Genomic DNA, 57,671 nt, shown 5'->3' with positions numbered 1-57,671 from the left:
TTAAGAGTATAATTACCGAAATGACGTGTTGAGCTGTTATCTCCATTATCCGCATATTGAACGGCAAAACGTAAACCATTCACTAAGCCAAAGAAATCTGAATTACGGTAGGTTGCAACGGCTTTAGTACGAGCTGTTAATGCATACAGATCATTATCAGAAGCATCACCACCAAATTCTGGTAAAACGTCAGTGTAAGATGTTAATGTTTTTAATACACCATCATTGCGACCATAGTCGAATGAACCAAAATCACCAAAGTTTAAACCAGCAAATGCATAACGAGTTTCATTATCAGCATTTTTACCTGTTTTTGCTTCATATTCCCAACGACCATAGCCAGTTACGCTGTCGGTCACTTGTGTTTGACCTGACATACCTAAACGTGCAGTGGTCTTGTCACCTTCACCTGTTTGGTTATTGCGATCAGTAATATAGTTTAATGCGTAAACACGACCATAAAAGTCAACTTTATTACCGTCTTTATTCCACACTTCAATAGAAGCGTTTGCTGTACCTGCAATTAAAAGTGCAGGAATAGCGATTGCTAATAGATTACGTTTCATTTTTTACCCTCAAAGGTATTTTATATTATTAAAGATGCAAATTACTTTGCTCTGGTTTAACAAATAATTGCTAATAATTAGCAATTATATTATTACTGTGATAGCCATTTTTGCCTGATAAACACTGACTCTATTGTATACATTGCTTATTTAACAATGAAATTTTGATTTATTCTGCGAATTTTCGAATATTTTAATACTTATTATAATTTTTTTTAGACATAAAATGTTTTTTAGATAGGAATGAATTTAAGAGGCGAAAAAAAAGGCACCTAAGTGCCTTTTTATAAGATATTAAGAGATTAGAATTGATAAATTAAACCAACACCTAACACATCTTTAGTACCTGGTGTGTATGGATGACGACCATTGCTGTCACGAACAGTATTTGCTTCTGCACCAATGTCGTATTTCTTAAGTAGATTAAATTTATATTCTACGATAGCGCTAAAGTTTTTATTTAGATCGTATGTTGCACCAAGTGAAACATATTTAGCTAAATTACGACCTTCTTTATGATCATCATCATAATAACCATCTTCAGTATTGCTAACCTTATGTTGCACGTAAGCTAAAGAAGGTGTTAAACGACCCACTTCTAAATCAATACCATATTGAGCAACTAGTTCAACACCTTTGATTTTTGGATCTTTATACTTTTCACCATCTGCGCGATCATTCCAAGTATTGAATTTAGATTGGAAGTAGTTGGCAGCTAGATACAAATTGTAATTGTCATATTTGATACCAGTAGTCCATGTTTTAACTCTTTTAAATTCACCTGGTTCGTACGCAGATTTACCAGCTGTTTGAGCGTAACCTGCCCCAAAAGTTAAACCTGTATCAAAAATACGCCATTGAGCATTTGCACCATAGGCTTCACGGCTTTCACCACTAAATCCATCGAAATCACCGTCTTCATCCTCTATCTTGCTAGCAAGTTTACTATCATAAGTTGCAGCGTTATCGCCATTATCAGCATATTGTAATGCAAAGCTTAAATCATCAAATAAACCGAAGAAATTATTGTTACGGTAAGTTGCTACTGCTTTAGTACGAGCTGAAAGCACATTCCAAGCATTATTTGCAGCATCACCACCAAATTGTGGTAATACGTCAGTATAAGCAGTAATTGCTTTTAACACACCATCGTTACGACCATAGTCAAATGAACCTAAATCACCAAAATTTAAGCCAGCAAATGCATAACGTACTTCGTTGCTAGAATCTTTACCCGCTTTCGCTTCATATTCCCAACGGCCATAACCAGTTACGCTATCAGTGATTTGAGTTTGGCCTGACATACCTAAACGAGCTGAAGTATCATCACCTTCGTCTTTTTGACCACGGTCAGTGATGTTGTTAGCTGCTTTTACTCGACCGTAAAAGTCAACTTTATTGCCATCTTTGTTCCAAACTTCGATAGATGCATTTGCACCAGCTGCTACTAAAAGCGCAGGGATAGCGATTGCTAATAGATTACGTTTCATTTTTTACCCTCATGGTTATTTTTTAAAAAGACACTTCCATAAGTTTAGTGTCAATTTTCGTACAATAATTATTCATCCAAAAAATAATATTTTTATCTATTATTTTTCTACTTTTTACAGTAGTGTAAATTATGTATAAATTTTTTTTAAAATCAAGCGAACTTTTCATTAAATGTAGTGTCTAAGTCTAAATTTAAGCCTGTTTGATTGTTTTTTAAACTAAAACAGATTAATATCTACCTACTGTAACTCTCAATAAATTCTTGTTAGGGATTTTAATCAACTTAAAAGTTTGCATTACGCGGCGTTCTTGGGAATGGGATAACATCGCGCACATTTTGAACACCTGTTACATAAACAATTAAACGTTCAAAACCAAGACCAAAACCAGAATGCGGCACAGTACCGTATCGACGTAAATCACGATACCACCAATAATCTTCTTTTTTGAGTCCCAATTCTTCCATGCGCTTATCCAACATATCTAAACGCTCTTCACGCTGAGATCCACCAATGATTTCACCAATTCCTGGCGCTAAAACATCCATTGCCGCTACCGTTTTACCGTCATCATTCATACGCATATAAAACGCTTTAATATCTTTCGGATAGTTTTTTACTACCACTGGCGCTTTAAAATGTTGTTCAGCTAAATAACGTTCATGTTCTGAAGCTAAATCAATTCCCCAGCTGACTGGGTTTTCAAATTTAGCATCACAATTTTGTAATATAGTGATAGCATCAGTGTAATCCACTTGAGCAAAATCAGCATTAATAAAGTTTTCAAGACGATTGATTGCTTCTTTATCGACATGCTGAGCAAAAAATTGCATATCATCAGCACGTTTTTCTAGCACTTCTTTAAACACATATTTCAACATATCCTCAGCAAGCTTAGCGTTATCATCTAGATCAGCAAACGCTACTTCAGGCTCCATCATCCAAAACTCAGCTAAATGGCGAGTAGTATTTGAGTTCTCTGCTCTAAATGTTGGACCAAAAGTATAAACTTTAGAAAGTGCACAAGCATAAGTTTCAGCGTTTAATTGTCCAGAAACGGTTAAAAAAGCTTCTTTACCAAAGAAATCTTTATCAAAATCAACTTTACCATTATCAGATTTAGGCAGATTTAGCATATCAAGTGTTGAAACGCGGAACATTTCGCCCGCCCCTTCAGTATCTGATGCGGTAATAATAGGAGTTGATAGCCAATAAAAGCCACGATCATTAAAAAACTGATGAATTGCTTGCGCAAGCGTATGGCGTACACGCGTTATCGCACCAACAATATTGGTTCTTGCACGCAAGTGAGCCACTTCACGAAGATATTCAATTGAATGGCGCTTTGCTGCCATTGGGTAAGTTTCGGGATCGTCAACAAAGCCATACACTTCAACTTGCGTTGCTTGTAATTCATATTTTTGACCTTGACCTGGTGACTCCACTACTTTACCAGTGACTTTAACGGAACAACCAGCTGTTAGACGCAAGATTTCTTGTTCATAATTAGGTAAATTATTTTCAATAACAGCTTGAATAGGATCAAAGCAGGAACCATCGTAAACAGCTAAAAATGAAATACCTGCTTTAGAATCACGGCGAGTTCTTACCCAACCTTGAACTGAAATAGTGCTACCAACAGCAATTTTGCCTTGTAACACATCAACAATAGGTGCAACTGAAGTCATTTAATTATCCATCTCTACATTAATTTGTTTAAGTAATATTTAAAGTAATACAGATATATTCTAAAGACTATCCCATAACGAAATGGAATTCTTGAATAACTTGTTTCTTATTACTAATTACTAATTTTTAGTTTCTAATATTAATAATAAGTTAAACATGAATTATTATCATTGTTTAACACTAAAAGTTCGTTTTAATTCATCAATAAAATCTAAATCCTGAGATATCGTTTTACCTGGACTATCTGATAGTTTAGCCACAGATTGATTATTACATTCCGTTAATTTAAGCACAATGTTCAATGCTTTGGTATTGGCATCTTTAGATGGAATATCACAAGCTAAAAAACCACCGACGCCAAAAGATAATTTTACGCGATGATTAAAATGTTGATAGATTTTAATCGCCTTATCAAAATTTAAGCTATCAGAAAAAACCAAAAGTTTAGTTTGTGGATCTATGCCCAATTGCTGATAATGAGCAATTGCTTTTTCACCCCATTGAATTGAATCACCTGAATCATGACGAAGCCCTTGATAATGGGAAGCAAAATGCAAATCAAAATCACGTAAAAATGCATCCATTGTAATACAATCTGTTAATGCTATTCCTAAGTCATGAGGATATTCATCTAACCAAACTTGAAGAGCATTTCTTTGGCAATCTTGAAGATTAGCACTTAAACGTTGATGAGCTTGAAACCACTCGTGTGCTTGGGTTCCAACAGGAGTAAGTCCTAAACGATAAGCCAGTAAATAATTGCTAGTACTATGAAAGTTATGAAAGTGTGTTTTCAAATAACTGACAACTGCCTCTTGCACCGCAAACGAATAACGCCTACGCGTACCAAAATCCATTAAATTAAAGCCCGACATATCCATATTAGCTGTTTTTTCATTAAACAACGCCAATTTATCTTTTAGCCGAGCTAGTGCCTCAGAAACTCCAATATTAGGTGAACGATCTCTATGAACAATTTCACTGATAACGGCAAGTAATGGCACTTCCCATAGAATAACATCTAGCCATTTACCTTCAATTGTAATAGAAAGCACTCCATCTTCATTTTTTATAGTGAGCAAATCACTATTGAAACGCCATTTTTTAAGCCAATTTAAATAGTCAGATTTAAAAAAGGAAATATTTGATAAATAGTTAAATTCATCATCAGACAGCGCTAATGATTCCATTAATTTCACTTGATGTATTATTTCATCAACATATTGTCCCAATAAATCATCACTACGACAACGAAACTGCGCAACGACAGTTACCTCAGGGTAGTAATGAAATACAGCTTGCTGCATATGCAACTTATAAGCATCAGTATCTAATATTGATGTAATTATTGCTGGTAACATGTAAATTTAGTGCTATTGCTTTAAATAAAAATTTCAAAGATTATAGCAGAATAATAATGAAGATATAGATTAATTATGTAATAAGATTGTTTTTAATCGACTATAATATCGATCAGTATAAAATATAAATTGATTTCAAACCAAAAGGTCATAACAACATGAATATAAAAACACCTGAATCGCAGCCTATTGCCAAAAATCGTCTTGATTATAAATCACCCGATTTTACCATTACCGACATTGATCTTGATTTTGATTTAGCTCCCGAAATAACAACCGTCACAGCTCGTAGCCGTGTTGTTAAGAAAAATAATGAAGCGGACAATTTAATTTTAGATGGTGAAGATCTTAAATTGATTTCTGTTAATATTGACGAACAACCATGGCATGATTATCAGCTCACAAAAGCTGGTTTAATCATTCAACGTGTTCCAGCAGAATTTACATTAACGATTGTTAACGAAATCAAACCAATTGACAATACAGCACTTGAAGGATTATATGTATCAGGCGAAGCGCTCTGTACTCAATGTGAAGCAGAAGGATTCCGCCATATTACCTATTATCTTGACAGACCTGACGTTCTTGCTCGCTTTTCAACACGTATTACCGCGAATAAACAACATTATCCTTATCTACTTTCGAACGGTAATCGCATAGCGCAAGGCGAGCTTGCAGATGGACGTCATTGGGTACAATGGCAAGATCCTTTTCCGAAACCGGCTTACTTATTTGCATTAGTTGCTGGTGATTTTGATATTTTAAAAGATCAGTTTATCACGCAATCAAAGCGGAAAGTTGATTTAGAAATTTACGTTGATAAAGGTAATTTAGATCGTTCGCAGTGGGCTATGACAAGCTTAAAAAATGCCATGCGTTGGGACGAAACACGCTTTGGGCTTGAATACGACTTAGATATCTTTATGATTGTAGCGGTTGATTTTTTCAATATGGGAGCAATGGAAAACAAAGGATTAAATATCTTTAATTCAAAATATGTGCTTGCCAAACCACAAACAGCAACAGATGATGACTATCTAGGTATTGAAGGTGTAATTGGTCATGAATATTTTCACAACTGGACTGGTAATCGGGTAACCTGTCGCGACTGGTTCCAACTTAGTTTAAAAGAAGGATTAACTGTATTTCGAGATCAGGAATTTAGCGCTGATATGGGATCTCGTGCAGTAAAACGCATTGAGGATGTCAAACTTTTACGCACCGTTCAATTTGCCGAAGATGCTAGTCCAATGTCTCACCCTATTCGGCCTGAACAAGTAATAGAAATGAATAACTTTTACACAGTCACCGTGTACGAAAAAGGCGCTGAAGTTATTCGAATGATGCATACTTTATTAGGAGAAGATAAATTCCAAGCAGGGATGAAACTTTATTTTAAACGCCATGATGGTAGTGCCGCAACTTGTGATGATTTTGTTGCAGCCATGCAAGATGCCTCAGGTATCGATTTAACTCAATTTAAATTATGGTATAGCCAATCAGGAACACCTGAATTAACCGTTACCGATAATTATGACGAGAAAAATCAACAATATACTTTAACAGTAGAACAATATACGCCAGCTACTCAAGATCAAGCACAAAAACAGGCTTTGCATATCCCACTTGATATCGAGTTATATCAACATAATGGTGAAATAATTCCACTGCAATACCAAGGCAAATCTGTTCACCATGTTTTAAATTTAATACAAAACAAACAACAATTTATCTTTGATAACGTAACTCAAAAACCGATTATTTCAGTATTACGTGATTTTTCAGCACCTGTTAAGTTAACTTATGATTATCAAGATAATGATCTTATTTTCTTAATGCAACACGCTACTAACGCATTTAGCCGTTACGATGCAGCTCAAATGTTATTAGCAAAATATGTTCGCTTGAATGTGAAAAATTATCAAGAAAATCAAAATTTAATGTTGCCTGATTCAGTATTAGATGCATTTAGAGCCGTATTGTTATCAGAAAAAACTGACCCTTTCCTTATTGCACAAATATTAACCTTGCCATCTGAAAACGAGTTGGCGAATTTATTTACTGTGGTTGATCCAATCGCAATTCATCAAGTGCGTCTATTTTTATTAACTCATTTTGCAAACGAACTTTATGATGAATTATTAGCCGTTTATCACCACAATAAAACGTCACAATATCAAATTAAACATAATGACATTGCTAAGCGGTCACTTAAAAACTGTTGTTTAACTTTATTAGCTCATGCCGATGATAATTCGCACGCCAATACATTGGTTAACCAACAATATTATCAAGCAAATAATATGACTGATTGTTTAGCCGCCTTGAGTGTTGCTGTAAAAGCTGAACTTGATTGTCGAACTGAGTTATTGGCTAACTTTGATGACAAATGGCATCAAGATGGACTTGTTATGGACAAATGGTTAGCACTAAACGCAACAAGCCCAGAAAAGAATGTTCTTGCTACCGTGAAAAAATTATTAACTCACCGCTCATTTACACTCAGTAACCCAAATCGGATTCGTGCATTAATTGGAGCATTTGTAAATAATAACCCTGTGGTATTTCACGCTGAAGATGGCAGTGGTTATCAATTTTTAGTTGAAATTCTTACTGAGTTAAACCAAAAAAATCCGCAAGTTGCAGCAAGGCTTATCGATCCTCTAATTCGATTAAAACGTTATGACAAAAAGCGTCAACAGCAGATGCGAAAAGCACTTGAGGCATTGCTAAAAATTGAAAATTTATCTAAAGATTTATTTGAGAAAATTAACAAGGCACTAGAAGCCTAAGTAGGAAATAGCATTCTGCAATATCGTTGTAGGATGCTATTAATAAATTTAAAATTGAAGTTAAAATTTTATACTTAAACGTATAGTTTCCTGAAACTTTTTTACAAGCACTTTAATAAGTTTTAAATAATGACAATAAAAGAAATCACTCCCACAGAACTTGCACAAAAATTAAATCAGCAAGATAATCTATTTCTACTCGATGTACGAGAACCCAATGAAATAGCCATTTGCAGTATTGGCAACGCAACTCATATTCCAATGAATATGATCCCTTTATATCTAGATAAAATCCCAGATGAAATCGATATTGTTATTTATTGTCATCACGGCAGACGTAGCCTAACTGTTGCTCATTATTTAGCAGAAAACGGATTTGATCCTAACTTTCTCTATAATCTTACAGGAGGGATTGATGCTTGGGCGCTAACAATTGATAAACAGATGGCACGATACTAAAATGCCCGTTATCAAACGGGCTTTTCTTCATTACTTTACCTTGCTATGCTTATTCTTGAGGCATCACCCAATAACCATTTTGGTTATGCGTTTTCATATAATCTTTAAATTGTTGAGATTGATAAATACGCTTCACATCTTGAGCCCATCGACTATTTTCGTTTCCTTCATTCACTACAACCATAATTTCCAAATCAGGAATGATGGTTTCAGAAAGTAATGCTTTGTTCGAGTCAATATTAGCAGAATAAACAATGCTACCTGGAATTACCGCAAAATCTAATTCATTAAGCACTCTAGGAATATTGGCCGAATCCATTTCAATAATTTCAATCCCTGCAATATTTTGAGCAATATCATTTTTACTAACAATAATAGGATTTGTATTATTTTTTAATTTTATCCAACCAGCTTTTTCTAGTAGATTATATGAACGAGCTGCATTAGAAGCATCTTGTGGAATAGCAACTTTTGCTCCTGAAAAAACTTGCGTTAGTGAGGTGAACTTATTTGAAAATATTGCCGCAGGTACCGATGGTACATGCACAACCGATTTTAAATTTGCTTTACGCTGGGCATTAAACACATTCATATAAGCTGTGTGCTGTGCAACGGTTAAATCAATACTACCTTCACTTAAAGCTACGTCTGATTCAAGTAAATGCGGAAAATTCACTAATTTAACCTTATAACCCTCTGATTCAAGTATGGGTTTAACAGCATCATTAAAAAGATCGTTATATGGACCTGGTGATACGCCCATGCTAATTTCTTTTTTTGTCTGATTATCGACTGGTTTAGACGAATTATCACAACCAATAGTCAAAAACGCTAAACTAGCAACTAAAACGACTGATATGTATTTAAATATTTTTTGTTTGATAAACGCATTTTTCATTTCAGCTATCCTCTATAAGCTATAAGCATTAAATACACTCTAACACAGAAAAAAGCATTCATTTATTCCAAGTAATTCTATCTTATAACTATATGGAATAAGATATAAAAAACGATTATTAGAGCAACAATTTAACCTGTGATACCGTTAGATATATCAATTATTGTCAATCGTTGAATATGCCATATAAACACCTGCAATAAATGATTCAGCCAAATTGCCTAAGCAAGCACTTATTCAACTAGAACAAAATAAATAGGTGATGAACAATGATTAAATTTGAACATGTCTCAAAACAATATGAAAGAAATGGCGTCACAACACAAGCTTTAAACGATATTAATTTAACCATCAGTAGAGGTGATATTTACGGCATTATTGGTTACAGCGGCGCAGGTAAAAGTACCTTAGTGCGCTTAATTAACTTTCTTGAAAAACCAACACAAGGCAATGTCATTATTCAAAATAAACTATTAAATCAATTATCTAGTAATGAATTACGTCAAACCCGTCAAAAAATTGGTATGATTTTTCAGCATTTTAATTTGCTTGAATCAAAAACCGTATTTGAAAATATTGCTATTCCTTTAATTTTAATCAAAAAAGATAAACATTCGATTAAACAAAAAGTCTATGAACTTTTGGAATTTGTTGGATTAAGTGATAAAGCTAACAGCTATCCCAAAGAGCTTTCTGGTGGGCAAAAACAGCGCATTGGTATCGCCCGAGCATTAGCCAACGATCCTGATATTTTACTATGTGATGAAGCAACTTCAGCACTTGATCCAAAAACCACTCAAGCTATTTTAGATTTAATCAAAAAAATCAATGAAGAATATAAAATAACAGTCGTGTTAATCACTCACGAAATGCATGTAATTGAACAAATTTGCCATAAAGTTGCAGTAATGGAAAAAGGCAAGATTATAGAACAAGGTAACGTACTTGACGTATTTGGACAACCAAAACACCAAACTACTCAAAATTTTGTTAGCTCAGTGATCAACGATCAAATTCCAAATGGTGTTGTGGAAAATTTGTTAGAAATAGAAGGTAAAAAAGACAATATTAAATTATTTAAGCTCGAATTCTTAGGAAGATCTGCGTCAGAACCCGTGATAAATTCACTTATACTGCAACAAAAAGTTATCGTCAATATTTTGTTTGCCCATATGTCAGAAATCGAAAAAACGGTTTTAGGTAGTATGTTTGTTCAACTAAAAGGTAACGATAGTAATATCAAAGAATCAGTACATTACTTACGTGAGCGCGGTGTGCAAGTCACTGAAATTAAACATTGGGAGATGAGTAAAAATGGAAATATTTAATACTATAATTGACTATTTGGCCTCTTGCTTTGCAACATCAGTAACCACTGAACAATTTGTTCAAGCATCCTATGACACCCTAATTATGGTAGTTTTCTCCTTAATTTTAGGTTCATTAATCGGAATTCCACTTGGTATTTGCTTAGTTACAACAAGACCTTATGGACTATTAGAAAATCGTCGAGTGTTTCGTATTATCAACCCGATTATTAATATAGTTCGCTCATTGCCTTTTATTATTTTATTAGTTGCTATCCAACCTTTAACAAAGGTCATTGTAAATAGCTCTATTGGCACTATAGCAGCGATTGTTCCGTTAACATTTTATGTTGCTCCTTACATTGCTAGATTAGTTGAAAATTCATTACTTGACGTGAATAGTGGTATTATTGAAGCGGCTCAATCAATGGGAGCGACGCCAATACAAATTATTTGGTATTTTATGTTACCAGAGGCATTTAGCTCTTTAATTTTAACGCTTACAACTGCTACTATAGGTTTAATTGGTGCTACAGCGATGGCTGGTGCTATTGGTGCTGGCGGTATTGGTGATTTAGCTGTGTCATACGGTTATCAACGTTTTGATAATACTGTTACTTATATCTGCGTGGTGATATTAGTTATCGCTATACAATTTATTCAAAGCACTGGTAATTATTTAGCTCGTAAAGCACGGCATGAATAAAACACATAATCTGTAGGAAAACGCCGAGTTATTTACACTTCATGGTTAAAATAATCCTCTAAAAACTCATAAGGCGTTTTCCCTGAAATCGCTTTATGTGGTTTAACGGTATTATAAAAATTAATAAAGCGTTTCAGTTTTTGTTTTCTATCTTTTGAATCGCTAAATATATGCTGATTATGCCACATCGCAATTCAAAGTTCGTATCACTCTTTCGGCTTTGCCATTCGTTTGTGGGCAGGTAGGCTTGGTGAATTTTTGATTAATACGATGGCTATGGCACGTTTTAACAAATAGGTGTTTACTTGTGCCTTGATATTCACGTCCATTATCGACCAAATTATCACTTATCAAATAGCCTTGTTTGCAAAGCAACAATTCCATTCTTATTTTTGAACGATAGGCTATTTCTCTTATTTACACTTTGTTAAAACTAGTCAGCTTTGAAAGGATTTTAGCACTATTTTATCTAAAGCATGTCTTTTTTGTGTTTCTTTATTTCAGTATTAATTATATTGAAATGCTGATATTCTCACTTTTTCATTCTCAACAAATTTCATTAAAAATTAATATGATATTCTTTGTTTTCTTATTGTTATTTTGGAAATAAAAAATTTTTAATTATTTTTAACAATGGTCATAACCTGTCCATAGCATCCATTAAATTATTTCTGAATATTTATTATATCAATATTAAGGAGATAAAAATGGCTATTTACCGTTCTGACACAGATCTTGCTTTTTTAAAACACTGTAGTAATGACGATTTAGAATTGTTGGTTTCTATTTTAACCGTTGATCCTACTGATAATAAACCTCGATATACAGAAGAATTAACAGGATGTGAGATGTATAAAAGATATTATCCCAATCATAACCGATATTGGGAAAGCATTGCTGCTGAGCTACAAACCTATGGAGCTAATACATTTGTCACAAAACTATTTAGAGGGGGGAAAGGTGTTTCTTATCGCGAGATTTTAATTGATGTTTGTAAAAAGAAAAAAGTGAATTTTAATGAAAATTCTTCAATAGAAGTTATTGAAATGAATTTGCTTTTAAAAATGCTAGAAGAGTCATTAAAAGAAATGACAACAGAACAACTTAATCAGGTATCAAAAGATATGCAAATGGATTTAATGAATCCCACTCCTGAGTTAATTTTGATGTCAATTCAATCAGCTATTAATCTTTCAGGTTTTGCTGCCTATACTTTTGCTACTCGCACTCTTGCTATGGTACTAAGTCAACTTGGTATGAAAGTTCCTTTTGTTGTTTATACTTCCTTAACCACAGCGATGAGTTTTTTAGCAGGTCCAATAGGTTGGGGAATAACTGCATCTTGGCTAGCAAGTGATTTTGCTTCTCCTGCTTTTAGGGTCACAGTTCCTGCATGTGTAATTGTCGCATATATGAGACAAAAGTATCTAAATAAGGAAATTATCAATAAGAATTGAGGCACAAATTTAGGGAATATAACATGTCTGAACATGATCCATTATGTATGAGAATTTATACGATATTAGTGCGTTTATTTCTTGGGGAAATACTTTCAGTAACAGATTTAGCTCATGAATTTAACGTTTCTAAACGAACGATAAGTAGAGATTTCAATAATCGCATAAAGATGATTCCTGATATAGAAATTGAAGATGTTAAAAAAGGATATTTTAAATTATCTAAGTATTCTGAAGGTTCATTAAAAACTTATAGAGACATATTACATTTTAGTCGAATAATTGATATTGATAAATTATTCCCTAAACATGCTTTTGATCATAAGTTTATTGATATTCTACTTTCAAATAAAAATCATTCACCTTGTATTATTTATACTGATTCGTTAGATGAACAACCAAGTATGTATGCTCCTTTTCTTACCATTGTTCGATCTATCATTGATAGATCGTTAATTACAATAAAAATGAAGAATGATGTATGTAATAACTTTGCTCCTTATAGACTCATTCATTTTAAGGGGCATTGGTATCTAGTAGGAGAATTGGAGAAACATATTTTTGTTATAGCGTATGACGTTATTGAGCATGTAAAAGAAATTAAAACTTTTTTTAAGTTTGATTTGAATATTTCTGAAACAATTCAGGAGGATGCTTTTATACAATCACTTCCTCATTTTAATTATACGGCTAAGATTTTTCACAAAATTAACAAACATAACATTTAAAGGAAATAAAAATGTCTATTTTTAGAATTATTAGTATTACCTCGGGATTTATATTAACTGTTTCTTCTATTTATGAAGCTCAAAAAGCTGTAGGAAAAAAATGCAATGAATATGCACTGTCAACAAATCAAAATATAGCGGCAAGAGTAATAACTAGTTTTGTTGTATCAACTGCTATTGGTGGCACAATTAGTAACGTTATTAAATCTATCTATAAATAAAAAGAAGAGAAAACAATGATGAAAAAGATATTATTACTGTTAATATTAGTTGGAAGTACATTCAATTCTTTTGCTGTTCAATTAAAAGTGAATGTTCAAAACTACTACAATAGCTTAGCTGGTATGTATAGCCAACATGTTTATATTACCTCTATGGAGAATTCAGTTGCAATAAAGGGTGTAACAATCAATAAAGGAAATTGTAGAATAGGTACGTCACCTAGAGAGTATAGAGTTACACTTAAATACGGGCAACGTGTACGGGTAACACCAATTATTGGATGTTCAGTTCTTGAAGTTAAAGTTGTAACAAATAAAGGTACGAAAACATATTCGTTTAAGTAAATACTTTTAATGGTGATCCTGTAAATACACAAATTTATTTACAGGGTCGATTTTGATACGCTGTTTATCTAAACAGACATTTTATCTAAATAAATAAAGGCAGCTCCATTTTTATCAAAAGGTTTTAGGAACGCACCACGTTTATGTAAAAGATAAAAAAATCATTATGTTACTCATGAATAAATATTCTCTAATTTGCCGTTTAGTTTGATTTTTAAGAAAAGGTAGACCTTTAGTATCAACCTGTAGTATTTCGCTCAGATAGGTTTTGTTATTGTCTTTAGCTTGCCGTCTTAATTTATTTTCAATAGATTTTTTGACTTTAACCAGACGTTTAATACCCTAATTGATGGTTTTATAACATTCATTTTTACTACTTAAAAAGACAAAACTCTAATCGGGCTTTATTTAGTACGCTATAAATAGTCGGGAAACCATAACGCACCTAGCCAAATTAGTAACGGTTATTTTCTTTATGATATCAGCGCCCTATCGTTTATTTGTGATAGAGCGTTAATTTTTTTATGAATATTTATTACAGCCATTTCTCAAATTACTGTAAACAACACAAGGAATTTTTATACATAATCACTTTTAGTTATGCATGATCAGTAAAAAATGGGGGGAGCTAAAATATAACTTTCCCCATTTATTATTTAGAAAAATAGCCTTAATTATCTTTTATCTCTCTAATAAGATATTTTACGTAAAACCTCTGTTTGTCTATAAAAATCAGCCATCGAGTATAAAAACTATTTATTGAGCAGTTATACACAAATAGGCAACACGTTTAATTGATTTCTTTATTTACAAATATCAAGTAAAATAAGCAAAATTTTGCCATTCTAGAAATCTAGGAAATCAATGTGACAAACGCATTACAACAAAATTTGGTTGAAATTCACGATATGTCTTTTTATCGTGGAACAAGGCCTATTTATAAAAATATGAGTTTGAATGTCCCTAAAGGAAAAGTGACAGCAATCATGGGACCTTCAGGAATTGGTAAAACCACACTACTAAGGCTCATTGGTGGTCAATTAAAACCGCAGTCAGGAAAAATTTTATTCGATGGAGAAGACATTCCAAGCATGTCTCGCTCCCGACTTTATGAAGTACGCAAACGTATTAGCATGTTATTCCAATCGGGTGCTTTATTTACCGATCTAACTGTGTTTGATAATGTTGCTTACCCACTACGTGAGCACTTCAAATTACCTGAACCTATATTGCATAATTTAGTCTTAATGAAATTACAAGCTGTTGGTTTACGTGGTGCAGCTCAAATGATGCCATCGGAACTATCTGGTGGTATGGCAAGGCGAGCAGCATTAGCTAGAGCCATTGCGCTTGATCCCGATTTAATTATGTTTGATGAACCTTTTGCTGGGCAAGATCCTATATCTATGGGTGTTATTGTTAAACTGATATCTGAAATAAACCAATCATTAGGATTAACCTGTATCGTTGTTAGCCATGACGTGACCGAAGTGCTCAGTATTGCAGATTATGCTTACATTGTAGCCGAACAACATATTATTGCAGGTGGTACACCACAACAATTACGTGATAATGATGATTTACGAGTAAAACAATTCCTTGACGGGTTGGCTGATGGTCCAGTACCTTTTCATTATCCTGCTGAAGATTACAAATTAGACCTAAGCAGAGGTACAAAATAATGTTAAATTTACTGGCAAAATTAGGACAATGGTTTATTGATATCATTGCGATGATTGGTCGTTCTGGTGTGATGCTCTTTAGGGCATTAATTGGTAAGCCACAATTTAATAAACAATTCCCATTACTCATTAAGCAATTTTATTTTGTTGGTGTACAATCACTCACTATTATTATTGTTTCTGGTCTTTTTATTGGCATGGTTTTGGCCTTACAAGGTTATTTTATTCTGACCACTTTTGGTGCTGAAGCCAGCCTTGGAATGATGGTAGCCCTTGCTCTACTTCGTGAGTTAGGTCCTGTTGTTGCTGGTTTGCTGTTTGCAGGTCGTGCTGGCTCTGCATTAACGGCTGAAATCGGCTTAATGAAAGCAACTGAGCAGCTATCAAGTATGGAAATGATGGCAATTGATCCATTACGACGTATTATTGCACCTCGTTTTTGGGCTGGTTTTTTCAGTATGCCATTTTTAACTGCAATTTTTGTTACCGTTGGTATTTTAGGTGGTGTTATTGTAGGTGTTGATTGGAAAGGTATTGATGCAGGCTTTTTTTGGTCATCTATTCAAAGTAATGTTGATTGGTGGCATGATCTAGGTAACTGTTTTGTAAAAAGCTTTGCATTTGCCATTGCCAGCACTTGGATTGCACTTTTCAATGGTTATGATTGTGTACCAACATCAGAAGGAATTAGTCGAGCAACAACAAGCACTGTTGTTTATTCATCATTAGTAATTTTGGGGTTAGATTTTATTTTAACCGCATTAATGTTTAGTCATTGAGGTCATTAAACATGAGTCGTAAAGTTGAAATCACAGTAGGATTATTTATGGTACTGGTCATTTGCTCGGTACTTTTTTTATGTTTCCGTGTAACGGATCCAACATCATTTGCTAGTCATAATTCATATCGAGTTTATGCTGTATTTGATAATATTGGCGGATTAAAAGCACGCTCTCCAATCAAAATCGGTGGCGTTGTGATTGGTCGAGTCAGTAATATAACACTAAAATCATCAGATCTTGATGTATATAAACCCTATGTAACAATAGATATTGATGCACAATACAATCAAATTCCAGTTTCAAGTTCGCTTTCAATTAAAACATCAGGTTTATTAGGTGAACAATTTATTGATATTAACTTTGGACTTGATAAAAGTACCGAATTAGAACTTGATTCATTGGATAGCGAAGGCACAAGCAACAATTTGCCAACAAATAATCATGAACCAGCTTATTTTCATGATGGTTTTGTAATATACAACACTAAACCAGCAATGGTTATTGAAGACTTAATTGGTCAATTCCTTTATAGTACTGGAGGTTCGACCAATGATAAAGATAAGAAACAAGATACACAAGATATAAATGAAAATTAAGGAGTTTTGTTACTATGTTAACCAAATTTAAACACACTATTTTTTTTGCATTAGCTTTAATATTTAGTGCTAATGCGTTTGCTGAAAATGATCCTTATAAAGAGATGGAAATGGCTGCTAATAAGATTTTTAGCACCATGAATGCACAATCTGCGACATTAAAATCAAACCCTAACAAACTAAAAGAGATCGTAAGAACAGATTTATTACCTTATGTACAAGTAAAGTATGCTGGCGCATTAATTTTAGGTAATTATTATAAAAGTGCTACAGATGCGCAACGTAAAGCTTATTTCGCTGCTTTTGAAAACTATTTGGTACAAACTTTTGCTCAAGCATTATCTATGTATAATGGCCAAACTTATCAGGTTGAATCGCCAAAAGATTTAACAGGCAAAACGCTTATCTCTATTCGTGTTTTATTAAACCAACCTAATAAAAACCAACAACCATTGCGAATTGATTTCCAATGGCGTAAAAACTCTGTCACTGGCGAATGGAAAGCTTATGATTTAGTTGCAGAAGGCGTCAGCATGATCACCACCAAGCAAAATGAGTGGTCAACAATTTTACGCCAAGATGGTATTGACGCATTAACTAAACAATTAACTGATCTTTCAAATCGCAATATTGACCCAAACGCTAAACCAAAGGGCTAGCCATAATGTTGCGAATAAAAACAGAAAAACAACAAGAAATATTATCTTTACAGGGTGAACTTGATGTTCACTCTTTAAACGATTTGTGGTCAACACAAAATACTATTTTAAATGGTGTAAAATGCATTGATGTTGCGCAACTTACTCGGGTTGATTCTTCAGGGCTCGCAACTTTAATTTATTTTTGCAATAAATATCATGTAAAGCTCAAAGGTATTAATCCTCAGCTACAAACATTAATTACATTGTATGATCTACAACCTGTAATTAATATTTAAAAAATGTTAATTTTTATACTGAAACACATAGTTACCGGAAACTTTTTAACAACCCCCACACCATAATTTACATTAATGATGAGTATGAATAATGGATAAACAAGAAATTATAAACAAATTAAAAAATTCGCTTGAACTTGATGATGTACATGTCCTAACCGATGATGGAAGCCATTTCCAAGTTATTGCTGTAGGAGAATTATTTGCCGATTTAAATCGAGTGAAAAAACAACAAGCAATCTATGCTCCTTTGGCTGAATTTATTAATGATAACCGTATTCATGCGCTTTCTATAAAGACTTATACCCCCACTGAATGGCAACGTGAACGCAAACTTATGGGATTATAACCATTTCTTAGCATGATAATCCCTTGAATTAATTGTTTTCGCCACCATATTATGTTGTATCAATAGACAACACCATTTGTATAAAGGTATCGCTACATGACTAATCCATTATTAACAGATGCACCATTACCCCTTTTTTCACAAATTAAACCCGAACATGTTTTGCCTGCTATACAAGAAACTTTAAAAAACTGCAGAAATACCATTGAAGCAGTATTAAAGCAAAATAGCCAATATACTTGGGATAACTTAATTCAACCAATTGATGAAGCAGACGAAAAATTTGGACGAGCTTGGTCTCCAGTTAGTCATCTTAACTCAGTTAAAAATAGCCCTGAATTACGTGAAGCTTATGAAGCTTGTCTGCCATTACTATCTGAGTACAGCACATGGGTTGGGCAACATAAACCTTTATATCAAGCTTATAAGCAACTCAAAGAAAGCGAACAATATGCTACTTTAACCAAAGCACAGAAAAAAGTGGTTGATAATGCACTACGTGATTTTGAATTATCTGGAATTGGCTTACCCGATGACAAACAGAAACGTTACGGTGAAATTGTTGCAAAATTATCAGAATTATCCTCAAAATATAGTAACAATGTGCTCGATGCCACCATGGGATGGTCAAAATTAATTACCGATATCAAAGAACTATCTGGCATGCCTGAAAGTGCGCTTTCTGCCGCAAAAGAACAGGCTAAATTAAAAGATAAAGAGGGCTGGTTACTAACCTTAGATATACCAAGTTATCTTCCCGTCATGACCTACTGTGATAATCGTGATTTACGATTTGAACTTTACCAAGCCTATAATACTCGTGCGTCAGATCAAGGACCAAACGCAGGTAAGTGGGATAACACTGAAATTATCAAACAAATCTTAACGCTTCGTAATGAGCTTGCACTATTACTAGGCTTCGATAATTATGCTAATAAATCATTAGCAACAAAAATGGCAAGCTCAACCGCTCAAGTCATTGAGTTTTTGAACAATTTAGCAACTAAAGCTAAACCTCAAGGTGAAAAAGAGTTAGCAGATCTTAAACGTTATGCTTATGAGTTTTTTGGCGCAAGTGACATCAAACCATGGGATATAGCTTATTATAGTGAAAAGCAAAAACAGCATTTGTACGCTATCAACGATGAAGAATTGCGTCCTTATTTCCCTCAACAACGAGTTATTAATGGTTTATTTGAAGTAGTGCATCGTATTTTTGGTATTACAGCCAAAGAGCGACAAGGCGTTGAAGTTTGGGATCCTGAAGTTAAATTTTATGATCTCTTTGCCGCAAATGGTGAGTTAAAAGGTAGTTTCTATCTTGATTTATATGCACGTGAACATAAGCGTGGCGGTGCTTGGATGGATGATTGTATTGGTCGTATGCGTTTTGCTGATGGTCATGTACAAAAACCCGTTGCCTATTTAACTTGTAACTTCAATCGCCCTGTTGGTGATAAACCAGCACTATTTACACACGACGAAGTCACAACCCTTTTCCATGAATTTGGTCATGGTTTACACCACATGTTAACCGAAATTGATACTTCATCAGTTTCTGGTATTAATGGGGTGCCATGGGATGCTGTTGAATTACCAAGTCAATTTTTAGAAAACTGGTGTTGGCAGCCTGAAGCGCTTGCATTCATATCTGGGCATTATCAAACTGGTGAACCGCTACCAACTGATATGTTAGAAAAGATGCTAGATGCTAAAAACTATCAAGCAGCACTATTTATTTTACGCCAATTGGAATTTGGTCTTTTTGACTTTAAATTACATACACAAAAAGATCCTGATATTTTAAATACATTGGCTGAAATAAGAAAGCAAGTTGCTGTTGTTCCTACCGTTGAATGGGGAAGATTTCCACACGCATTTAGCCATATCTTTGCTGGTGGTTATGCTGCAGGTTATTATAGCTATTTATGGGCAGAAGTATTATCCGCTGATGCATTTTCACGTTTTGAAGAAGAAGGTATTTTCAACGCTAAAACAGGCAATGCATTTCTTGATAATATCTTGTCACAAGGTGGTAGCGATGAGCCTATGACATTATTTAAAAACTTCCGAGGCCGTGAACCTCAACTTGAAGCATTACTTCGTCATTATGGTATCCACTAATTCTAACTTTGCTCAGCTAAAATTATTAGCTGAGCAGTGGTTATCCACACATGCTGATCTTCCATTCGCTCTTGTTACCCAAAACAATCAACTTGAGTTACAAAAAACTGACGAACCAAAACTAGGGGCAATATGCGTAAACTTTGTTTCTGGAACAATGGCTCATCGTCGCCAATTTGGTGGTGGGCGTGGCGAAGCAATTGCTAAAGCAGTAGGTATCAAAGGTGAGTATTTACCTACAGTTCTTGATACCACAGCAGGGCTTGGTCGAGATGCATTTGTTTTAGCATCAATCGGTTGCCATGTCACTATGTTTGAAAGGCATCCTGTTGTTGCTGCATTGCTAGAAGATGGCTTGCAGCGTGCCTACCAAGATCCCCAAATCGGTAGTTGGCTTGAGCAACATTTACGTTTAATTTATCATTCAAGCATTGAGGGATTGAGCACTTACCCTGAAAAACCTGATGTTATTTATCTCGATCCAATGTTTCCGCATCGTCAAAAAAGTGCGCTTGTCAAAAAAGAGATGCGCATTTTTCAACTATTAGTTGGTAGTGACAACGATGCTGACAGCTTATTAGAACCCGCAAGGCAACTTGCCAAAAAACGTGTAGTTGTAAAAAGGCCCGATTATGCTCCTTTTTTAGCCGACCAAAAACCAACGGCAGAAATTAAAACTAAAAATCACCGTTTTGATATATACACACCTCTAGAGTAATACAAGGATATTGTTTAAATTATGCGATTAGATAAATTTCTCGCTCATCACTTAGGCGCTAGCCGCACTATTGTAACCAAAGAACTCAAAGCTAAAAAAGTGACTGTCGATGGTGAAATTATAAAATCAGGTGCTTACCAGTTATTACCCGAGCAAGTGGTTGAGTATGATGGTTATGAAATCATACCCGTAACCAATAATCGTTACTTTATGCTTAATAAACCTCAAGGTTATGTCTGTTCGACTGATGATCCTGACCACCCTACTATACTTTATTTTATTGATGAACCAATGCCTGAAAAATTGCATGCAGCAGGTAGACTTGATCTTGATACTACAGGACTTGTTCTACTTACTGATGATGGTAAGTGGTCACACCGTATTACATCACCCAAACATCATTGCGAAAAAGTCTATGCCGTCACGGTTGAACAGCCATTATGTATTGAACTGATTGATATATTTAAAAATGGTATCCAATTAAAAAATGAGAAATCACTTACCAAACCAGCGAAATTAAATATTATTGATGACTTTCACGCTGAATTAACTATTAGTGAAGGACGATATCATCAAGTTAAACGCATGTTTGCAGCAGTCAATAACCATGTTGTTGAATTGCATCGCAAACAAATAGGTAAGGTAATTCTTGATATACCTGAAGGTGAATATCGACTACTTTCACAAGATGAAATCGACTCGTTTAATTGACACATATAATTTACATTAATCTTAATAGCAACTTTCCATTTAAATAAATGAATATTTTTTAAATAATTTTATCTCATTTATATAACATATTTTAGGTGCATTTTAAAAAATTTGAAGGAAGTATGACGTGCCAACTCAAGATTGTTTAAGTGATATTAAAATTTCCAAACAAGCGCTTATTTTTATCCTTGGATTACTTTCTATGTTGATGCCTTTATCCATAGATATGTATTTACCTAGTATGCCAACGATTGCACGCGACTTTAATGTAACCGATGGCACGGTACAGCTAACAATTAGTTGCTATTTATTAGGATTTTCTGTTGGACAACTTTTATTTGGACCACTCACAGATAGTTATGGCCGTCGTAATGTTCTTATTTTGGGTCTAATTATTTTTATAGTTGCGGCGTTAAGCTGTGGTATTGCCAACAATATTAATCAATTAATTACAGCTCGCTTTTTCCATGGCATTGCGGCAGCGGCTACAGCAATAGTCATTAATGCGTTAATGAAAGATATTTATCGTGATCGTGACGAATTTTCTAAAATGATGTCGTTTGTCATGCTGATATCCAACGTAGCACCATTACTCGCACCAATTATTGGTGGATTTATTTTATATTGGTTTAATTGGCAAGCCAATTTCTACACTATTAGCCTAATTGCTTTGACTTGCTTTGGTCTAGTGATCGCATTTATTCCTGAAACACTTACAAAAACAAAACGCAATAAATTTAGTTTAATTCGTATTTTAAGTAATTTTATTACACTGTTCAGGCATCGCCAAGTATTAACTTATATGATGTTAGGTGCATTTTCTGGAGCTGGATTATTTTCATTTTTAAGCTTAGGACCTTTTGTATATATGAATCTACACGGTGTTGCATCAACTAATTTTGGCTACTACTTTGCATTCAATATAATAGTTATGGTGTTTATGAATACATTAAATAGCCGTTTTGTTAAACATGTTGGCTCGATTAAAATGATGCAGTTCGGTCTTTTGGTCCAATTTGTTATGGCAATAGGCCTTACCATCGTAACATTATTTAATCTCGGATTTGCCTATCTTGTTATTTGCATTGCAGGATATATTGGTTGTATGTCAACCATTGGTGGAAATAGTATGGCAATCGTTTTAGACTTTTATCCCTATATTGCAGGTACAGCCTCATCTCTTGCCGGTACAATTCGTTTTGCAATCGCTGGGGCAATAGGCATATTATTATCATTATTGGTATCAACGCCAACTGCACAATCCATAACGGTCAATAATACAACAGAGTGGCTGATGGTTGGCTCTATGGTGTTATGTAATTTTATTTCTGTGAGCTTATTTTTGAGTGTCAAAAATAATAAAAGGTAATAATTATGATCTATCAACTAGGTGATTTACATCCACAAATTCATCAAAATTGTTTTATCGCAAAATCTGCTGATATCATTGGTGATGTCGTTTTACAAGAGGGTGTTTCTATTTGGTTCAACGCTGTTTTACGCGGTGATATTGCTCCCATACATATTGGTAAAAATAGCAATGTGCAAGATAACACTACCATCCATATTGAAACAGATATCCCTTGCATTATTGGCGAGAATGTCACTATTGGACATAATGTTATCCTACATAGTTGCACCATTGAAGATAATGTATTAATTGGTATGGGTAGTACTATATTAAACAATGCCAAAATTGCAAAAAATTGCCTTGTTGGCGCCAACTCGCTAGTAACACACACCATACCTTATGAAGAAGGTTGTTTAATTATGGGATCACCCGCAAAAATTATCCGCAAATTAACTAAAGCTGAAATTACAGCAAATATCACTAATGCACAACGATATGTACAAAATGGTATAAGATTTAAAACTAGCCTACTTCCTGTTGCATAATAACCCAACAATAAATTGCGTTTTAAACAGTATTGGCTCTGTGAGCAAGCACAATTTATGATAAAATGCCAGCTATTTTAATAGCAATAGTTTTTAGGTACTTGTTTGAAAAAGCCCAAAATTACAAAAAAACAGATCATCACTCAATTGATTCTACTAACAATAATAGGTTTATCTGTTTGTTTATTTCTATCGCAATTCAGTTACGATCCATCCGATCCCGGTTGGTCTCGTACAGCTTGGCACTATCCTATTAGTAATTTTGGTGGTTATGTTGGTGCATACATCTGTGACGTTCTGTTTCAATTTTTAGGCTTTATTGCTTATAGCCTACCTTTTATCGCTATTTTTATTTGTTTACAGTCAATCGTTTATTTTTATAAACATGCTAATGATCCTATAAACTACTTTAGTCTTTCATTTCGGATTATTGGTGTGTTAGCATTTATATTTAGTGCTACAGGATTTTTTACTTTAAATATTGCTGATTCTGAACAATTTGAAGCAGGCGGTTATTTAGGTGCGATAGTCATCGAAAGCCTTTTACCAATTATAGATAGCATTACTTTATCCTTAATTCTTCTTGGAACTTGCTTGGCCTGTGTCACATTATTAACTGGATTATCATGGTTAAATCTAATTGAAAAATTAGGTGCTTTTGTCATGATTTTACTACTACCGATCAGATGGTTAATTAAGCCTCGCACAGCCAATAAACTTAAACAACCAGATCCACAAAATGAAAAACCAATAGCGCAGACTGGTGAGGAAATAAAAGAGCCTCAATTTACAATACCTTTTGATACAAAACTAGATAAAAAATCAGATGATGATATCAATATCATTCCAACATCAAATGCTATCTCTAGTGCTGAAACAATTCAAAATCAGACTGCAAATACCATCATATCGGCTGACGATAAAACAATCTCAATAAAAACAACCGATGAATTAATCAATTCATCCCACAAAGATACTCAAGTACCGCAGTCAACAACAGCGCCCCTAACAAGTGATAATCCACCAAATAAAGAGCTCGATCCTAACGAGATTTTATCTCGCCTTGAATCAATTATTCAAAACATGAATGGAAACAAAGCTACTCCAGAGCAAGAGCAAACCTTGTCTTCATCAATAGAACAAATAAAACAGGTAATACAAACACAAAAATCAGAAGAAAAACTACCATTTGATGAATCAGAAAAATACACAATTTCAGATGCACCAAGTAAACCACTGTTTACATCAGTACACAACGAACCCAAAATTAATTTTACTAATGAACAAACACCGTTTGAATCATCCATCAACCTTTCAGCTATAGAAACAACTGAAACCAAACAACCATTTATTCAAGAACCACAGGTTATTACAAGTACAAAAGACACTGCATCTATAGAAGATACAAAAAACATAACAGATACAGAGACTGAAACTGAAATAAAAGAAGTGAAAGCAGACGTAGAGCAACTAGAATATGTTGATACTGAAGCACTAAAAAAAGCAAATCCAATTATTGACGATATCTATCCTGAAGAAGATCGTGTTGAAGATATTCAACATAATCATTTCAATGAAAATGACGAAGATAGCTTAATTCATCCGTTATTAAGACGTAATGATAAACCGTTACCTAAACCGACTACGCCACTACCGTCACTGAACTTATTAACTACGCCACCAACAGCTCGAATCGAAGTCGATCATAGTGCCTTAAACGCAATGTCGGAACTGATTGAAAAAAGTTTATCGGATTATCGAGTGAAGGCAAAAGTGGTTGATTATTTACCGGGACCTGTGATTACTCGATTTGAAATTGAACTTGCACCAGGTATCAAAGCGGCACGAATTTCAACGCTAGATCGTGACTTAGCACGATCATTATCAATGCCATCGGTTCGTGTAGTTGAAGTTATTCCGGGAAAACCTTATGTAGGTATTGAATTGCCCAATAAAAATCGTCAAACCGTCTATTTTAGAGAAGTCTTAGACAGCCCTCAATTTAAAGATGCTCAATCGCCGTTAACTGTCGTATTAGGGAAAGATATTGCTGGGCAATCAGTGGTTGCTGATCTTGCTAAAATGCCTCATTTACTTGTTGCTGGTACTACTGGCTCGGGTAAATCAGTTGGTGTTAATGCGATGATTTTAAGCATTTTATATAAATCGCAACCTGAAGATGTCAGGTTTATTATGATTGATCCCAAAATGCTAGAGTTATCTATTTATGAAGGAATACCACATTTATTAACACAAGTGGTTACTGATATGAAAGATGCCGCTAATGCATTAAATTGGTGTGTTAACGAAATGGAACGACGCTATCGTCTAATGTCAGCATTAGGTGTGCGTAATATTGCTGGTTATAACGAAAAAATAAAACTAGCAGAACAAATGGGCAGACCAATTCCCGATCCACTTTGGAAACCAACTGATAGTATGGATCTTAATATGCCGACACTCGAAAAATTACCCTATATTGTGGTCATGGTCGATGAGTTTGCTGATTTGATTATGGCTGTCGGTAAAAAAGTCGAAGAACTAATTGCACGGCTTGCTCAAAAAGCGCGAGCAGCAGGTATTCATCTAGTTTTAGCCACACAACGTCCATCGGTGGATGTCATTACGGGCTTAATCAAAGCGAATATACCAACTCGTATCGCTTTTACAGTATCAAGCAAAATTGATTCTCGCACTATTTTAGATCAAATGGGAGCAGAATCATTACTTGGTATGGGGGATATGCTTTATTTAGCCCCTAATAGCTCCATTCCAATTCGTGTTCACGGTGCATTTGTGCGTGATGAAGAAGTGCACGCCGTTGTGCAAGATTGGAAAGCACGTGGCACACCAAAATACGTTGAAAATGTCACAGTTGCGACCGATGATAGCGAAAATGGCAATTCCAACTCGTCAGATGAAGAACTCGATCCATTATTTGACCAAGTTGTTGCTTTTGTCATAGAAACACGAAGAGCTTCTATCTCTAGCGTACAACGAAAATTTAGAATTGGCTACAACCGAGCAGCCCGAATTGTCGAACAAATGGAAGTAGAAGGCATTATTAGCGCCCCAAGCCATAATGGAAATCGGGAAGTACTAGCTGTATCAACACATAATGATTATTAGTTTTATCACACACCAATCCATTTAAAAGAGTGGCTTGGTGTTTACATCATAGCATCATGCAAATTAATTAAATCGAATCCCTATAGGTAACCAATAGTAATGAGTGATTATTCTCAGCAAGTAGCATTATTAGAATTACAACTCAATAATGACCCTAACCGATGTTTACCTGCGCAATTAGCAACTAAAGCATTAATCAAAGAAATTTGCTTATCACCAAAACCCGGATTAGTTGATATGAATAATAGTGGTGCACATCGTGATATGGATTTCCAAACCTTTATTCAAAGTATTAGTGCTATTTGTGTCTGGTTTGAACGTTTCTACCAATATGGTAAAATATCAGCTTTGCATAAAAATCAACTTTTTTTAGCTGGCATTAGACCAATTGGTATTAATTGCGAACAAGCGATGTTTAAAGCCACCAATCAAGTTAATACTCATAAAGGCGGGATATTTGCCTTTGGTTTGCTGCTCGGCGCTATTGGCAAGTTAGAGCAATTAAACTTACCAATCAATATACAAAGCATTTGTAACGAAGTTTCATCCATTTGCCAAGGCATTGTTCAAAGCGAGCTAAAACAAAATAATCTAACAAATTCTGTTGGTGAAAAGCTATTTAAACTCCATAACCTTACAGGAGCAAGAGGAGAAGCAGAATCAGGTTATGCAACAGTTAGAAATATCTCACTGCCTATCTTTCAACAAATGCAAAAGAACGGCTATGATGAAGAAACTTGCTTATTACAAGCGATGTTACATTTACTTGCTTTTAATCAAGACACTAATGTAGTTTCACGAGGTGGACTTGATGGTTTGACCTTTGTCCAAGAACAAGCGAAAAAACTCATCAAACAAGGTGGCGTAATCAATCCCAAAGTAAGAGAAAATTTATATCATCTTGATAGTGAATTAATAAAACGTAATTTAAGCCCTGGCGGATCAGCGGATTTAATTGCGATTACTTGGTTTTTGTCTCAATATAATGGATAAAACAAGACAATAAAAAGATAAGATTTATTGATATAAAAAGTAATTAAAAATAACAGAATTTAATATTTAACACTATTCTCCAATTAATTTTGGGGCTTTAATATCAGCCCCAATTAATATAACCAAAGATGAGTAATAATTATTGATTAATAAAATAACTCACCTTATGTGCTTCAGTCGGTAATGGAACTTCCCATTTATTTAATAACCGCTGAATTGCTTTATTTGGCAACGTAGTATCTCGTGCCGAATTACGGCGATACAACTCTTTTTCTGGTTGTTCAAGATAGACAATTTCCACATTCGCATGATAAGCATAAAGCAAATCGAGTGCTTTTTGACGCATTTCTTGCGATAAGTGGGTCGCATTCCAAATAAAAGGTTGTTTTGTTCTTAACCACTGTTTAACCTTTGCTAACACAAACTGAATAACCAGCCCTTCGCTTTCACCGTGCTTTAGTTTTAGCTCAGATCTAGCATCATCATAAGAAGCAACATCCCATGTTGGATAATGTTTACTCACCCAACTATTTTTACCCGATGCAGGTAAACCAGCTAGCATAATCACCTTAGATCCTTCTTGAGGATATAATGCATAATCGGGTAATACATTACTACCTCGAAAATATTCGATACGAGTATAATCATCAACAAATTGGCGAGGTTGATATAAACACCCTTCTTCAAGTGCCAATTGCCTAAAGAGTTCAACTTCATCAAGCGCTCGGCGTTTATCAGCACAAATACGACCTTCCATATCTGCTTTAGCTTGCAAACACAACATCCAAATAGACAATTGCCACGATAAGCGGTGAATTAAATATTCGGGTGATTTATTTCTTACACCATCACTTAAAGCAAAAAAAGGCACTTGATGTACACTAATGATTCGGCAGATTTGTTCCCGCAAATCAAATGGCACCCCCATTCGCCATAATAATATACGACTACGGATCTCGCCTTTTTTGGAATGCCTTGGTTGTGTAATTTTACCTGTCAACTCATCTATGACGGTGGTTTCTGGCTTAGCGATATCATGTAATAAAGCAGTCATAAATAATACAAACTGCTCATCTTCTGTTGCGTTGGTAAACTCTTCTTGCGTTAATAATGCACGCACAACCATTTGCGTATGAACCCAAACGTTCCCCTCTCCATGATGTGAGGGATCTTGTGGCGTTATTATCAAACTATTCAATTCAGGAATACAGGTTAACCATGGGCTAAAATCATCTGTTGCCAACGTACTTGCTATTTGTTGTTTTAGTAATTGGTAATTCATAATTTACCCCCGTTTAGGCATCCATTATTCCAATTCACTGTTAATTGAGGTGTATATAACTCAACACCTTGAGCCAATTGGTTTGGAATAAAAGGCTGTTCACTATGATGTTGCCCTGCATCTAAAATCGCCTGAACAAAATCCTGCCTAACCCATTTTAATCGATCAATGGTTTGTTCTTCCGATTCGATTTTAAGATATAACCCTTCCATCAAGTCAGAGTTATCGCATTGTTGCCAAGCTTTGCTTAAGTCAAGCTTTTCACGCATCACGATTTGTTCAAAGCAAGTACGCCAATTAGCGGTTTTAGCCAAAGATGGTTTGACTAACGCCAATAAATCGCTCAATTTAGAAGGTGCAATTCCTGCAAATAACACAGGCACCGATAAAACAGGACCACCAGCTAATAATTGATGTCGCTTTAGGGTAGATAAAAAACAGTTTTGTTGTCTATCCCAAATATCAAACTCACAAAAATAGTGCGGTAAAGCATCATAAAAAATAGCATGTTTTTTGTGTAACCATTCACCATAAAGGATATAGCGATCTTCTAAACGCTCAAGTAACCAACGTTCATGTACCACTGCCCAGTGTTTTAGTAGGTTGAATTGTCGTTCTCTTGCACCACCCAATAAATAGTGTCCTCGTGATTGTAATAATAATTCACCATAAGCCGAAAAACTAATTGCACAATTTGCGCCATCCAGCTTTTCTTCAACAACAATATATTTACCTGCAAGTTGGTTATAAGGACGTTGTCCATGTTCACTATCACCAACCTGTAGGCGTGAGCTTTCTAGGTGCGGTGTTCGTGGATATTTAATTAATTCTAAATTTTGAATATAAGATTCCATTGTCATAATGTTTTCTCCAAAAAAATAAGGGAAAACCGACAAGGCAAAAATCTATAGATTGAATTGCAACGAAGGGGCTTAGATAATACTAAGCAAAAGACAATATGATAGAAGATACCAAGTCGGCATTAAGATAAAGTGTTAACTACAGGCATTTTGCCACCTCGCTATAATAAAAAATTCAGGTTAAAAAAACGGCGCTATTATCAACAGTTGCTCATGCTTTGTCAAGTTTAATTATAATAAATAATCATTTATGGAAATAACTAATTATAAATTATTTGTTTTTGCAAAAAATACAAATAAAATCAACACTCTAACTGACTATTTTTGCTACAGCCCTTTATCAGCTCTGGGCTTATTCTAATGCTAGATTAATGACTATATTAACCTTTAAGTGTTGTGAAAAATCGAAATGTTTTTCTATAAAACAGCTTAGATATTCAATTGATTTTATTAAATTTTTATTGGTTATTTTTTAATGGAATTAAATAATTATAGTCCGTTTTTGGGGATTTTGTATTTAAGTAAAGTCTATGTGGATGAGGTTAAGTTTCGGACGTTTTAACCTTTGGGAAAATAAATAACGCTAGAGTCAACATCCGAAACATTACCGAACAAATTACATTTAAAACTTACCCTTTTAATGCCAACCATGCCTATGCGTAGTCGGTCGGGAGCATTTTTTGACTTTCAGTCATTAATGCAGTCATACCTGCTCAGCGTCCAACTGAGCGGGGGCTTTATTCTTTTTTATATTATCCTCTCAAGCACCATAACCACCCCCTCGCCCTAAGGATTAAGAACTAAACGCTAAGAACTAAGGTGCGGTGCAAACAGCATAACCGCTTTCGGAAACATTGTCGGTAAAGACAGAGCCATCGTACGTGTAGACATAGACCCCATTTCCACCTACTACGTCGCTCGTCCAATAGTTGAAGCTGGCGAAGCCCACATCAGCGTAGTGGGACATGTAGCCCCACTCCGTGAAAAATCCAGCACCTATGTGACGCCTGAAAACATTATTACCAGAAGACGGCGTGGCGCCTACTGTACCTCGACAATAACGTCCTGAATTCCAACCAGAACAAACCGCGTTGGTTAAATCCCTTACCCGTGGCATACGATAACCCAAACTATTACACCATGCTGTTTGATTAGAAGCGCTAGCGGTTTGAAGCCCCCGATTGACGAACCACTGCCTCAACACAAATCCATAACGAACCTCATTACCCCGACCATCACTACCGACCAACTCAAAGTCCTGTGGCAAAGATGGACTTGTAAGTGGACTTGGATTACTTGAATTTAACTGAGTACTATCAGCCCTAGGACCACTCAACGTTACCCGTGCGACAACTTTTCCTCTATCAACACCAGGAATCCAACTATCATTAGCTACTACACTTGTCACCGTAGCCGTTATTCCACCATGTGTGACCGGAGACCATGTCAACTGACTTCCATCCACCCCACCTATAAGCAAATCAAAATACAATCCATCAGCACCTGTAGTTGGAAAGTTTAATTCGTAAGATGATGGGCTTGTTGATTGAGTTAAGAAGCCCTTGTCAGGATTCCATATGTTAGCGGGGCCTGCAAAGCGGGGGGAGTCGTAAGAATCAATGCCAGTTGTTCCACCATACAACAAATTCGGCCTGACCGAACAAATACCTGCATAATCATATGGATTAATATAATAATCCACCGTTGCGCCACTAAAACTACTACTCCTTGGCACCCCATACTGCGTGCTTAATGTGCCACCTGTACTTGTTAAAGTTACCTTATAAGGTGCACTACATATACTTAATGCATCACTGCGATTAACCGTATTACCGTTTTTATCGGTAAACGCCACCGATATACTCCCCGATGCCGTTACTCCACCTACTCCCTGTCCATCCCCATCATCATCGCCCCATTTACCTTGGGTCACTAAATCATTTATATTTATTGAGTCGCTTGATGGCGGGACTATCATTTCAATATCAGCCAAAGTATCCCCTATATTCGGTAACTTGATTGGCGCTGTCGGTGATGAAGAATTATTTTGCGATGTAAATGTTCGACCATCTGATAACTTAATACCTAATAATTCCCTTATTTCAGTCACTTTAGTAACACCGCCATCAAAGGTTAAATAAGGCGCAGTACCATGAATGCGCTCAGAAGTCGTGGCCGATAATGCCTGCGATTCTAAAGAGTACGGCAATAACAACAACGGCGCTAATGCCAATGGGATTTTTGAAAATAGTTTTGTGGATAATTTCGAAAATAATTCGAGAAATAATTTGGAAGGTATAAATAAGTTTCGAGTAAAAACTTGTCGAATAGGATTATTTGATAAATTTAAGACATAGGTTTGCCAGTGCCTTGTGCCTAAAATAAAATGGTACTGCATTTCGTTTCACCTGTCAAGTAATATTTTGTTTTATTTGAATTTTTATGTTTATTCGCTTATTTAATAAGCTCACCTTTCTAAAGCGATGAAAGTATAGCCGTTTAAGGGATGATTGACTAGTTTTTTGGCGGACTTTTTTGTAAAGAAATGTAAAGATGAAAACGATTCGGTTTTATAGATAGGTTAATTTTATAATTAAAATAGGGTGTTATGTTTCCGTCATTTTGAGATTTGGTGAAATTATTAATATCTACACCTACATTCCAGCTCACCCTATTTAGTGGAATAACCTCGCTTAGCTATTGGCACATTTAAATCCCATGGTAAAGCGAGTATATTAATCTTGTGGTATTGTTAGATTTTTTGCTCTAAAAACGTTCAGGTAGAGCATTGATTTTATTGAAGTTTTTTATTTCGCTTTTTTAATTAAATCAGACAGTTATAGAGGACAGTGGTATTGTTTGAAGTAGTGGTTTTAAATATTTCTCCCTTTTGGGGAAATGAGTAGTATCGGTGGTAACATCCGATCCAAACATCCTTGTTTGGCGTACTACCTTACTCAGTTGCTGCGTATTCTAACGCCAAAATAAGGTAGATATAGGTATTTGGTTGTTATATAAGCTGTTTTTTCCTTTGTTACTAGTACCAATAACTAAAAAAAACTCAAATAGGTATGTTTTCAAAGCTAGTATTTTATCTGAAACAGATAAAATACTATTTCCCTAAACGTTTATATAGCCTTTCTGGTCGTCCAATTTTTCCATGATTAAGTTCGACTGTTAATAATTTGATTTGTACACAATATTCTAAATATCGCCTAGCGGTCGTTTTGCTAATATTGGCTTTTTCGACTATTTCGTCAACAGTGAGTGCTTTATCGGTTTGCATAAATAAGTCTTTGACTTTTTGTAGCGTGATTTCTTCAATCCCTTTGGAGTGGCGGTTCATATCAACAAAATCTTTAGTTTGCAAATTGAAAAGTTCGTCTATTTTTCGTTGATTGACATGTTTTTGTAGGCTTTGTCGGTATAAAAATAGTTCAAAACGCTCAAGCGAGTGTTTTAGCCTTTGGTAAGATACGGGCTTTATTAAGTAGTCAAAAGCGCCATAACGAATCGCTTTACTACAAGTATCCATATCACTTGCGGCTGTAATAAAAATAACATAGCAATCTAGATGATTATTTATGATGTATTCAAATAATTCTATTCCTTTGCCGTCAGGTAAATAATTATCGAGTAATATTAAAGTCGGTTTTAGTTTTTCTACCATTATTTTAGCTTCTTCTAGTGTTGAAGCTATTCCAATTACTTTAACCTTTGTATCTTTTTGAATAAACTCTGCATTTAGTTCTGCTAAAATTGGCTCATCTTCAACAATAAGCACTTTGATATTATCTTCTTGAAATTGATTCATATAATTGCCTTTTTATTATTTAGGTATAAATACAGAAAAAATTGTTCCATAAGGGGTATTATCTTCAAATGTAATATAACCATTGGCCTTTTTTATATAGGTCGAAACAAGGTGTAAACCAATACCGTGTTCTTTACCTTCTTGCGATGTGACGCCAGGTTCGAAAATTGAATCGCGAATATTTTCATCAATGCCACAGCCTTGATCAGTTACCTCTAATACAACTTCATTTGTTGAGTCGCTTAGATAGAGATAAATGGTTTTATCACCACGATCATTTTTTAAGCTAGCATTAAAAGCATTATCAAGCAAATTTCCTAAAATTGACATAAATTCTATTTCGGTGATAAGTGAAGGTAATGCATTTAATTGGCATGCTGGATCAAATACTAGATTTAAGCCAATTTCGTGTGCTTTTGAATATTTGCCAATTAATAAACCACATATAGCCGGCACATTAAAATGTTTGGTAATAAAGTCTAAATTACTTTGGTTATCGGCAGAATGCAATGCAATAAATGATTGCGCTTCATCATACCGTTTCATATATATTAAACCTGATAGCGTTGCTAACCAGTTAAGATGTTCATGCCTTAATGTGCGTAAATTATCGACATATTGCGTTACTTGCGTTAATTGCATACTTAATACATTAATATCATCAAAATTGCGAAAAGTAATTACCCAGCCTTGAATTTTATCATCAATAACCACTCGAACTCGGCTGGCAATAACAATCATGTTATTGAAATAGCATATATGATCGTGTATGTCTTCAGTTTGATTTTCTTTTTTGTAGATAAAGTCACTTGAGGTGATAAATTCGCTTAAATCATGTTTATGTAACTCGTCATCATTTATCTTAATATCTAACATTGTGCGAGCAGATTGATTAATATTGATAATTTTATAATTAAGATCAATGGCGATAACACCTTCAAAAATCGATTCCATGATCGACTTTTGGCTTTTTACCAGTAGTGCGATTGCTTTAGGCTCTAAATTGAACATCTGTTTTTTAATTGCTTTTGAAAAACAGTATGAAAAGATAAATAATGCTAAGAATAACAAGGAACAAAAAATGATAAACGGTATAAACTGTTTTATATGCAATGCATAAATACCATCAATCATATAACCGACCGAGACTATACCAATAATCTTACCGTTTTCAATAATTGGAGCTTTCCCCCTTAATGCTAGACCAAGAGAACCCTCACTAATAGTGATGCTACTATTACCGTTAAGAACCTCTTGATTATCCCCTCCTACCATGGGGGAATGTAAAGGGCTATTAGCTGTATGAAATAAACGGTTAGCATTAGCATCGCCAATAACAATATAGCTTGCATCACTTTGTTTAAATATATCTGTGATTAAATTAGCTATTTTATTTGTGTCTTTATCTTTGACATATTCAATTAAACTTGGTAAAACAGATAACTCTTTTGCTTGAATTTGCGCTTTTTCGCCCAAACTTCGATACAAATTTGTTTCAGTTGTGTTCCAAATATAGCTTTGTAATAGCGCAAGAACAATCAACGAAAAAAACAAAAGCGATAAAAAAAGCTTTGTGGTAAACGATAAGTGGATTTTTCTTCGCATTTTTGTATTTTCTTTTCAAATTAAGTTCAAATAAGTGTATCACAGCATAAAAAAACATATATCCTTTAAAACCATAAAAACCACAGTTAATTTATGATTTATATCACAAAAATTTCATTAATTTTTTGTAAATATACCCGCCAATAATTTTGAATAAATCAACTTATTTTGGAGAAAAAAATTAATGGTGAATTTTAACTCATCTGAGAAAAACATTAATGGAAAAGAATCAACGGGTAAGACTGTTACAGAAAATCTAACAGGTTGGCCATATAATTGGTGGCGTCTGATGGATAACTACAAAATTGGTGTTATCCCACTTCCATTATTTATTATCGCAGGTATTCTTATTTTCGCTGAAGTGTTAGTAACAGGTAAATTACCTAGCGAAATCGTTGTAATGGTAGTTACTTGTGCTTTTTTTGGTTTTCTATGTGGCGAAATTGGTAAACGTTTGCCGATCGTTGGAAAAATGGGAGCTGCCGCAATTTGTGCAACCTTTATTCCTTCTGCATTAGTTTATTATGGTATTCTTCCTGAACCAGTCGTTGTTGCAACAAAAAAATTCTATAAAGATACACATATTCTTTATTTATATATCTGTTGTATCATCGTGGGTAGTATTATGAATATGGATAAGAAAACACTTATCCAAGGATTCTTAAAAATCTTCGGCCCAATGGTATGTGGTGAAATCGTTGGTATGCTTGTTGGTGTCGGCGTTGGTTATTTACTTGGTTTAACACCATTTGAAACATTTTTCTTCTTAGTATTACCTATTATGGCTGGTGGTGTTGGTGAAGGTGCAATTCCACTTTCAATCGGGTACGCTTCAATCTTAGGTATGGAACAAGGTGATGCGCTTGGTCGTGTTTTACCAATCGTAATGTTAGGTGGTTTAACTGGTATTATTTGTGGTGGTATTTTAAATCGTATTGGTAAAGCTTATCCGCACTTAACTGGTAACGGTCGACTATTACCAGCAGATGATGAAGTTGCTGATAAAAAAGCAGCTAAAACTGAATCGATTATTGATGTAACTACATTCGCTTCAGGTGTATTATTAGCAGCTATTCTTTATATGGTTGGTATGATTGGTCACAAAGTGACTGGTATTCCAGCACCAGTAGGAATGCTATTTGCAGCAGTTTTTGTTAAATTAGTATCTGGTGTTTCACCTAAAGTATTAAGTGGGTCACAAGTTGTTTATAAATTTTTCCAAACGTCTGTTACTTACCCAATTTTATTTGCGGTGGGTGTTGCTATCACTCCTTGGGAAAAAATTGTAGATGCATTCACAATCACAAACCTAATTGTTATTGTTTGTACAGTTGTTAGTTTGGTTACTACTGGTTTCTTTGTTGCTAAAAAACTTGGTATGTATCCTGTTGATGCTGCTGTTATTTCTTGTTGTCAAAGTGGTCAAGGCGGAACTGGTGACGTGGCAATCTTAACTGCTGCAGAACGTATGGAACTTATGCCGTTTGCACAAATTGCAACTCGTATTGGTGGTGCAATTAATGTATCAGTATCATTACTTATTCTCGGCAATTTCTTAGTATAGATTTTACATATTAAATAACAACCTTGGTTTATACTAAGGTTGTTCATTTTTATTTAATATTTACAATTAACAAAATAGCTTTTAAGGAGTTTTCATGAAGCTTGTCAGTTATCTTGTCTCTGGTAGAGCAAGTTTTGGTCTTCTTACTCACAACGGTATTGTTGATTTAAAGCAAAAATTAGGTGATAAATATGCCGATTTAAAATCACTACTTGCCGATAAAGAAGGACTATCTATTGCCAAAACCTACCTTAATGCCCCAAGTGACATTGATGAACAAGACATTACTTATTTACCCGTTATTCCAAATCCAAATAAAATCTTGTGTGTTGGTATGAACTATGCCGAAAAACGAGCAGAATTTAATGAAACCAGTTCAGCACCAACGCTTTTTGTTCGTTTCCCTGATTCTCAAACAGGTCATAAAACCAACATTATTAAACCAGCTATTACTAATGAGTTGGATTATGAAGGAGAATTAGCTATTATTATAGGTAAAGCTGGTTTTCGCATTAAGCAAGAAGATGCGTTATCATATGTAGCTGGCTATAGCTGTTATATGGATGGTTCTATTCGCGACTGGCAATATACTTGGTTTACCGCAGGTAAAAACTGGCCTAGCACTGGTGCTTTCGGTCCATGTATTACAACAAGCGATGAAATTCCTGATCCAAAAGTATTATCTTTAACTACTTATTTAAATGGCGAACAAATGCAACATGATTCAGTTAAAAATCTTGTGCATACTGTGCCTGAATTAATTTCTTATATTAGTACTTTTACACGTTTATCTCCAGGTGATGTTATTCTTACTGGATCACCAGGTGGAGTTGGTAAAAAACGTAATCCTCCAGTATTTATGAAAGATGGCGATACAATTGAAGTCGAAATTACAGGAATTGGTCGACTAACTAATTATGTAGTAGCTGAATAGAGGTAAATTTATGTACGATTTAGTTGATTATGCCGTTGTTGATATTTCTAAAGCAGAACAAGATTATAAAGAAGTTAAACAGTTGCTATCTCGCTCTGATCTTGATCTGGATTCACAAGTTACTGTTTTTATGGTAGCTAAAATCAATGAACAAATTATTGCTTGTGCAGGTATTGATCGCAATATTATTAAATGTGTTGCTATTGATCCTAATTATCGTGGCAATCAACTAAATCTAACCTTGATGGATCATGCAATAAAATATGCCAATGAAAACGGCTATTTTCATCTTTTTCTATATACAAAACCCGAAAATATAGATTTTTTTAAGGGATGTGGGTTTTATCCTATTGTTGAAATAACAGATCTTGTTGTCCTAATGGAAAACAATCCAGTTGGAATAAGGCAATATTGTAAACAACTAAGCACGCAACAAAAAGAAGGGAGCAAAATTGGTAGCATTGTTATGAATGCTAATCCTTTCACTAAAGGCCATCAATATCTTATTCAATATGCTGCAAGTCAATGTGATTGGTTGCATGTTTTTGTTGTCAATGAAAATGCATCGCTATTTTCATTTGATACACGTTTGAAGTTAGTTAAAGATGGTACTAAACAGATACAAAATGTGACGGTACATGCAAGTTCTCCTTATATTATTTCAAGAGCAACATTTCCAACTTATTTTCTAAAAGATAAGACAAAAATCGATCAGGCCTATATGGGTATCGATCTGCTTATATTCCGAAATTATATTGCTCCAGCGCTTAATATTAACTATCGATTTGTTGGAACTGAACCCTATGACGAAGTAACGAAGGCTTATAATGAAGCGATGTCTTATTGGCTTGAAGATAAAGCAGTTAGTAATCACTCCGCAATTACCTTTGTTGAAGTTCAACGAATAACCGAAGGTGATACTATTGTATCAGCTTCATTAGTAAGAAAATTATTGGCATCAGGGCAGTATGAAGAGGTAAAAAAACTAGTTCCATCTACTACATGGGATTACCTTTCAGCTAATTTGGATAAATTTAAAATTTAATACGTTTTAAAAGGTAAAAAAATGAAAATACAAAAAGAAGCCATGGCGGGGACTCTTGAATCTAGCGATTTGTTAGTCAAAGTCATGCCAAACACGGGAATTGAAATTGTTATTAATAGTGATGTTAATAAACAATTTGGCGATCAAATCCGTGCGGTTGTTAATCAAACTTTAAATGAGCTTAATGTAACCGACGGTTTAATCATTATTGATGATAAAGGTGCACTTGATTGCGCTATTAAAGCTAGAGTTCAATGTGCAGTTTTACGTGGCGCAGAAGAAGAAAACTTAGATTGGAGTAAATTACTATGAAAAAATTACGTCGAAGTATGCTATTTCTTCCAGGTGCAAACGCCGCTATGTTATCAACTTCGTTTGTTTATAAGCCTGATTCAATCATGTTCGATCTTGAAGATGCCGTTTCAATTAAGGAAAAAGATTCAGCACGTTTATTAGTTGCACAAACTTTACTTCTTCCTGTTTATAAAGAGCACGGGATTGAAACAGTAGTACGAATCAACGCACTTGATACTCCATTTGGTTTAAAAGACCTTGAAGCAGTTGTAAGAGCGGGTGTTGATGTAGTACGTTTACCAATGACTAACTGTGCTGAAGATATTCATGAGTTAGAAGCCCATGTTGAAAGAATCGAAAAAGAGTGTGGGCGTGAAGTTGGTAGCACTAAATTAATGGCTGCAATCGAATCTGCTCAAGGTGTTGTTAATGCCGTTTCTATCGCTAAATCTTCTCCACGTTTAATCGGTATTGCGCTAGCTGCATTTGACTATCTTGTTGATATGCAAACTGAACGTGGCGATGGTACAGAATTATTCTATGCTCGCTGTGCAGTATTGCATGCAGCACGTGTGGCTAAAATTGATGCTTTTGACGTTGTTTACTCTAATGTTAATGATGATGAAGGTTTCTTGAAAGAAGTCAGCTTAATCAAAAAATTAGGTTACAACGGTAAATCGCTCATTAATCCTAGACAAATTGACCTGCTCCACAATGCTTATGCTCCAACAGCAGCTGAAGTTGAACATGCTCAAAAAGTAGTTGAAGCAGCAGAAGAAGGAGAAAGAAAAGGCCTTGGCGTTATTTCTCTAAATGGCAAAATGATTGATGCACCGATTATTGCTCGAGCTAGAAAAGTTATCGAGTTGGCTAAGTATTCTGGTGTACGTAAAGAAATTTGATAGGATTGAAAAATGACTACTTCTATAAACAAAAAAATTGATGATTTGCTTAAACAGCACCCTGATCTCAAGAATATTAAGCCTTTTGTTGATGCTAACGCAACAACTCCATATTTAAAAGATGAGTCTAAATACACGCGTAAATTGTGTGATTCTATTGAGCAAGCAATTAAAAAATGTGAATTGCGTGATGGAATGACTATCTCTTTTCACCATGCATTTCGTGAAGGCGATAAGGTTATCAACAAAGTTGTTGAGACTATCAGTAATTTAGGCATTAAAAATTTGACGCTAGCTTCAAGTTCTTTATTAAGCTGTAACTCAGCGTTAATTCCTCATATCGAATCTGGTGTAATTACTAAAATTTATACCTCTGGTTTACGTGGTAAATTAGCCGATGCGATTTCTCACGGTTTAATGGAAAACCCAGTCCATATCCATTCTCATGGTGGGCGTGTAAAACTGATCCAAAGTGGTGAAATTAACATTGATATCGCATTTTTAGCTGTATCAACCGCTGATGAACAAGGTAACGCTAATGGTGTATCAGGAAAATCACAATGTGGTGCTCTAGGTTATGCTATGGTTGATGCGCAATTTGCTAAAAAAGTTGTACTATTAACTGAGGATATTGTTGGATATCCTAATCATCCAGCAAGTATTCGCCAAGATCAAGTTGATTATATTGTTAAAGTTGATGAAGTGGGTGACCCAACTAAAATTAGTGTGGGCGCAGCGCGTATAACTAGCAATCCACGCGAACTGATGATCGCTCGTTATGCAGCTGATGTTATTGAACACTCTGGTTATTTTAAAGATGGTTTTTCAATCCAAACTGGTTCTGGTGCATCGTCAACTGCAGCAACTCGTTTCCTTGAAAATCGCATGCGTGCGAAAAATATCACTGCATCATTTGCTTTAGGTGGTATTACAGCAAGTATTGTCGATCTTCACGAAAAAGGATTAGTTAAACGTTTATTAGATACTCAAAGTTTTGACGGCACTGCGGGGCAATCTTTAGGTAAAAATAAAGATCATATCGAAGTTTCAACTAATGTTTATGCAAATCCTGCCTCAAAAGGTGCAAGTGTTGATGAGCTTGATATTGTTATTTTAAGTGCGTTAGAAATCGACCTTGATTACAATGTTAATGTATTAACTGGTTCTGACGGTGTAATGCGCGGTGCTTCTGGTGGTCACTGTGATACAGCTGCTGGTGCAAACTTAACAATTGTTGTTGCGCCACTCATTCGTAGCCGTATTCCAACAGTAATTAAAAAGGTAACAACATTAGTTACTCCTGGTGAGAGCGTTGATGTGCTAGTCACTGACCATGGTATTGCTGTTAACCCTAATCGTCCAGAAATTGCTGAACGTTTAAAAGCAGCTAACTTACCAATTATGAGCATTGAAGAGCTTTATCAACGTGCTGTGTCTTTAACTGGTGAACCAAAACCAATCGAATTTAATGATAAAATCGTTGGTATCGTACATTTCCGTGATGGCTCTGTTATTGATGTCGTACGCCAAGTTAAAGATTAATTTTAATCTTTATTAATATAGTAATAGCCTGACATGTAAAAGTGTCATGCTATTACTTTTCTATTTGATGAAAAAAATGCAAATTAAATTTGATGATGGCACTCCTATTACCCTTGAGCAAATGCTACTAGCCAAGGAAAAGCGAGTTGAAAACCAAAAGCATGCAATGACATGCTATAAATATCCAATCATATCATTAAGCATAGTTATTCCTGGTCCTATAAAAAACAGTAGCGGAGCCCGTTATCTTTTTGACGAAGCAATTAAAGCTTTACATCTCTGTTTTTTACAAAACGATATAACAATAATCAATGAAGATCATTTCCATTACATTACTGGTTCAGAAGCAATCATAGCAATTAAATGTTCAGCTAAAACCCTTAAAAAATATTGTATTGAAGTCGAAAATAATCATCCCTTAGGGCGTTTGTGGGATATTGATGTTATTGACATTGTTACACAAAATAGCCTGTCACGTTCTCAATTCGAAAATCAACCAAGACAATGTTTGGTCTGCAATGAAGAGGCAAAAATTTGTGGTAGAGCTAAACGGCATTCAATTGATGAAATTTTTACCGCGATAAAAAAGAAAATAGAAAATTTCAGAAAGAATAAAACATCACTTTAATAAAAGTGCAAATAATAGGTTGATGAAATAACATTACAGCATTATATCATCAATCCTTTTTAATCTAAAAATTCAATTAGATTGTTTCAAGTGCCTGCTGTAAATCAGCTAGTAAATCAGTAATATCTTCTAAACCAACTGAAATACGTAATAGCTGATCTGAAATACCCGCTGTTTTTCGTGCTTCTGCACTAATACCTGAATGTGTCATTGTTGCTGGGTGGCAGACAAGACTCTCAACGCCACCAAGTGATTGAGCTAATGTAATAATTTTAAGCGCTTTTAAAAACTTAGGCATTACATCGGCATTTCCAACCAGTTCAAAACTTAGTAACGAGCCAAACCCTTTTTGTTGTTCTTTAGCAATATCATGCCCAAGATTAGATGGTAAAGAGGGATGAAATACTTTTGCTATTTTTGGGTGATTAATAAGAAACTCAACAACTTTTTGGGCATTTTCTTGTTGCAAATTAACACGTGCAGCAAGAGTTCGTAACCCACGCAATAAAAGATAACTATCAAATGATGAAGTAAGCGTACCAATATTGTTGGCCCACCATAAAACATCTGTAGCAAGCTGTTGGTCTTTGAAGACTAAAATTCCCGCTAATAAATCCGAATGCCCATTTAAAAATTTGGTACAAGAATGGCTGACTATATCAGCGCCAAGCTCCAACGGTTTTTGTAAAATTGGCGTCATAAATGTATTATCTACTAAAACCAAAGATCCAACATCATGTGCTTGTTGGGCTATTTTCTTGATATCAACAACACGAAGTAATGGGTTACTTGGTGTTTCAATCAATACTAATTTAGGATGTAAATTAAGTGCTTCTTGTAAAGCTATTGCATCGGACTGATCAACAAATTTCACTTTAAAATAGCCTTTTTGGCTTAGACTATTAAAAAGTCGATAGCTGCCGCCATAACAATCATGAGGAGCAACAACTAAGTCATTTGGCGCTAATAAAGCAACACTGATAAGGTGAATTGCTGACATACCACAGTTTGTTAAGATAGCATCGGCACCACCTTCTAATTTTGCAACAGTTTCTTCTACTAATCGCCGACTAGGATTCGCTTTTCGTGCATAATCAAACTTTCTTGGTTTTGCAAATTCTTCATAACGATAACAAGTAGATGGTGTAATAACAGGTACGACACTACCATATTGCTCATCAGTATTAATCCCACCACGAACAGCTATTGTTCCTTGGCTTAAATTGTTGGTTTGACTAACCATAATAATATTCCTCTAAATAATACTTTACTTACTTCAACAACAGATTGTATAAGAATAACACATTCAATAAGGACGTCAACATGTCTAGACGTCTAACTATCTTGGTGTGTAGATTGCAGAAAAATAAAAAAAACGTTAGAATTGCCCACATTATTTGTGATGTAATTTGGTGACAAGATGATGGAATGGAATGGCGAATATATAAGCCCTTATGCTGAACATGGTAAAAAAAGCGAACAAGTAAAAAAAATTACAGTATCAATTCCGTTGAAAGTTTTAAAAATATTGACTGATGAACGCACTCGCCGACAAGTCAATAATTTACGTCATGCAACAAATAGTGAATTATTGTGTGAAGCCTTTCTTCATGCTTATACCGGTCAACCTTTACCTTGTGACGATGATTTACAAAAAGATCGTGAAGACGGTATTCCTAAGCAAGCTAAAAAGATGATGCAAGATTTAGGTATTAATCCCGATTTTGATTGATTATTAACTAAAAAACTAATTTTGCAAAACAAAAGGCGCTTATGCGCCTTTTCTATTATTATTAATTTTGGGACATGGTTTTCCGAAAAATTATTTTTTACCGCCAACCATAGCAAAACGTTGTTTGAACTTATCTACACGTCCACCAGTTGCAACATCACGTTGTTTACCAGTATAGAATGGGTGACATTCGCCACATACGTCAAGATGAATATCATGACCAACAGTAGAATGGGTTTTAATAACGTTACCACAAGAACAAGTTGCTGTAATTGCAGTATATTCTGGATGAATACCTTCTTTCATAATGAACCTCTAAAGTTTTTCGTATCGCTATATAAATGGCCATAAAAGCAAAATCTATACACCATACGAGTGTTAAAAAAACATGATAAGACAGCAGATTATACGGCCAATAGTCGAGTTAATCAAGAAATAAAAGAACAATTAAACAGGTAATTGACCTATTGTTAATTGCAGTTCAATCTTTTCCCCATTTCGCTGAACTATAATGGGGACAATTGTACCAGGTTTCAACTCAGCTATTTGATCCATTGTTTCAACAATTGATTTAACAGGTTTATTATCTACCATAATCAGAATATCATTAGCTTGTATTCCCGCTTGTAATGAAGGACCTTCCGCTCTGGTGACTAAAATACCTAACACCACTGGCATATCACTTGGATTTTGAGTTGGTGCAAATTCTAATCCATCAATTCCTATATATCCTCTAATAACTTTTCCATCGCGAATTAATTTATTCATGATTTTAACTGCTAATGCAGTTGGGATAGCAAATCCGATTCCTTCAGGAATGTCATTTCCTAGATTTTTTGCAAAGGTAAGAGTATTAATTCCCATTAATTCACCTTTGCTATTTACTAGCGCTCCGCCTGAATTGCCATGATTTATTGGTGCATCAGTTTGAATAAAATTTTGCCTTCTGTATGGGCTCAATCCATCACGACCTGTAGCACTGATAATACCTTGTGTAATAGTTTGCCCTATATTGTAAGGGTTCCCTATGGCTAATACGACATCACCAATTTTAGGTTCGCGTTGAGGATTTATCAATATAGTGGGGATATTTGAAGCCTCTATTTTTAATACCGCTAGATCAACAAGTTTATCTGAGCCTACAGATAAAGCTTCAAATATTCGTCCATCTTGCAATGCGACGATAATTTGTTCTGCATCTTCAACTACATGATAATTAGTAACAATATACCCATTCCCATTCATAATTACTCCAGAACCGAGCGGAGTTATTGGACTATCTTGTGATTCCTGAGAAAAAGAATTAATTGAGCGGCTATAAATATTAACTACTGCAGGGGCTGCTGTTTTAACAGCACTAGAAAAACTTAATGGATCATCATGAAAAATTGAAGTTGGAAAATTTGATTGGTTTCCTTTTTGTAAAGAAGGAAAAATAATCAATAACACAATAGCTAAAACCGTTCCAATTAATATTGACCATAGAATTTTTTTGAGCATTAGTTTCAGAATTGTAATGGGAAGAATAATGAAGATTTTAACACATCTATATAAAGGTTAAAATTAAAGTTTTCGTCGATGCTAAAGCATCGACGATATAAAAAATGACTAATTATCGTAAAATTAAATATAAACGACTATCACCACGAATTATATTTAATGCAATTACTGATGGGTGACTATCAATAATTTTTCTAAGATCTGCAATATTAGTTACTCGTTCTTTATTAACTCCAGTAATAAGATCTCCCTCTTGCAAACTGAGTCGAGACGCAGGCGAATTTTTAGCAATACTTTCTATTAAAACACCTTTTTGGCCTTTAATTTCACCATTGCTAAGCGTTGCACCATCAAGAGCAGAATGTAGCGATTTCGCATCCGTTGTTGTCTCGTCGCTATTTTTTAGTTTTACATCGACAGATATTGTTTTGCCATCTCGAATTAAACCTAGCTTAACAGTTCGCCCTGCTCCAGTTGTCGCAATTTTTGCACGTAGTTCAGCAAAACTATCAATTGGTTTACCATCCATCGAGACAATAATATCGCCTGATTTAATTCCTGCTGCTTGTGCGGCTGAATTCTCAATAACTTCACTAACAAAGGCTCCTTTTTGAACATCAACATCAAACGCTTTTGCTATATCCGATGTCAATTCATTACCTTTGATACCAAGCACGCCACGTTTTACTTCACCAAATTCTATAAGCTGAGAAGTTAAACTTTTTACCATGTTACTAGGAATTGCAAATCCTATCCCTACATTACCACCACTTGGAGCAATAATTGCGGTATTTATACCAACAAGCTCACCATTTAAATTCACAAGTGCCCCACCAGAGTTACCTTGGTTAATTGAAGCATCTGTTTGAATGAAGTTTTCAAAACCATTCATATTAAGTCCACTACGAGCTAAAGCTGAAATAATCCCTGAAGTAACAGTTTGACCAATGCCAAATGGATTACCAATAGCAACAGCATAATCACCAACACGTAAATTATCAGAATCTGCTAATTTAATAGCTGTTAACTTTTTGGCATCATCGATTTTAAGTAATGCTATATCACTTTGTGGATCCTTACCGATTAGTTTTGCTTTAAATTCATGCCCATCGTTTAGAGCAACCGTAATTTTATCAGCACCATCAATAACATGATTATTCGTAACAACATAGCCTTTTTCTGCATCAATAATCACACCAGAACCTAAACCTGTAAACGCCCTTGATTGGCTATCTGGATAACCAAAAAAACGTCTAAATTCTTCTGGCATGTTATTTTGCATTTGAGCTGTTCCTTCAACTTTAATACTAACAACTGATGGTAATACAGTTTCAAGCATAGGCGCCAAACTTGGCAGTTGCGTATTATTATCGGTTGAGGCAGGAGGAAAAGCTGCATAAGTATTCGGAAGTACAGATAAACTTATTCCTAAACTTAAAGCTAAAATACTTAATAATTTTTTTTGTTGTTTTAATGAATTAATCATCTCAGAACTCTCGCTTTTACAAAAATTTACACTCTATAAAATTGCTTGAATATTAAGTAACGGAGAATAAAATCATTGGTTAAGATTTATTTTCATCCGTTTTAAATAAACCTGAAGAATCATCAGAATAATCTCTAGGCTGCTTATCAAGCGTAATTTCTTTTGTTTCGTTAGAATCTGTATTTGAATCAAAATCTAAAGATTGAATATTACCACTATCCATAAATTGACTGGAGTTTTCAGCCATATGTTGATAAAGGCGACGAAAATCTTTAGCCATATTATCCAATATTTCTGCGCTATGTGAAAAATGTTTAGCAATCATTTGTTTTTGGGCTATTAATTCATCTTTTGTTTGATCTAACTCTTGTTTAACTTTGGCATATTTACGTGCCTTAGGACTAATAACACTAATAAAAATGAAACAAATAATAAAACCAATCACAAATCCAATTATAAGATAAGTAAGCATACCTTTATCCATTATTCACTCCTTATATCTTTAAGATATATAATTTTATAAAATTGAAGACTAATTATCAGCGCTTATTTTGCATGGTTAGCAAGTTTTATCAATTGTTTTTTTAACTTGTCTGGTGCATTTTCTGCTAATGCAGATAGAAACATTGCGCTTTTTTGTGTCATCACACTTGAAGCTAAAGATGACTTATCACTTTGATAATTGCTCTGTGACCACCTCACTGAAATATCTGGATTAATCTGATATTGAATAGAAGATAAGGATGGTAAAATAATTTTTCGTATTTCAGAAATTAAATTGCTTTGTTCATATTTCAATCTAGTTAACCAACAAGCTGAGCTAACCTCTAAAATCAACACACCTTGGCGATAGTTAGCAACTCGGCATTGTTGATTTAATGGTGAAGGCAATAAATCATAAACAACTTTAGCTAAAGAGCATAATGCATTAGTTCTATCTTGAATCTTAGACAGAGAAGAGGCTTGTGTCAAAATTGACGTCAACATTTGTGGTTCGTTATAACGCATAATTATGCCTTTTATTAAAAAATAGTAATAACTAAAATGCAAAAATATTTTCCACCAATGTTTAAGTAATTTATCTTATTTGAATGAAAAAGTCCCTTAAAAAAAGAATATTTTCACTTAATTAACACTTTATAAAAAGTTCACAAATAACTCAAAATTAGAAGAACAAAATAAAAAACTGGCAAATACTATTAATATAATATCTGCCAGTTTTATAAAAATAAAAGCTAATTATAAAGGTTAGCTTTGATTATTCCACTTATTTTCTCTAATAAAAGTCCATAAAACAATAGCACAAATAGCATAGCCTAGCCTCAATCCAATAGTATCAATAAAAAGATTATAATTGGTTGACCAATTGTATAAGTCAACTGGAAGGCACTTACTACCTCAATTCAGTTAATATTAGAAAAATATTTAAAATAATTGTTTTATATCTTAGTAAACACTTTATCGTAATACAGAAAATGCTATTAATGTATAATAATTTTGACATTACATTCTTTTAAGCGCTATATTGAATGTGATCTTTTCTACATCTATATCGTTAAGCAGTTTTTTTAAAGCAGTTTAAATTTCAAGGAGATGTAATATGAACATTTTAAATAACATTTTTTCCAAAGTATTTCCAAGTGCTCAAGCAACAGTAGATAATGCAGTTGATGCTGTGAAGGATAAAGTTGAAAATATCACCGCATCTGTTAAAAATACAGTATCGAGTGGCTCAGAGAAAGTCCAAGATAAAGTAGAGCAAAGCGCATCTGCAACTAATGTTGATGTTTCCTCTATTCTTGAGAATTTAGCTAAAAAGCACCCTGAAACGCTTAATTGGAAAACATCTATCGTTGATCTATTGAAATTATTAGGTATAGATAGCAGTTTAGATGCACGGAAAAATTTAGCGAAAGAACTGAATTATCCAGGCAATACTGATGATACCGCAGCAATGAATACATGGTTAATTAAAGAAGTAATGAAAAAAATTGCTGAAAAAGGTGGTAATGTAACCCATCTTTTTTCTTAAAAGAGTATATTAAGACAATTAAATCCACCTAATATTTTAGGTGGATTTTTTTATTAAAGTGGATATTTATTGATTTTTACGTTATTGAAACATTCAACAATTTAACTAAGCTTTAAAAGCATGTAACTTGTTCATTGCAACGTCTATCCCATCAGACAATAAGATATCTGTACAACGCAAAGATTCGTCAATAGCTTTATCAATTAATTCCTGTTCAGGTTTAGATGGCTTATTTAAAACATAACCAACAACTTTATTTTTATCGCCAGGATGTCCAATACCAATTCTTAACCGATAAAAATTTAAATTATTTCCCAATTTACTAGCAATATCTTTTAGCCCATTATGCCCACCATGACTACCACCAAACTTAAGTTTAGCTATTCCGGGATTTAAGTCGAGTTCATCATGTGCAACTAAGATCTCTTCTGGCTTTATTTGGTAAAATGTAGCCATAGCTTGAACAGCTTTACCACTTAAATTCATGAAAGTAGTTGGAACTAATAAACGTACATCATGACCTGAAATGTTGATTCGTGATGTGTAACCAAAAAATTTTTGTTCATTTTTTAATGATTGATTATAACGTTCAGCCAATTGCTCAACAAACCACGCACCTGCATTGTGCCTTGTTGCTGCATATTCATTTCCGGGATTGGCGAGTCCTACAATCAGTTTTATCGTTGTCATAATATTTTTATTGTCACTAGATTTTATCGATAAAAATGCCCCAAAAAAGGGGCATTATACCAATGATAAAATAGGTTATTGATGGAACATTGCTGAAATTGATTCTTCGTTACTAATTCGACGAATTGCTTCAGCAAGCATACCTGATAATGTTAATTGGCGAACATTTTTCAATGCTTTTACTTCAGCCGTTAATGGAATTGTGTCACAAACAACAATTTCATCAATGGCACAGTTTTTAATATTACTTACTGCTTTACCTGAAAATATCGGGTGGGTAGCATAAGCAAATACTCTTTTGGCACCTCGAGCTTTTAAAGCATCAGCTGCTTTACAAAGTGTTCCAGCAGTATCAATCATATCATCAACTAAGATACAATCTCTATCAGCAACATCGCCAATAATATTCATCACTTCTGCTTCATTGGCACGTTGACGACGTTTATCAATAATTGCCATATCAGTATCATTAAGTAGTTTAGCTATCGCACGAGCACGCACCACTCCGCCAATATCAGGGGAAACAACAATTGGGCGATCAAACTCACGTTGTAGCATATCTTCTAAAATAACTGGGCTACCAAATACATTATCAACAGGTACATCAAAGAAACCTTGAATTTGTTCGGCATGAAGATCAACGGTTAAAACCCTATCGACACCAACAGTTGATAGAAAATCAGCAACAACTTTAGCAGTAATAGGGACACGAGCCGAACGAACTCGACGATCTTGCCTTGCATAACCAAAATAAGGAATAACAGCAGTAATACGACCAGCAGATGCTCGGCGCATTGCATCGATCATAACTAATAATTCCATTAAATTGTCATTGGTAGGGGCACAAGTTGATTGAATAATAAAAACATCTTCACCACGGACATTTTCATTGATTTGGACATTAACTTCACCATCACTAAAACGGCTTACCACAATGTCACCAAGAGAAGTATAAAGACGATTAGCTATACGTTTTGCTAGTTCTGGTGTGGCATTACCAGCAAAAAGCTTCATATCAGGCACGAGAAATCCTCAAGCATGTATTCATGATTACTTTATTCGTAATCGGTTAAACTGGGGCTATAATTATATAATCATTTATTGATTATGCTCAACTACAATATAAAAATATATTGAAAATATTTGATATATTTTTATAAATCATTAAATAAAACAATTTGGCCATAAGATGCTTTTGCTGTGAACTCAAAATCGAGTAAACTAACTAACAAACCATTCTTTGGCTTTAATAAATTCCACAACAAAAGTAGATAACGTGATGAACGAACAATTAAACTCAGATAACGAAAATATCAAATCTAAAAGAACCATTCGTAGTTTTGTTTTACGGCAAGGTCGTTTAACAAAAGGCCAAGAACAGGCATTAATAAATTTATGGCCGGTATTTGGTATTGAATATGATGTAAATTCACCAATGGTTTTTGACTCTAACAAACAGGCTATTCTTGAAATTGGATTTGGTATGGGTGCTTCGTTAATTGAAATGGCTAAAAATGCACCTGATAAGAATTTTTTAGGAATCGAAGTTCACAAACCCGGTGTTGGTGCTTGTTTGATGGCAATTGAAGAAAATCAATTATCAAACTTAAAAGTGATGTGTCACGATGCTGTTGAAGTATTAGAAAATATGATCCCTAATCATACATTAGACAAAGTACAAATTTTTTTCCCTGATCCTTGGCATAAAGCAAGACATAACAAGCGCCGCATTATTCAACCCCAATTTGTACAGTTAATTCGACAAAAATTAAAATTAGGTGGAATTTTGCACCTAGCTACCGATTGGCAACATTATGCAGAACATATGTTAGAGGTTTTAACCCAAGCTGAAGGTTTTGAAAATTTATCACCAAGCGGTGACTATATTCCGAGACCTGATGATAGACCAATTACTAAATTTGAAAAACGAGGTCAAAATTTAGGCCATGGCGTTTGGGATCTTCAATTTGTAAACAAATAATTATGCTAAGGAGCCACTATGCAAAATCAAACCATCGATCTACTTTGTCGACACCGCTCTATTCGTGCTTATAAAACAACTAGTTTAACTCAAGAACAAATAGCGTCTATAGTTCGATCAGCACAGTCGGCTTCTAGTTCTAACTTTATTCAATGTTCGACAATTATACGTATTACAGATCCTCAAAAACGCGAAAAACTAGCTCATTATGCTGGTGATCAAAAATATGTTAACCAAGCTCCTGAATTTTGGGTATTTTGCGCCGATTTTAATCGTCATTTTCAAATTGATCCAACACTCAATCTTGGCAAAGCAGAGCAGTTATTATTGGGCTGTGTTGATACAGCAATTATGGCTCAAAATGCAGTAATAGCGGCTGAATCCTTAGGACTTGGTGCTGTGTATATTGGTGGACTGCGAAATGATCTTGATAAAGCAACCCAATTACTTGAGTTACCAAAATATGTTCTTCCTCTTTTTGGGCTTTGCCTTGGTTACCCCGATCATAATCCAGAAATAAAACCAAGGTTACCTAAAGAGCTTCTCTTTTTTGAAAACCAATATCAACCACTTAATCATGCAACTTTAGCAAAATATGATACCCAAATAGGTGATTACTATCAAAACCGTAGTACTAATCAAAAAACCGGTGGTTGGAGTGATAAAATTGCAAATGCAATAAATAATGAACAACGTGATTTTATTTTAGATTATTTACATAAACAAGGATGGATCACAAAATGAAAAATAACCATTACCAATTAGATAAAGTCGTTATACTTAGCCGTCATGGTATTCGTACGCCATTGCAAAATACTTTGCAGTTTTTAGAAAAAGTGACTCCCTTTAAATGGCCTAAATGGGATCATCCATATGGTTATTTGACCACTCGTGGTGGAATATTAGAAGTTTATTTTGGCCGCTATTTATCGACTTGGCTTGAAAAACACAATATAAAATTATCAAAACATAATACTGAATTATTCGTGTATTCTAATAGTTTGCAAAGAACTGTCGCGACCGCTCAATTTATGACAGCTGGTGCCTTTGCTGGGTATGATATTCCTATTCATCATAAATATGCCATTGAAAAAATGGATCCGATTTTCGATCCTAGCTTGCAAGACGATTCAACTGAGTTTAAAAATGCGGTATTGCGTGATATTGAAGAAGCTGACAAAGCAGCCAATATTTTTAAAAGCCTAGCACCAGCTTATGAAATCCTTTCCGATATTTTAGATTAAAAGCATTCAAAATTATATGCTGAATATAAATGCGATTTAGCCGATATTCCATCCGAACTTTATTTTAAAAAACATGAAGAACCAGCACTCCTTGGACCACTTGCGATAGGTATTTCAGCCGTTGATGCATTCTTATTGCAATACTATTCAGCCTTTCCAAAAGAACAAATTGCATGGGGTAGACTAACTAGCCAAGAACAGTGGCAACAAATTAGCGCAATTCGTAATCAATATATAAATTTAGTTTGCCATTCTAAGACACTTGCCAAACATTCAGCGGCACTTATTATCAACATGATAAACGATCTTATGCTACAAGATAGTAAAGTCAATTTACTTGTTGGACACGATAGTACCATCGCTTCATTACTGGGTGCATTAGACTTTAAAGACTACCAACTACCAAATCAATTTGAAATAACCCCAATTGGTGGAAAAGTAGCTTTACAGCGTTTTCGTCACCTATCTACAGGCGAATACTTTTTTAAAGCCGAATATATTTATCAAAGTTTTGAACAACTCCATAACGGGCTAGCACTTGATGACAATAATTTACCACAACATTATCAACTTCATTTGGAAAATGCTTCTGTTAATAATGATGGTTATTATTATTGGTCAGATTTTGAGGAACAAATAAAATCAATTAAAACTAGGTAATTAACCATTAGGTTATCTAATTTTTCCTATCTAACTGGGATTAAACAAGTTAATAATAAAAAGTTAAGCTAATTCTAATTAATAAAAAATTCCTTGTCAAAAAGTTTCAGGTAAATATACGTTTTAGTATAAATGTCAATTATTTAGCTTACTTAAATCATAGTCAATTACAATAGACCAAATAGAGTGTAGATAGATAATATGTAATCGTTTTCAATAATTAATTGCATTTTATTTGTTTTATTTTATTTTTGTTCCAATTAATTATTTTAAACCTCCTATCTAGTAGATTACCGATCTTCAATTTGCACTATTGTCATCATAAAATACAAAAATTATACTCAAACACATATTTACCTGAAACTTTTTAACAAAAATTAATTTAATATCAAATGTAATCGATTTCATAAAATGTTATCTAGATCACTTTTTCAAAATTATTTTAGTGCTATTATCGCCTCAACAAATAACTTACCTATTCATATACATACAGAAGTTTTTTTAAATGATTGTGTGGTCATTTAAAGCCTAACAAAGGAAGTTCATTATGAATCAAAAAATAAAGTCATCACTAAGTAATAAGAATTATTGGATATTCAGTCTCTACTTCTTTCTGTACTTTTTTATTATGGGAGCATACTGCCCTTTTTTTCCCGTTTGGCTAAAAATGAACGGACTTGATGAGGCAAATACTGGGTACGTTTTTTCATTTATTTCACTATTTGCGCTTTTTTTTCAACCCTTGTTCGGGTTAATTTCTGATAAACTAGGATTAAAAAAACACCTTCTTTGGGTTATCACACTTCTTCTTGTACTATTTGGTCCATTTTTTATCTTCGTTTTAGGGCCATTACTCAAATTAAATGTCACCTTGGGCGCAATTGTTGGAGGGCTTTATCTTGGTATGGTATTTAGTGGTGGGGCACCAGCTATTGAAGCACTTGTCGAAAAAATAAGTCGACGTAGTGGTTTTGAATTTGGTCGCTGTCGCATGTTTGGCTGTTTTGGTTGGGCTATATGTGCTTCGTTTGTTGGAATTATGATTTCTAAAGATGTCAATGCCGTTTTTTGGTTATGTTCTGGATTTGCATTGATTCTTTTAATTTTAGTTAAAATCGCCGATCCTGCAAAAACCACAACGACTGAAGTTGTTGAGCAAATGGGATTAAATAAACCAAAGCCATTCAATCTAAAACTTGCCCTTGATTTACTTAGTATGCGTAAAACATGGTTTTTCATGCTTTACATTGTTGGGGTTGCTTGTACTTATGATGTATTTGATCAACAATTTGCAAACTTTTTCACCTCATTTTTTACTAACGAACAAGTGGGTCGTGAAGCTTTCGGCTATGTAACTACGCTTGGTGAATTTTTAAATGCCACTGTGATGTTTTTTGCTCCTCTGATTGTAATGAAATTAGGCAGTAAAAATACATTACTCATTGCTGGTGCTATCATGTCCATTCGTATTACTGGCTCAGCATTTGCCAGCACAGCTGTTGAAGTGGTGATATTAAAAACGCTACATATGTTCGAAGCACCTTTATTACTTGTCGGTGCATTTAAATATATTACTAAACACTTCCCTATTCACTTATCAGCAACTGTTTACTTAATTGCATTTTGTTTTGCAAAACAATTATCTATCATGTTTATGTCCACTTTTGCGGGGTTAATGTATGTTAAAATAGGTTTCGAAGGAGCATATTTAATCCTTGGCTTGATCGCATTTAGTTTTACGCTTATTTCATCCTTTACATTATCAGGGCGTGGACCATGGGATCTGTGGAAACATAACAACAGTGAAGAGTCTGAAAATTAGCAGACACTCACTATAACTATTATTAAACTAGATGAAGGTTTTATTATGAAAATATTAGTAACTGGTGGTTGTGGATATATAGGAAGTCACACATGTGTTCAACTAATTAAATCTGGCTATACACCAATTATTATTGATAATTTGTTTAACAGTAAAGCATCAGTACTAGATAGAATACAAAAAATTACTGGGCAATCCGTCATTTTTTATCAAGGCGATGTATGCGATGAAAAACTATTAACTAAGATTTTTTCAGAACATGACATTAAAGCGGTGATCCATTTTGCTGGTTTAAAAGCAGTCGGTGAATCAGTCCACAAACCGCTAGAATATTATGAAAACAATGTCTACGGCAGTATCGTACTTATGAAAGCAATGCGAGCTGCTGGCGTTAAACAGTTAGTATTTAGTTCGTCGGCCACTGTCTATGGCGAATTAGCCCCTGTTCCTTATGTTGAAACATTACCACAAGGTTTACCTACTAGTCCGTATGGAAAAAGTAAATTAATGGTTGAGCAATGTATTATGGACTTAGCCGTTGCTGAGCCCGATTGGTCACTAACTTTACTACGTTATTTTAATCCTGTTGGAGCCCATCCAAGTGGATTAATGGGCGAAGACCCACTTGGTGTTCCTAATAATCTTATGCCTTATATTACCCAAGTTGCTGTAGGCAAAAGAGAGTCATTAGCTGTTTTTGGTAATGATTATCCAACAATTGATGGAACTTGCGTTCGTGATTTTATACATGTTGTTGATTTGGCCGATGGGCATATCGCTGCACTCAAAACCGATCAAAACAAAGCTGGTGTGCATATTTACAATTTAGGCTCAGGTGTTGGTTATAGCGTATTACAAGTCATTAAAGCTTTTGAAAAAGCATCAGGAAAACCTCTTAATTGGCACTTTGCCCCAAGACGAGCAGGTGATTTACCAGCATTCTGGGCTGATGCTAATAAAGCTGAGCAAATATTAGGTTGGAAAACCAAACTCACGCTTGATGACATGGTAAAAGATTCATGGAATTGGCAATCAAATAACCCTCAAGGCTATCCTGATTAATAATACATTTTATAAAACATACAAAATTAACAGAAGAGGCAAAAATGGATATTTTTAACCCAGTTGACCATCCTCATCGTCGTTACAACCCATTGACCAATCAATGGGTACTTGTTTCACCACATAGGGCAAAACGCCCATGGCAAGGACAACAAGAAGTATTAAACGAAGAGCAAAAACCAAGTTATGATCCAACTTGCTTTTTGTGCCCAGGAAATAAACGGGTAACAGGAGATATCAACCCCCAATATAAGGGAACATTTGTTTTTACTAATGATTTTGCAGCATTAATGAAAAATACTCCAGAATCACCAAAAAACGCCGATCCTTTATTCCAAATGCAAAGCGCAAAAGGTACTAGTCGAGTTATCTGTTTTTCACCCGATCACAGTAAAACATTACCTGAACTTGATTTACCTGCAATTGAAGGAGTAATTAAAACTTGGATAGAACAGCAACAGGAGTTGGGTGAAAACTATCCTTGGGTACAAGTGTTTGAAAACAAAGGATCAGCAATGGGGTGCTCTAACCCTCATCCACATGGACAAGTTTGGGCAAATAGCTTTTTACCAAATGAGATTGCGCGTGAAGATCTAAATATGCGTAATTACTTTGAAAAATATCATCGCAATTTATTGGTTGATTATGCTGAAAAGGAACTTATTAATCGTGAGCGAATCGTTGTAGAAACTAAGTATTGGCTTGCCGTTGTTCCTTTTTGGGCAATATGGCCATTTGAAACATTATTATTACCAAAAATTCACATTCCACAATTAACCCAATTAAATGACAAACAACAAAGTGATTTAGCAATTGCGCTCAAAAAATTAACGAGTCGCTACGATAATTTATTTCATTGCTCTTTCCCATACTCTATGGGCTGGCATGGTGCGCCATTTATGCAAGATAAAAATGATTATTGGCAAGTACATGCACATTTTTATCCCCCTTTATTACGTTCCGCCACAGTAAAAAAATTTATGGTAGGTTACGAAATGTTAGCCGAAGTACAACGTGATTTAACCCCAGAGCAAGCAGCTGAAAGGTTACGTAACG

56 protein-coding genes and 1 pseudogene (2 of these 57 cut by a window edge) are annotated in these 57,671 nt (G+C 34.6%); 37 read left to right on the top strand and 20 right to left on the bottom strand.

Going from position 1 to position 57,671, the window contains the following annotated elements:
* From A9G32_RS09860 to pncB, 4 genes are all read right to left on the bottom strand, one after another.
* On the bottom strand, nucleotides 1-566 hold the beginning of the coding sequence (locus A9G32_RS09860; RefSeq protein ID WP_034911519.1) for a porin. Its footprint begins 577 nt before the window's first position; 566 of the gene's 1,143 nt are visible here — the first part of the coding sequence; its start codon is at nucleotides 564-566; its stop codon lies off the left edge, out of view.
* Between the two features lie 302 nt (nucleotides 567-868).
* Complete coding sequence (locus A9G32_RS09855) at nucleotides 869-2,056, bottom strand: porin (RefSeq protein ID WP_065589446.1); 1,188 nt, start codon at nucleotides 2,054-2,056, stop codon at nucleotides 869-871.
* 284 nt (nucleotides 2,057-2,340) lie between these two features.
* Nucleotides 2,341-3,744 carry an asparagine--tRNA ligase gene (gene asnS / locus A9G32_RS09850; RefSeq protein ID WP_065589445.1) on the bottom strand — a complete coding sequence of 468 codons (1,404 nt, stop codon included), beginning with the start codon at nucleotides 3,742-3,744 and terminating at the stop codon, nucleotides 2,341-2,343.
* Between the two features lie 168 nt (nucleotides 3,745-3,912).
* On the bottom strand, nucleotides 3,913-5,106 hold the full coding sequence (pncB, locus tag A9G32_RS09845) for a nicotinate phosphoribosyltransferase (protein ID WP_065589444.1): 1,194 nt from the start codon (nucleotides 5,104-5,106) through the stop codon (nucleotides 3,913-3,915).
* 158 nt (nucleotides 5,107-5,264) lie between these two features.
* On the opposite strand from pncB, the gene pepN reads away from it, so the two are divergent.
* Nucleotides 5,265-7,898, top strand: a complete 2,634-nt coding sequence (gene pepN, locus A9G32_RS09840) for an aminopeptidase N (RefSeq protein WP_065589443.1) — start codon at nucleotides 5,265-5,267, stop codon at nucleotides 7,896-7,898.
* Nucleotides 7,899-8,027: 129 nt separating this feature from the next.
* Nucleotides 8,028-8,357 (top strand): rhodanese-like domain-containing protein, encoded by a 330-nt coding sequence (locus A9G32_RS09835; RefSeq protein WP_065560916.1) that lies wholly within the window; start codon nucleotides 8,028-8,030, stop codon nucleotides 8,355-8,357.
* A gap of 49 nt (nucleotides 8,358-8,406) precedes the next feature.
* Here the strand turns inward: A9G32_RS09835 and A9G32_RS09830 are convergent, their stop codons facing one another.
* The gene (locus A9G32_RS09830; protein WP_218055883.1) at nucleotides 8,407-9,255 is read right to left on the bottom strand and encodes a MetQ/NlpA family ABC transporter substrate-binding protein; all 849 of its coding nucleotides are present in this window, start codon (nucleotides 9,253-9,255) and stop codon (nucleotides 8,407-8,409) included.
* Nucleotides 9,256-9,524: 269 nt separating this feature from the next.
* Here A9G32_RS09830 and A9G32_RS09825 point away from each other — a divergent pair, with 269 nt between their 5' ends.
* Nucleotides 9,525-10,583 carry a methionine ABC transporter ATP-binding protein gene (locus A9G32_RS09825; protein ID WP_065589442.1) on the top strand — a complete coding sequence of 353 codons (1,059 nt, stop codon included), beginning with the start codon at nucleotides 9,525-9,527 and terminating at the stop codon, nucleotides 10,581-10,583.
* 85 nt (nucleotides 10,584-10,668) lie between these two features.
* Entirely contained in the window at nucleotides 10,669-11,268 is a 600-nt protein-coding gene (locus tag A9G32_RS09820; RefSeq protein ID WP_370738298.1) for a methionine ABC transporter permease, read from the top strand.
* A 32-nt stretch (nucleotides 11,269-11,300) separates the two neighbouring features.
* On the opposite strand, the gene A9G32_RS13700 is transcribed toward A9G32_RS09820, so the two are convergent.
* Both A9G32_RS13700 and A9G32_RS12845 read right to left on the bottom strand, forming a co-directional pair.
* Complete coding sequence (locus A9G32_RS13700; protein WP_141672665.1) at nucleotides 11,301-11,456, bottom strand: integrase core domain-containing protein; 156 nt, start codon at nucleotides 11,454-11,456, stop codon at nucleotides 11,301-11,303.
* Nucleotides 11,446-11,652 (bottom strand): DDE-type integrase/transposase/recombinase, encoded by a 207-nt coding sequence (locus tag A9G32_RS12845; protein ID WP_141672664.1) that lies wholly within the window; start codon nucleotides 11,650-11,652, stop codon nucleotides 11,446-11,448. Before A9G32_RS12845 ends, A9G32_RS13700 begins: the two co-directional genes overlap by 11 nt.
* Before the next feature lie 323 nt (nucleotides 11,653-11,975).
* On the opposite strand from A9G32_RS12845, the gene A9G32_RS09810 reads away from it, so the two are divergent.
* From A9G32_RS09810 to citG, 17 genes are all read left to right on the top strand, one after another.
* Entirely contained in the window at nucleotides 11,976-12,725 is a 750-nt protein-coding gene (locus A9G32_RS09810) for a DUF3944 domain-containing protein (RefSeq protein WP_065589441.1), read from the top strand.
* Between the two features lie 23 nt (nucleotides 12,726-12,748).
* Nucleotides 12,749-13,453: a hypothetical protein gene (locus A9G32_RS09805; protein WP_065589440.1), complete on the top strand. Its 705-nt coding sequence runs from the start codon at nucleotides 12,749-12,751 to the stop codon at nucleotides 13,451-13,453.
* Nucleotides 13,454-13,464: 11 nt separating this feature from the next.
* Entirely contained in the window at nucleotides 13,465-13,674 is a 210-nt protein-coding gene (locus A9G32_RS09800; RefSeq protein WP_065589439.1) for a hypothetical protein, read from the top strand.
* A gap of 15 nt (nucleotides 13,675-13,689) precedes the next feature.
* The gene (locus A9G32_RS09795; RefSeq protein WP_065589438.1) at nucleotides 13,690-14,019 is read left to right on the top strand and encodes a hypothetical protein; all 330 of its coding nucleotides are present in this window, start codon (nucleotides 13,690-13,692) and stop codon (nucleotides 14,017-14,019) included.
* Nucleotides 14,020-14,885: 866 nt separating this feature from the next.
* Entirely contained in the window at nucleotides 14,886-15,701 is an 816-nt protein-coding gene (gene mlaF / locus A9G32_RS09790) for a phospholipid ABC transporter ATP-binding protein MlaF (protein ID WP_218055882.1), read from the top strand.
* Nucleotides 15,701-16,480: a lipid asymmetry maintenance ABC transporter permease subunit MlaE gene (mlaE, locus tag A9G32_RS09785; protein WP_141671397.1), complete on the top strand. Its 780-nt coding sequence runs from the start codon at nucleotides 15,701-15,703 to the stop codon at nucleotides 16,478-16,480. Before mlaF ends, mlaE begins: the two co-directional genes overlap by 1 nt.
* An 11-nt stretch (nucleotides 16,481-16,491) precedes the next feature.
* Nucleotides 16,492-17,079: an outer membrane lipid asymmetry maintenance protein MlaD gene (mlaD, locus tag A9G32_RS09780; protein ID WP_065589437.1), complete on the top strand. Its 588-nt coding sequence runs from the start codon at nucleotides 16,492-16,494 to the stop codon at nucleotides 17,077-17,079.
* 14 nt (nucleotides 17,080-17,093) lie between these two features.
* Nucleotides 17,094-17,738, top strand: a complete 645-nt coding sequence (mlaC, locus tag A9G32_RS09775) for a phospholipid-binding protein MlaC (protein ID WP_065589436.1) — start codon at nucleotides 17,094-17,096, stop codon at nucleotides 17,736-17,738.
* A gap of 5 nt (nucleotides 17,739-17,743) precedes the next feature.
* On the top strand, nucleotides 17,744-18,016 hold the full coding sequence (locus A9G32_RS09770) for an STAS domain-containing protein (protein WP_065589435.1): 273 nt from the start codon (nucleotides 17,744-17,746) through the stop codon (nucleotides 18,014-18,016).
* Nucleotides 18,017-18,107: 91 nt separating this feature from the next.
* Complete coding sequence (locus A9G32_RS09765) at nucleotides 18,108-18,365, top strand: BolA family protein (protein ID WP_065560910.1); 258 nt, start codon at nucleotides 18,108-18,110, stop codon at nucleotides 18,363-18,365.
* A 96-nt stretch (nucleotides 18,366-18,461) separates the two neighbouring features.
* Nucleotides 18,462-20,489 carry an oligopeptidase A gene (prlC, locus tag A9G32_RS09760; protein ID WP_034911466.1) on the top strand — a complete coding sequence of 676 codons (2,028 nt, stop codon included), beginning with the start codon at nucleotides 18,462-18,464 and terminating at the stop codon, nucleotides 20,487-20,489.
* Nucleotides 20,476-21,207: a class I SAM-dependent methyltransferase gene (locus tag A9G32_RS09755; protein ID WP_065589434.1), complete on the top strand. Its 732-nt coding sequence runs from the start codon at nucleotides 20,476-20,478 to the stop codon at nucleotides 21,205-21,207. Before prlC ends, A9G32_RS09755 begins: the two co-directional genes overlap by 14 nt.
* Before the next feature lie 21 nt (nucleotides 21,208-21,228).
* Nucleotides 21,229-21,918: a 16S rRNA pseudouridine(516) synthase RsuA gene (gene rsuA, locus A9G32_RS09750; protein ID WP_065589433.1), complete on the top strand. Its 690-nt coding sequence runs from the start codon at nucleotides 21,229-21,231 to the stop codon at nucleotides 21,916-21,918.
* Between the two features lie 127 nt (nucleotides 21,919-22,045).
* Complete coding sequence (locus A9G32_RS09745) at nucleotides 22,046-23,287, top strand: Bcr/CflA family multidrug efflux MFS transporter (protein ID WP_065589432.1); 1,242 nt, start codon at nucleotides 22,046-22,048, stop codon at nucleotides 23,285-23,287.
* Between the two features lie 5 nt (nucleotides 23,288-23,292).
* On the top strand, nucleotides 23,293-23,814 hold the full coding sequence (locus A9G32_RS09740) for a gamma carbonic anhydrase family protein (RefSeq protein WP_034911455.1): 522 nt from the start codon (nucleotides 23,293-23,295) through the stop codon (nucleotides 23,812-23,814).
* Nucleotides 23,815-23,919: 105 nt separating this feature from the next.
* A complete protein-coding gene (locus A9G32_RS13695) occupies nucleotides 23,920-26,943 on the top strand; it encodes a DNA translocase FtsK 4TM domain-containing protein (RefSeq protein ID WP_065589431.1) in 3,024 nt (1,007 codons plus the stop codon).
* Between the two features lie 99 nt (nucleotides 26,944-27,042).
* Nucleotides 27,043-27,936, top strand: a complete 894-nt coding sequence (citG, locus tag A9G32_RS09730; RefSeq protein ID WP_065589430.1) for a triphosphoribosyl-dephospho-CoA synthase CitG — start codon at nucleotides 27,043-27,045, stop codon at nucleotides 27,934-27,936.
* Nucleotides 27,937-28,075: 139 nt separating this feature from the next.
* Here citG and A9G32_RS09725 read toward each other — a convergent pair whose 3' ends face one another.
* The 5 genes from A9G32_RS09725 to A9G32_RS09705 form a co-directional block, all read right to left on the bottom strand.
* A complete protein-coding gene (locus A9G32_RS09725) occupies nucleotides 28,076-29,218 on the bottom strand; it encodes an AAA family ATPase (RefSeq protein ID WP_065589429.1) in 1,143 nt (380 codons plus the stop codon).
* Complete coding sequence (locus A9G32_RS09720; protein WP_176701343.1) at nucleotides 29,215-30,078, bottom strand: RNA ligase family protein; 864 nt, start codon at nucleotides 30,076-30,078, stop codon at nucleotides 29,215-29,217. The genes A9G32_RS09725 and A9G32_RS09720 overlap by 4 nt, the downstream gene beginning before the upstream one ends.
* Nucleotides 30,079-30,892: 814 nt before the next feature.
* Nucleotides 30,893-32,476 (bottom strand): hypothetical protein, encoded by a 1,584-nt coding sequence (locus A9G32_RS09715; protein ID WP_065589428.1) that lies wholly within the window; start codon nucleotides 32,474-32,476, stop codon nucleotides 30,893-30,895.
* Nucleotides 32,477-33,190: 714 nt separating this feature from the next.
* Complete coding sequence (locus A9G32_RS09710; RefSeq protein ID WP_034914423.1) at nucleotides 33,191-33,892, bottom strand: response regulator; 702 nt, start codon at nucleotides 33,890-33,892, stop codon at nucleotides 33,191-33,193.
* 15 nt (nucleotides 33,893-33,907) lie between these two features.
* Entirely contained in the window at nucleotides 33,908-35,497 is a 1,590-nt protein-coding gene (locus A9G32_RS09705) for an ATP-binding protein (RefSeq protein WP_065589427.1), read from the bottom strand.
* Between the two features lie 277 nt (nucleotides 35,498-35,774).
* On the opposite strand from A9G32_RS09705, the pseudogene A9G32_RS09700 reads away from it, so the two are divergent.
* The 7 genes and pseudogenes from A9G32_RS09700 to citX all read left to right on the top strand — a co-directional run.
* Nucleotides 35,775-37,061 (top strand): annotated as a pseudogene (locus A9G32_RS09700) (2-hydroxycarboxylate transporter family protein); the annotation flags it as partial.
* 94 nt (nucleotides 37,062-37,155) lie between these two features.
* Nucleotides 37,156-37,995: a fumarylacetoacetate hydrolase family protein gene (locus A9G32_RS09695; protein WP_065589426.1), complete on the top strand. Its 840-nt coding sequence runs from the start codon at nucleotides 37,156-37,158 to the stop codon at nucleotides 37,993-37,995.
* A gap of 10 nt (nucleotides 37,996-38,005) precedes the next feature.
* Nucleotides 38,006-39,040 carry a [citrate (pro-3S)-lyase] ligase gene (citC, locus tag A9G32_RS09690; RefSeq protein ID WP_065589425.1) on the top strand — a complete coding sequence of 345 codons (1,035 nt, stop codon included), beginning with the start codon at nucleotides 38,006-38,008 and terminating at the stop codon, nucleotides 39,038-39,040.
* 21 nt (nucleotides 39,041-39,061) lie between these two features.
* Entirely contained in the window at nucleotides 39,062-39,352 is a 291-nt protein-coding gene (gene citD / locus A9G32_RS09685; protein WP_065589424.1) for a citrate lyase acyl carrier protein, read from the top strand.
* Nucleotides 39,349-40,236 carry a citrate (pro-3S)-lyase subunit beta gene (citE, locus tag A9G32_RS09680; RefSeq protein ID WP_034914409.1) on the top strand — a complete coding sequence of 296 codons (888 nt, stop codon included), beginning with the start codon at nucleotides 39,349-39,351 and terminating at the stop codon, nucleotides 40,234-40,236. The genes citD and citE overlap by 4 nt, the downstream gene beginning before the upstream one ends.
* A gap of 12 nt (nucleotides 40,237-40,248) precedes the next feature.
* Nucleotides 40,249-41,778 (top strand): citrate lyase subunit alpha, encoded by a 1,530-nt coding sequence (citF, locus tag A9G32_RS09675; protein ID WP_065589423.1) that lies wholly within the window; start codon nucleotides 40,249-40,251, stop codon nucleotides 41,776-41,778.
* A gap of 76 nt (nucleotides 41,779-41,854) precedes the next feature.
* On the top strand, nucleotides 41,855-42,406 hold the full coding sequence (gene citX / locus A9G32_RS09670; protein ID WP_065589422.1) for a citrate lyase holo-[acyl-carrier protein] synthase: 552 nt from the start codon (nucleotides 41,855-41,857) through the stop codon (nucleotides 42,404-42,406).
* A gap of 76 nt (nucleotides 42,407-42,482) precedes the next feature.
* Here the strand turns inward: citX and metB are convergent, their stop codons facing one another.
* Nucleotides 42,483-43,649: a cystathionine gamma-synthase gene (metB, locus tag A9G32_RS09665; protein WP_065589421.1), complete on the bottom strand. Its 1,167-nt coding sequence runs from the start codon at nucleotides 43,647-43,649 to the stop codon at nucleotides 42,483-42,485.
* Nucleotides 43,650-43,826: 177 nt separating this feature from the next.
* On the opposite strand from metB, the gene metJ reads away from it, so the two are divergent.
* Nucleotides 43,827-44,138, top strand: coding sequence for a met regulon transcriptional regulator MetJ (gene metJ / locus A9G32_RS09660; protein ID WP_034914400.1), 312 nt, complete (start codon nucleotides 43,827-43,829; stop codon nucleotides 44,136-44,138).
* 90 nt (nucleotides 44,139-44,228) lie between these two features.
* Here metJ and rpmE read toward each other — a convergent pair whose 3' ends face one another.
* From rpmE to A9G32_RS09635, 5 genes are all read right to left on the bottom strand, one after another.
* The gene (rpmE, locus tag A9G32_RS09655) at nucleotides 44,229-44,444 is read right to left on the bottom strand and encodes a 50S ribosomal protein L31 (RefSeq protein WP_034914396.1); all 216 of its coding nucleotides are present in this window, start codon (nucleotides 44,442-44,444) and stop codon (nucleotides 44,229-44,231) included.
* A gap of 141 nt (nucleotides 44,445-44,585) precedes the next feature.
* The gene (gene degS, locus A9G32_RS09650) at nucleotides 44,586-45,638 is read right to left on the bottom strand and encodes an outer membrane-stress sensor serine endopeptidase DegS (protein WP_065589420.1); all 1,053 of its coding nucleotides are present in this window, start codon (nucleotides 45,636-45,638) and stop codon (nucleotides 44,586-44,588) included.
* Nucleotides 45,639-45,750: 112 nt separating this feature from the next.
* On the bottom strand, nucleotides 45,751-47,124 hold the full coding sequence (locus tag A9G32_RS09645; RefSeq protein ID WP_065589419.1) for a Do family serine endopeptidase: 1,374 nt from the start codon (nucleotides 47,122-47,124) through the stop codon (nucleotides 45,751-45,753).
* A 79-nt stretch (nucleotides 47,125-47,203) separates the two neighbouring features.
* The gene (locus tag A9G32_RS09640; RefSeq protein WP_065561406.1) at nucleotides 47,204-47,608 is read right to left on the bottom strand and encodes a YhcB family protein; all 405 of its coding nucleotides are present in this window, start codon (nucleotides 47,606-47,608) and stop codon (nucleotides 47,204-47,206) included.
* Between the two features lie 62 nt (nucleotides 47,609-47,670).
* Nucleotides 47,671-48,132 carry a DUF721 domain-containing protein gene (locus A9G32_RS09635; RefSeq protein WP_034914376.1) on the bottom strand — a complete coding sequence of 154 codons (462 nt, stop codon included), beginning with the start codon at nucleotides 48,130-48,132 and terminating at the stop codon, nucleotides 47,671-47,673.
* Nucleotides 48,133-48,724: 592 nt separating this feature from the next.
* Here A9G32_RS09635 and A9G32_RS09630 point away from each other — a divergent pair.
* On the top strand, nucleotides 48,725-49,156 hold the full coding sequence (locus A9G32_RS09630; RefSeq protein WP_065589418.1) for a DUF3597 domain-containing protein: 432 nt from the start codon (nucleotides 48,725-48,727) through the stop codon (nucleotides 49,154-49,156).
* Nucleotides 49,157-49,261: 105 nt separating this feature from the next.
* Here the strand turns inward: A9G32_RS09630 and pth are convergent, their stop codons facing one another.
* Both pth and A9G32_RS09620 read right to left on the bottom strand, forming a co-directional pair.
* Nucleotides 49,262-49,846, bottom strand: a complete 585-nt coding sequence (gene pth, locus A9G32_RS09625; protein ID WP_065561443.1) for an aminoacyl-tRNA hydrolase — start codon at nucleotides 49,844-49,846, stop codon at nucleotides 49,262-49,264.
* A gap of 75 nt (nucleotides 49,847-49,921) precedes the next feature.
* Nucleotides 49,922-50,869: a ribose-phosphate pyrophosphokinase gene (locus A9G32_RS09620; protein WP_034915766.1), complete on the bottom strand. Its 948-nt coding sequence runs from the start codon at nucleotides 50,867-50,869 to the stop codon at nucleotides 49,922-49,924.
* 253 nt (nucleotides 50,870-51,122) lie between these two features.
* Here A9G32_RS09620 and trmB point away from each other — a divergent pair, with 253 nt between their 5' ends.
* From trmB to galT, 7 genes are all read left to right on the top strand, one after another.
* Nucleotides 51,123-51,827, top strand: a complete 705-nt coding sequence (gene trmB, locus A9G32_RS09615) for a tRNA (guanosine(46)-N7)-methyltransferase TrmB (protein ID WP_065589417.1) — start codon at nucleotides 51,123-51,125, stop codon at nucleotides 51,825-51,827.
* 18 nt (nucleotides 51,828-51,845) lie between these two features.
* Nucleotides 51,846-52,571 (top strand): oxygen-insensitive NADPH nitroreductase, encoded by a 726-nt coding sequence (gene nfsA / locus A9G32_RS09610; protein ID WP_065589416.1) that lies wholly within the window; start codon nucleotides 51,846-51,848, stop codon nucleotides 52,569-52,571.
* On the top strand, nucleotides 52,568-53,071 hold the full coding sequence (locus A9G32_RS12650) for a histidine-type phosphatase (RefSeq protein WP_176701342.1): 504 nt from the start codon (nucleotides 52,568-52,570) through the stop codon (nucleotides 53,069-53,071). Before nfsA ends, A9G32_RS12650 begins: the two co-directional genes overlap by 4 nt.
* A gap of 135 nt (nucleotides 53,072-53,206) precedes the next feature.
* On the top strand, nucleotides 53,207-53,731 hold the full coding sequence (locus A9G32_RS12645; protein ID WP_081296810.1) for a histidine-type phosphatase: 525 nt from the start codon (nucleotides 53,207-53,209) through the stop codon (nucleotides 53,729-53,731).
* 547 nt (nucleotides 53,732-54,278) lie between these two features.
* A complete protein-coding gene (locus tag A9G32_RS09600) occupies nucleotides 54,279-55,553 on the top strand; it encodes an MFS transporter (RefSeq protein WP_065589415.1) in 1,275 nt (424 codons plus the stop codon).
* A gap of 45 nt (nucleotides 55,554-55,598) precedes the next feature.
* A complete protein-coding gene (galE, locus tag A9G32_RS09595) occupies nucleotides 55,599-56,615 on the top strand; it encodes a UDP-glucose 4-epimerase GalE (RefSeq protein ID WP_065589414.1) in 1,017 nt (338 codons plus the stop codon).
* 44 nt (nucleotides 56,616-56,659) lie between these two features.
* Nucleotides 56,660-57,671, top strand: the 5' portion of a protein-coding gene (gene galT / locus A9G32_RS09590) for a galactose-1-phosphate uridylyltransferase (RefSeq protein ID WP_065589413.1). The gene runs 38 nt beyond the window's last position; only the first 1,012 of its 1,050 coding nucleotides appear in the window; it begins with the start codon at nucleotides 56,660-56,662; its stop codon lies beyond the right edge, outside the window.

This window comes from Gilliamella sp. Gris3-2 (assembly GCF_001690345.1).
Classification (GTDB): domain Bacteria; phylum Pseudomonadota; class Gammaproteobacteria; order Enterobacterales; family Orbaceae; genus Gilliamella; species Gilliamella bombi.
This window is presented reverse-complemented; position numbering and strand designations above follow the sequence as displayed.

Excerpts from the sequence above, each read along its gene's own strand:
- A9G32_RS09855 (WP_065589446.1), bottom strand. The coding sequence starts at position 2,056 with ATGAAACGTAATCTATTAGCAATCGCTATCCCTGCGCTTTTAGTAGCA.
- asnS (WP_065589445.1), bottom strand. The coding sequence starts at position 3,744 with ATGACTTCAGTTGCACCTATTGTTGATGTGTTACAAGGCAAAATTGCT.
- pncB (WP_065589444.1), bottom strand. The coding sequence starts at position 5,106 with ATGTTACCAGCAATAATTACATCAATATTAGATACTGATGCTTATAAG.
- pepN (WP_065589443.1), top strand. The coding sequence starts at position 5,265 with ATGAATATAAAAACACCTGAATCGCAGCCTATTGCCAAAAATCGTCTT.
- A9G32_RS09835 (WP_065560916.1), top strand. The coding sequence starts at position 8,028 with ATGACAATAAAAGAAATCACTCCCACAGAACTTGCACAAAAATTAAAT.
- A9G32_RS09830 (WP_218055883.1), bottom strand. The coding sequence starts at position 9,255 with ATGAAAAATGCGTTTATCAAACAAAAAATATTTAAATACATATCAGTC.
- A9G32_RS09825 (WP_065589442.1), top strand. The coding sequence starts at position 9,525 with ATGATTAAATTTGAACATGTCTCAAAACAATATGAAAGAAATGGCGTC.
- A9G32_RS09820 (WP_370738298.1), top strand. The coding sequence starts at position 10,669 with ATGGTAGTTTTCTCCTTAATTTTAGGTTCATTAATCGGAATTCCACTT.
- A9G32_RS13700 (WP_141672665.1), bottom strand. The coding sequence starts at position 11,456 with ATGTGGCATAATCAGCATATATTTAGCGATTCAAAAGATAGAAAACAA.
- A9G32_RS12845 (WP_141672664.1), bottom strand. The coding sequence starts at position 11,652 with ATGGAATTGTTGCTTTGCAAACAAGGCTATTTGATAAGTGATAATTTG.
- A9G32_RS09810 (WP_065589441.1), top strand. The coding sequence starts at position 11,976 with ATGGCTATTTACCGTTCTGACACAGATCTTGCTTTTTTAAAACACTGT.
- A9G32_RS09805 (WP_065589440.1), top strand. The coding sequence starts at position 12,749 with ATGTCTGAACATGATCCATTATGTATGAGAATTTATACGATATTAGTG.
- A9G32_RS09800 (WP_065589439.1), top strand. The coding sequence starts at position 13,465 with ATGTCTATTTTTAGAATTATTAGTATTACCTCGGGATTTATATTAACT.
- A9G32_RS09795 (WP_065589438.1), top strand. The coding sequence starts at position 13,690 with ATGATGAAAAAGATATTATTACTGTTAATATTAGTTGGAAGTACATTC.
- mlaE (WP_141671397.1), top strand. The coding sequence starts at position 15,701 with ATGTTAAATTTACTGGCAAAATTAGGACAATGGTTTATTGATATCATT.
- mlaD (WP_065589437.1), top strand. The coding sequence starts at position 16,492 with ATGAGTCGTAAAGTTGAAATCACAGTAGGATTATTTATGGTACTGGTC.
- mlaC (WP_065589436.1), top strand. The coding sequence starts at position 17,094 with ATGTTAACCAAATTTAAACACACTATTTTTTTTGCATTAGCTTTAATA.
- A9G32_RS09770 (WP_065589435.1), top strand. The coding sequence starts at position 17,744 with ATGTTGCGAATAAAAACAGAAAAACAACAAGAAATATTATCTTTACAG.
- A9G32_RS09765 (WP_065560910.1), top strand. The coding sequence starts at position 18,108 with ATGGATAAACAAGAAATTATAAACAAATTAAAAAATTCGCTTGAACTT.
- prlC (WP_034911466.1), top strand. The coding sequence starts at position 18,462 with ATGACTAATCCATTATTAACAGATGCACCATTACCCCTTTTTTCACAA.
- A9G32_RS09755 (WP_065589434.1), top strand. The coding sequence starts at position 20,476 with ATGGTATCCACTAATTCTAACTTTGCTCAGCTAAAATTATTAGCTGAG.
- rsuA (WP_065589433.1), top strand. The coding sequence starts at position 21,229 with ATGCGATTAGATAAATTTCTCGCTCATCACTTAGGCGCTAGCCGCACT.
- A9G32_RS09740 (WP_034911455.1), top strand. The coding sequence starts at position 23,293 with ATGATCTATCAACTAGGTGATTTACATCCACAAATTCATCAAAATTGT.
- citG (WP_065589430.1), top strand. The coding sequence starts at position 27,043 with ATGAGTGATTATTCTCAGCAAGTAGCATTATTAGAATTACAACTCAAT.
- A9G32_RS09725 (WP_065589429.1), bottom strand. The coding sequence starts at position 29,218 with ATGAATTACCAATTACTAAAACAACAAATAGCAAGTACGTTGGCAACA.
- A9G32_RS09720 (WP_176701343.1), bottom strand. The coding sequence starts at position 30,078 with ATGACAATGGAATCTTATATTCAAAATTTAGAATTAATTAAATATCCA.
- A9G32_RS09715 (WP_065589428.1), bottom strand. The coding sequence starts at position 32,476 with ATGCAGTACCATTTTATTTTAGGCACAAGGCACTGGCAAACCTATGTC.
- A9G32_RS09710 (WP_034914423.1), bottom strand. The coding sequence starts at position 33,892 with ATGAATCAATTTCAAGAAGATAATATCAAAGTGCTTATTGTTGAAGAT.
- A9G32_RS09705 (WP_065589427.1), bottom strand. The coding sequence starts at position 35,497 with ATGCGAAGAAAAATCCACTTATCGTTTACCACAAAGCTTTTTTTATCG.
- A9G32_RS09695 (WP_065589426.1), top strand. The coding sequence starts at position 37,156 with ATGAAGCTTGTCAGTTATCTTGTCTCTGGTAGAGCAAGTTTTGGTCTT.
- citC (WP_065589425.1), top strand. The coding sequence starts at position 38,006 with ATGTACGATTTAGTTGATTATGCCGTTGTTGATATTTCTAAAGCAGAA.
- citD (WP_065589424.1), top strand. The coding sequence starts at position 39,062 with ATGAAAATACAAAAAGAAGCCATGGCGGGGACTCTTGAATCTAGCGAT.
- citE (WP_034914409.1), top strand. The coding sequence starts at position 39,349 with ATGAAAAAATTACGTCGAAGTATGCTATTTCTTCCAGGTGCAAACGCC.
- citF (WP_065589423.1), top strand. The coding sequence starts at position 40,249 with ATGACTACTTCTATAAACAAAAAAATTGATGATTTGCTTAAACAGCAC.
- citX (WP_065589422.1), top strand. The coding sequence starts at position 41,855 with ATGCAAATTAAATTTGATGATGGCACTCCTATTACCCTTGAGCAAATG.
- metB (WP_065589421.1), bottom strand. The coding sequence starts at position 43,649 with ATGGTTAGTCAAACCAACAATTTAAGCCAAGGAACAATAGCTGTTCGT.
- metJ (WP_034914400.1), top strand. The coding sequence starts at position 43,827 with ATGATGGAATGGAATGGCGAATATATAAGCCCTTATGCTGAACATGGT.
- rpmE (WP_034914396.1), bottom strand. The coding sequence starts at position 44,444 with ATGAAAGAAGGTATTCATCCAGAATATACTGCAATTACAGCAACTTGT.
- degS (WP_065589420.1), bottom strand. The coding sequence starts at position 45,638 with ATGCTCAAAAAAATTCTATGGTCAATATTAATTGGAACGGTTTTAGCT.
- A9G32_RS09645 (WP_065589419.1), bottom strand. The coding sequence starts at position 47,124 with ATGATTAATTCATTAAAACAACAAAAAAAATTATTAAGTATTTTAGCT.
- A9G32_RS09640 (WP_065561406.1), bottom strand. The coding sequence starts at position 47,608 with ATGGATAAAGGTATGCTTACTTATCTTATAATTGGATTTGTGATTGGT.
- A9G32_RS09635 (WP_034914376.1), bottom strand. The coding sequence starts at position 48,132 with ATGCGTTATAACGAACCACAAATGTTGACGTCAATTTTGACACAAGCC.
- A9G32_RS09630 (WP_065589418.1), top strand. The coding sequence starts at position 48,725 with ATGAACATTTTAAATAACATTTTTTCCAAAGTATTTCCAAGTGCTCAA.
- pth (WP_065561443.1), bottom strand. The coding sequence starts at position 49,846 with ATGACAACGATAAAACTGATTGTAGGACTCGCCAATCCCGGAAATGAA.
- nfsA (WP_065589416.1), top strand. The coding sequence starts at position 51,846 with ATGCAAAATCAAACCATCGATCTACTTTGTCGACACCGCTCTATTCGT.
- A9G32_RS12650 (WP_176701342.1), top strand. The coding sequence starts at position 52,568 with ATGAAAAATAACCATTACCAATTAGATAAAGTCGTTATACTTAGCCGT.
- A9G32_RS09600 (WP_065589415.1), top strand. The coding sequence starts at position 54,279 with ATGAATCAAAAAATAAAGTCATCACTAAGTAATAAGAATTATTGGATA.
- galE (WP_065589414.1), top strand. The coding sequence starts at position 55,599 with ATGAAAATATTAGTAACTGGTGGTTGTGGATATATAGGAAGTCACACA.